Raw genomic sequence first — 57,671 nt, 5'->3', positions numbered from 1 at the left:
CATTGAATTAGCAATTTGTCCCCCTTTCGTTTATTTATTGCCAGTAAGTCTATTGCTCAGCTCTAGTAAAGTTGTCCTGGGAGGTCAGGATTGTCATAATTACAAGAGCGGAGCTCATACTGGCGATATCGCACCAGAAATGCTTGTTGATCTTGGTTGTACTTATGTAATCTTGGGTCACTCTGAACGACGAACTTATCACAGCGAGAATAACGCTGTTATACGTTCTAAAGCAAAGGCAGCCATACGTGCTGGACTTATTCCTATTATTTGCGTGGGCGAAACCGAAATCGAACGAAGTGCAGGAAAAGCATTAGAAGTAGTTGATAATCAAATCCGTGGCTCACTACCTGAACAAATAAACAGTAATGATGTGGTTATCGCTTACGAGCCAGTTTGGGCAATCGGTACAAATTGCATACCGAATATTGAATACATATCAACAATTCATTCCCACATTCGCAAAATCCTTAGTGATATATGCTGCGACGCAGTTAATATTCGATTACTTTATGGCGGTTCCGTAAAACCAGATAACGCTAAAAAATTAATGTCGGCGGTTAATATAAATGGCGCTTTAGTTGGTAGTGCTTCACTTCAAGCAGAGGATTTTCTTGCTATTGCTAAGGAAATGTCATAGAAAATAATTGTTCTTAATATCTGTTAAATTCCTTATAAATAAGAGAAAATAGAATTTAATTTTTTGCGATTACAAAACGAGCATTCTTTTTTATTTTTCCCATCAAAATTTATATATTATATATATAATATTACTAATACAAATTAAATTACTATAATCATATTATATGTAATTCATCTTATTTTTCTACAATAAATGGGATGTATGCATTATTAATAGAAAATATAATGATTATTAATTTTTATCTTGCTATTAGCGCAAGCAAATTTAGTAAATGAAGCTAATTTTTGAGCATAGCATACAAGTTATTAACTTGTATGCTATGCTCACTGATAAAAACACTAGCCTTAGCATTAAAATAATTGCTTAATGCTTGCTTGATTAGTCTATAACATTTCTAGCTAATTAATTAGCTTTATTACGATCGTTGCTACCTAATAACTTGAACATAAAACATCATAAAGCAATTCTCAATTATTAAGAAATATTCTTCTCTATAAAATCGCTTTAGTATTGCATCTGAGAATACATGACAAAAATTGCCTTGTGCAAAAGCTTTAAAAATAATTGAACCAATGAATAAATTAAGGATTATTTTTTTGAATTTATTGAGTCTTTCTTGCGAGCCAATTAAGCGACTTTTTCAAAAAAAAAAACTTTAACTTCTTGCTTTTTTATAAAAAAGTCTAGTTAAACAAGTAGAAAGTAAACAAAATCATCTTTAAAGTATTACTTTAGAGCGAAATGGACTACTTGATTCGCCTTAACCAATATCTTCTTAAGATATATAAAGTAGAATAATTAAATCAATTTAAAATAATATAAATATTATTTTTTAAATAAACTTTCTAATGTCTCTACTAACGCCAATAAAGTAAGGACAGTTAGTAACAAATAAATTAAAATCTATCAAATATTTGATTAAAACTAAAAACCTTTTGTAGCCAACTGCATTCACTTAGATAGTTATTTTCAACTTAATTAAGATTAACAGATGTTATGTTTGATTTTGCTTATAATGAATTGCTTTTCGAAAAAAATATCCTTACAGCAGGCTGTGATAAAAACTTTATTCGTTAAATACATGATAAAATCAATATAATCACTTTATTAATCGATAATGTTAAAGAATAAAAAAATCTAAATTACAATATCTTCTATTTAAGATATGATTTAATTTTATGCTTCGTATTTTATAATCTAAGCGTTTTTAGAGCAAAAATTAATTAATTTAAACCTTGGCCAAAAAGGAAATTAAATACTATTTTTTATTTAACATATCAATCCGATTGATAATAAATACAAAAGTATTTTCGAGCGTATTTCTAATCTAACATATTGTTTCTTTTTTCATTGTAAACATTGACTAATCTAGTACAAGTAAGCTTTAGATTAATCAAAATTTTTTTGATCATTATTTGGGTATCAATTGATTTACTAGTATGATCTGAAAATAGAATTAGTGCATTACTTTGCTTACTCTAAAACAATTTTTAGTTTCTTAAATAATTGATTTAACTTAGCTTAAAAGCATTTATTAGTAATCTATAATCATGATTAATTAATCTGCAGAATAGTTATTCTTATTTAACTAATAATTAGATACAAATCTTTTACATAGCCTGTACATTTTAATTGTTTACTTTTTAAAGGTGCTCAGCTTTAATGAGAATTTTTGTATAGATTGCTGCTTTTATTATTGAATAGGTCACAATTGACGCAAATTATAAATTTGCGGGAAAAATTTTTTTTTGTAAAATGATAGTTTTTATATGAAAATTTTACTATTTTCTTTGGCTTAGTTTAACTTATTTAATTAAAAAAGTTTATTCACATTAAATTTTTCCGAAGAATTTAAATGTATGTTTGATAAATAAATAATAAAATTGATAATAAATTAGGTCATTAAAACCGTTAGGATATTGCTTTAACGTATCAAAATATATAATTTTGTAACAAGTAGCGGAATAATCAATTAACCGTAATGTTATATTACAAGAAAAAATTTATATTGACCATCAATATAACAGCAATTTGCTAATGTTGTATAGCAATATTTAGTATTATTTAGTATTATTCAATATTATATTTGATATATACACGATACCCCTAGTCAGTTCGAGTAGATAAATTTTAGCTTAGCCCTATTTAGAATCAATTAATTTTCTTCTCTAAACCCATGAACTCAGCTATGCTGATAGCATATACAAACTAAAAAATTAAGTAATATACAGCAGTTATTTCTCAAAAATCAAGCTAAGCATATCACTCAGGCTAAGACACAGTAGCTTCTTAAAAATCATATCAATTGTCTTAGCTAGAAGGTGATTGTTTTAAAGACAAACTATATAAAACTAACAATATAATAAGTTAATTACCTTTTATTACAGAAAACCTTCTTTCAGATCGCCAAGTGCGATCTTTACTTAGCGTGAGAGCGATGTCAGCTATCCAAATACCTGGAGCTAAAGTGTTTGGTATTCTAAATCGGCCACTTGATACAAAGGGAATATTAATTATACGGTCTTCAGTACGTGTTACTGGTCGACCGATTCGAACGATACCATTAAGAATCTTAATGCCCTGTCCAGATTTATCGGAAAGAGCTAGAGTAAGTTGATTTTTTACCTGTTCAAAAGTTAAAATGTAACCTAAAGCCTGTTGCTCACGTGCATCAGCGATGCGAGTGTTAAATTGCTGGCTTGCCACATAAGAATTATCTACTATTAGACCAGGCCAAGTTCTATTAGCTAGGATAGCCAGTATCACATTAACCGTTATTATAAGTCCAAAGAAAAAAATTAAGATCATCAAGACACGCCGGTCAGTCATCTTTAAAACAATTCGTCCGCCTAGAAATGACTAGCAGTTTAGTATTTATTACTTGCTACAGTTATCTATAAGAAAAAGTAGCAGTATATTCAGCTGATTCAGAGCTAGTATTATCTTGTATTTGGAACCGAAATTTTCTCTCTACAACTTTATTCCTTTTAGGATTGGCAATTATAAATAGCCGCTGAGCTAGCAGGCTATCTGGCTTAACATTAAGCGATATTTTATGGAATCGGTCATTTTTTTTCTGTGGCATTATTATCTCCCCATCAATGAAATCATTAACGGTTAGGGTGAATGTTCTGTGTTTTGGAATCATATTCAGTATTTTTACAGTATAGCCATTACGAATGCTACCGTCTGATAGGCGTACAGATACGGGATTACGATCATGCAGGACGTTAATCTTCAAATGAGAGCGTGTGGTCAACATGATAAGCATGGTAAAGCCTATTAGCACCCATATAGCAAAGTATATAATCGTTCTTGGCTGCTGCAGGATTGTGCTTATAGTCGTATGCTTAAATTTAGGTTTTAAAATTTCTTTATGTTCATGAACTAATTCAGAATTAATGTTATCAAAGGCCAGCTTCATGTTTTGCTTATAGTTAGCTAGCGTAGAGTAGGAGATTAACCCTTTTGGCTTACCTAACTTTTCCATCACTTTATCACATGCGTCAATACACAGTGCGCAAGTAATACACTCGAGTTGTTGACCATCACGAATATCAATTCCCATAGGACAGACAGCAACGCAAGCGTTGCAATCGACGCAATCTCCACGAGAGACAGGGATATTGTCTGAGGCGCTAATAGGCTTATGGATCTTGGAGTGACGAGAGCGAGGTTCACCACGCCAGTTATTGTATGTTACTGTTAACGAATTTTCATCTAGCATAGCCGCTTGGATGCGTGGCCAAGGGCACATATAGGTACATACCTGTTCGCGCATTAAACCACCCAGCGAATATGTAGTGAAGGTGAGAACAGCTATAGTTCCATAGGCAACTATTGATGCGCTGCCATTTAACACTTTTAATAGCAGTGTTGGTGCATCAGCAAAATATAAAATCCAGGCCCCCCCGGTTGCTACTGCTATCAGCAGCCATACAATATGTTTGCTGATTTTTTTAACTATCTTTGTTGGGCTAATGGCTTCTTTATCCAGACGCATGCGTTTATTACGGTCTCCTTCTATAAAACGCTCAATTAAAAGAAACAAGTCAACCCAAACAGTTTGTGGGCAAGTATAACCGCACCATGCGCGGCCGATTGAAGATGTGACCATGAACAAACCAAGTGCCGCCATTATCAACAGACTAGCGATATAATAGAATTCTTGCGGCCAGATTTCGATCCAGAAAAAATAGAAACGGCGATGATACAAGTCGACAAGTACTGCCTGATTTGGAGAAAATTCTCCGCGATCCCAACGCAGCCAAGGGGTAACATAATAAATGCTAAGAGTGATTAGCATTACTATCCACTTAAATCGACGAAATATACCGTTTATACGTTTTGGATAAATTTTTTTACGTGAAACGTAAAGGGGCTGTTGCTTGTCGTAGCGGTTGACAGGCTCAGCATCAAATTGTTCGATATCTTTTATACCAATATTGTTCATCACATTCTTAGCTCATAAAGTATTAATATCGATTACTCGCCACCTCCTAGTCCATGTACGTATACGGCGAGTTCTTTCACTATAATATCACCAAGACGATTACCCCAAGCGGGCATTATACCATGTTGTGGGTTAATTATTTGGGATAAAATTGCTTTTTTACTTTTATCATATAGCCAAAGTTTATCTGCTAAATTTGGGGCTCCTACTTCATTGATTCCTTTGCCATCATCGCCATGACATGAAGAACAGTTTTCAGTGAAAACCATAGCTCCTAGAGCTATCACACTTTCTTCATGTTCTAAGCCAGATAGTGAACAAACATAGTTAGCCACCGCTATTATTTGCTCCTCTGACAAGATTTGGTCACGTCCAAAGGCAGGCATTTCAGAATATCTAGTATCTTCATCGGCTTCATAACGAATGCCGTGGCGGATTGTTGTCTCGATCTGGTTGATGGATCCACCCCATAGCCAATCATCGTCGTTTAAGTTGGGATAGCCAACTCCACCTTGTGCTCCAGAACCATGGCATTGTGAACAGTAAACTTTAAAATTCGAGGCACCGCCTGCTGCTGCGAAGCGAGCCAGCTTAGGATCAGACTGAATATCACTTACATCCATGGTCTTAATCAATTCTAACATTGTTGCGTGACTTGATTTCACTGCTGCCATCTCATTCTCTAGTTCTTTGCGACTGGAGTAATTAGAAAGGCCTTCAGTATTCCTTTCTATTAAGGGAATAGCAGGATAGTAAACAGCATAACAAATAGCAAATAGTATGGTAGTATAAAATACATAAAGCCACCAGCGAGGAAGGGGATTATTGAGTTCTTTAATTCCGTCCCACTCGTATCCAGTAGTTTCGACTTTGTTGACAACATGATCCTCTTTTTTGCTCATTATTTATTTGCTGTTAATTATGAATAAAAGCTTCATGTTAGTAGAGTAAAATTTACTAAGTCAAAATGAGTGAAAAATTCATAAGTATAAAAAATTAACTATATACAAAGTATATCATAACTTATAGCTCATTAAAGCTTAAGGTTTATTACATTAAGCTTATGAAAATTATTCTAAATTCATCTTTGCCCTAAATCTAAAGTTGAAAAATCTACTAAAGTCCCAAGCATCTGTAGATATGCAACTATGGCATCCATTTCTGTGAGTTGGGTTGGATTACCGTCAAAATCGCCAGTTTTAGCCTTAGGGTAACGCTTTAGCAGTCCTGTTGTATCAGCGCTTGGATCTGCTTGGGCTTTTATATCGGCAAATGCGTTCTCGATCATCTCCTGATTATACGGGACTCCAAGTAATTGATTAGTTTCCAAGTGGTTTATAATATCGCTTACATAGAGCTTGTTTTTTGCTAGAAATTTGTAAGATGGCATTATTGATTCCGGTACCAATGAACGCGGATCTGTCAGGTGCTGAACATGCCACTTGTTAGAATATCGCCCTCCGATACGAGCTAGGTCTGGACCGGTTCGCTTAGATCCCCATTGAAATGGATGATCGTACATACTTTCAGCTGCTAGAGAATAATGGCCATAACGCTCCACTTCATCACGAAACGGTCTGATCATTTGACTGTGACATACGTAGCAACCTTCACGCTGATAAATTGCACGACCTTTTAATTCTAATGGTGAGTATGGACGCATGCCTTCCACTCGTTCAATAGTATTTTGTAGATAAAATAGAGGAACAATTTCAACAATTCCGCCTATGCTGATCACTAAAAAAGAAAGGATGAGTAATAGCGTCGCATTAGTTTCAACACGATGATGCTTGTCTAGGATCGACATTAGCTTTCTCCTAAATTCAAGCAGGGCGCTCCAATACAGTGAGGCTTGCCTTCGCATTACTTTTACTAGCTAGTATAGTCATACCTATATTATAAGCCATGACTAAACCACCCAATAGGTATAGGATGCCGGCAATGGTGCGTGCTACGTAGAAAGGATGGATAGCATCAACAGTTTCAGCGAATGAGTAGACCAAAAAACCTTCAGGGTCGTATTCGCGCCACATGAGGCCTTGCATAATTCCGCTAACCCACATCACGCTAGCATAGATAGCTATTCCTAATGTAGCAAGCCAGAAGTGCCAGTTTACCATCTTTAACGAGTATAAATTATCGCTTCTAAATACTTTCGTAGTTAAAAAATAAACAGCTCCGAAAGAGATCATGCCTACCCAACCAAGTGCTCCGGAATGTACATGACCTATGGTCCACTCAGTATAGTGGCTTAGAGCATTGACACTTTTCACAGCTAACATAGGTCCTTCAAATGTTGACATTCCGTAAAATGCCAGTGCCGTTACCATCATGCGTATGATTGGGTCAGTGCGGATCTTATCCCATGCCCCGGACAGGGTCATTAGTCCGTTAATCATCCCACCCCACGATGGCATCCACAACATGATCGAGAATACCATGCCAAGAGTTTGTGCCCAATCAGGCAGAGCAGTATAGTGTAGATGGTGTGGACCTGCCCATATATATAAAAAGATCAGCGACCAAAAGTGCACAATGGAAAGTCTATAAGAATACACTGGCCGCATAGCCTGCTTAGGTATAAAATAGTACATCATGCCTAAAAAACCGGCAGTCAAGAAAAATCCAACCGCGTTATGCCCATACCACCATTGAATCATTGCATCTTGTACGCCAGAAAATAGTGAATAACTTTTTGAGCCAGTTAGTGATACAGGAATCGCTAAGGCATTTATCACGTGCAATACAGCGATTGTGAAAATGAACGCTAAGTAAAACCAGTTAGCTACATAGATATGCGGTTCTTTACGTTTAATGACTGTGCCGAGGAATACGACCAAATAAGCAAGCCAAACAACTGTAAGCCAAATATCGATGTACCATTCTGGCTCGGCATACTCCTTGGATGTACTATTGCCAAGTAGGTAGCCAGTTCCCGCTAGGACGATAAATAGTTGATATCCCCAAAAAACGAATAAGGCAAGATCACCGCCAAATAAGCGAACACGGCATGTGCGTTGCACTACATAAAAACTGGTACAAAGCAGTGCGCTACCACCGAAAGCAAAGATTACTATTGAGGTGTGTAAAGGACGGACACGTCCAAAATTAAACCATGGTGCAATATTAAAATCTGGCCAAGCAAGCTGAGAAGATGCGAAAACACCTACAGCAAATCCAAGGACACCCCAAAAGACAGTTGCAACTACACCACTGCGTATTGGACCGTCCATGTAACTATTTAGATTAATATTATCTTCGTCACGACCAATCAACCAAAATGCTATCGCAACCGCAAAAATTAAGAAAAGGTAAGAATGAAACTCATAAACCACATCTTTTGCGTTGGCTGCCATGAATAAGGCTAGAAAACCAGCGCAGGCTGCTATGGAAAGTTTAATTGCTTTATGCATGATTCTTAATTTCTTAACTTAATTTTCTTTTCAGTAAAAGGGAAAAGTAGTTTTCCCCAAAACTGTTATTTTTTAATTTGTTATTAAAGAATATAGTATTTAATGCACAATAATATTTTAAAAGCATGCTTTAGTTATTTTTGCTGTACTCTTGGCAAACATGAATTCAACAAAATTTTAATCAAAAAAATTGAAGAGCTGTGCATTGAGTAACACACACAGAAAAAAATTCCACACTTAACAAACTTTGTAAGTTTAAGTTATGAATTTAATTACAAGTATACCTTAAAATAAACAAGAATAATCTTGTAGAATTAGGATTTTTTAAAAAATTTATAAATAAAAAACTAAAAATCTATTCGCTTTTTGCTACGAGTTGGTAGAATTCGCGGCGACATTCATAATTGTCTTTAAAGCAACCCAGCATGCGCGTTGTGGTCATGCTTACTTCTGGCTTATGTAAGTCTCGAGTGCTCATACAGTAATGTTCAGATTCGATGATTACAGCGACCCCCTTAGGAGCTAGCACATTGTCAATCGCCTGAGCAATTTGAGCTGTTAATCTTTCTTGTATTTGCATACGCTTGGCATAAACATCTACTACTCGAGCTAATTTAGAAATGCCGACAACTCGCTCACTGGGAAAATATCCCAGATGAGCAATACCAATAATTGGTAACATATGATGTTCACAGAACGATTTAAAGCGAACATTACGCAGCAATACAATTTCGTCATATCCATCAACTTCCTGAAATGTATGAGATAAAATTTCGTCTGGATTGTAGAGATATCCAGAAAATAGTTCATTATAATAATTAACTACTCGTTTTGGAGTATCTTGGAGACCTTCGCGATCTGGATTTTCTCCAACAAATTCAATTAGTGTACGTACCGCACGCTCAGCCTGATCACGCGTAGGGCGGTTTTTGCTAGTCGTCACTACCATTGCTGTCTCATCATAACGATGAATTGTTCATACGCAAGCATACTGATAATCCTTTGCTTCACTGGAATTAGGGGTAGAATGTGTTTGCGATACGAAAAGGAGGATTGCGAAGATAGTTGCTAGCTGTTAAATACCCTCTTGCAATAAAAGAAAAAACAAATTTAACCGTACACTGCGAATATAGTTATATACAAAAATTTTTTGCTTAGTGGAAAATTATGCTTGATAAATCGTTAACTACTTTATCTCTAATGACTTTGTTTTATCACTGTAATTGAATTACACTCAAGCGATAATTACACAGCAAAATAATCGTACATTTCTGCATAAAACAATTTATCTGGCAATATTATTTTTAGCTGAAATTAAATTAATTATTAGGAGCACCAACAAAAAAAACTTAATAATTTTTATTGCTATAAAAAATTACAGATAAGAATATCTATATTGGATAGTCTTTTCATAATGTTTAGATAAAACATTGCTTAATCTAATATAATTTTGGTATAATCTGTAATTCGTTAATAGCAGTTTTATATTGTTTTTCATAATTAATTATTTATTGAATAAGACCAAGATAAAATTGGTTATATGAATGAATAAATTGATTAGTTGAGGTGGATTCGAATTGTCACTTTAACTTTTCGTCAGTAGTATTGTATAATAATTTTTAGTATTTTTAAAGTTTACTACGTTGCATTAAATCTTACTTAATATTTATTTTAGTAACAATTAATATTTATTAATATTTTAATGAAAACAGTAAATATTAGCTGAAATTTTCATTTCGCTAACAAGGCTTAATTGCAACTTGCCTATTAAAAAACTGACACAAAAAATATTTTGATTAATTTTGGCTTTTAGTAGCAAGTTAATTGTGCCAGTAATTATTCCTTAACTTTATTATTTTAAATAAAACTATTTACTACTAGTAAATCTATTTTGTATAAAAAATATATTGATCAAAATTACTACAAATACTTCTAGCGCAATTAAAACTTGTTTTCTAATACTAGCATACACTAGACTCTTCGAGAATTTAACTTATAGAAGAGTGAAATTATGGAATACTGTGATCTTATTGTGCGAGGCGGTGAAGTTTTCACTCCATCAGGACTAGAGCGGATAGATCTCTTAATAAATGACGGTAAAATTTCTGCGATTGGAAGCCTAGCAACAAACGAAGCCAATGAAGTAATCAATGCCTCGGGCTTAACTGTTATACCAGGCGTAATTGATACTCACGTTCATTTTCGTGAACCAGGTTTCCAACACAAAGAAAGTATTTACCACGGCTGTCGTGCAGCTGCTAAAGGTGGAGTCACCACAATTTTTGAAATGCCAAATACACTACCACCTACTGTATCTGAAATTGAGCTTAATTACAAACTTGCACGTTCACAAAAAGGTGCCTGGTGCGATTACGCTTATTTTATAGGTGCAACTCAAGAGAATATTCGCACGTTAAGAAATCTTGAACTGGCCAGCGGCTGTGCTGGTATTAAGATATTTATGGGTTCATCCACTGGCTGTCTCCTAATAAACGATGAAGAACTGCTAGCCAAAGTTCTAAACAACGGTAAACGAAGAGTCGCCATTCATGCAGAGGACGATTGCATACTCCGTGAAAGAAAGCAAATTGCTAAAATTTGTGGTCATCCACGCGCTCATCCAATTTGGCGATCATCAGATTCTGCATTGAAAGCCACCCAACGAATTATTCGGTTAAGTACTCAATCAAGGCGCTTGTTACACATGTTACACATCAGCTGTGCTGAAGAAATAGAATTTTTAGCTGAACACAAAGATATTACCACAATTGAAACCACCATCAATCACCTTAGCATGGTTGGTCCAGAATGTTACGAGCGGCTTGGTTCACTAGCTCAAATAAATCCTCCAGTACGCACGAAAAATCATCAACAAGCCCTTTGGTTGGGGATCGATAACTGCACTATAGATGTAATAGGATCCGATCACGCACCACATACCTTAGAGGAAAAACAGCTACCTTATCCATCTAGCCCTTCTGGTTTGCCTGGAGTACAAACAATGCTCCCATTGCTACTAGACCATATGAATGCTGGTCGTTTGACTTTAGCCAGATTAGTTGACTTAACCTCAACAGGACCAAATCGAATTTACGGCATTGTCGGTAAGGGGCGAATTGCCAAGGGCTGGGATGCTGACCTAACATTAGTTGACCTCAATGCCGAGCGTGAAATTACCAACAAATGGATTGAGAGTAAGTGTGGATGGACGCCTTTTGATGGCAAAACGGTAATTGGATGGCCAATATTTACCGTTTTGCGTGGAAATATTATTATGCGCGAAGATGAGCTTATAGGAAGCGCTCTCGGCAAACCAGTACGTTTCCAGTCAAGCTTAGAAAACTTCTAAGATATTTCTCAAAACTTTTTAACAGCAGGATGATGGTGTTGGCATCATAAAACACCTAAAATTTAATCCTGATACAATAAATACTGTAAAAAAAAGACATGCAATATTCGATATTTCTATTGTTTAAGCGTGTAAACAAATCCTAATGCTTTATCCAATCTACTAAATTGATGATTACTGTAAAATTAAGTAATCACTAGTATAGTAGTCTAAAAAGTAATTTTCCTTTTTCTTTTTAAGGCGCTTACACAATTTTACAAAATGGTAGAATAAGAGCATTTTGTTGCGTTTGATTATATAGAAAAACGTAAATTATAATAGAAGCCTCGTGCTCACTCTTCCAGCAAAACAGCAGCTACTTTTTTAGATCACTTGAATTATCTGTGATATAGTTATCCGGCAGCAAAATGCGTTCCGCAGCTCCTTCTAAATCATCAAATTGCCCTGATCTAAGAGCCCAAAGAAAAGCTAAGAGTCCAATCAAACCAAGAGCCAGGGCTGCAGGAATTAGTATCGATAATATTATCATGTACAAAAATTTTCGCAGCTTGGTTTAATCAGATAAAAATTACAGATTTTCTTCATAGCTATCGATAATACAACACTCAAAATGGTGCATAAAAATCATCTAACCAAGTTACCCGGTAAGGTGAGTATTTTTAGGAAAAAAATCAAGTGGAAAGTAATTTTTAGCTAGTAATCAACAAGCAAAATTAACTTACCTAATATATAGCATAATCACTATAAATCCTCATGTCATCCTTCTTTGTAGTTCACCCAAAGTACTAAATTTCTAGCGAGCAATATAATTTTCAGGAAATGTGGAGCATTTTTATGTTTCCATAAAACGGTAAAAATATTCTACTAATCCGACAAACAAGGACAGAGTTCGACACACTAAAATATTTTTTGACAAAAAGGTTTAGGAATTAAGCATTTTGCAACTTATTAATACAAAATTTGATCAAATCTTACAAAAAAAATTAATTCATCTTTAATTAAGAAAAAATATTTTAAGGCTATTACTTGATTAACCACTAGTGTAGATTTATGATAGCGATATAGGTTAATAGTTTTGTAAAAAAAATTTAAAATGTATCGTTAAACGAAAACATATATATTTTTTAGAATATCATATTCATTATTAATAAATAATTCTTAGTTAATTTAACAATTATTGAGTATCTCAACTACGAATGTTATTGTGCTTTTATTTTTTATAAAAAATGTTGCGTTTTATTAAAAATACTATGCATTAATTATACTTATTTTAAGCAATAAGGCTTTAATTAGTTTTAAATCAACTAAAATGTATAGTGTAATTATTTTTTATTTCATCAAATACATTAAATGTTTTTAAAGTGATGATTAAAATTTTGATATAACTAAAATGATTGTACAAAACAAATTGCTGATTAATTAAATTCATATCTGTTGATTTTGTCTAAAAATGGGTCATTATGCTAAAAAATGAGAAAATCATCTCCTTGCTATATCAGTAGATAACTACGCATCACATTCAAAATAAAAGTAGCTTTATTTTGGAAAAGCGGGTGTGGTGAAATTGGTAGACACGCTGGATTTAGGTTTCAGTGGCTCAAAGCCTTGGGGGTTCAAATCCCTCCACCCGCACCACATAACATTAAAGTAAAATATTTACTTGAGCATAGTGTCTACGCTATTTAACTTAATAACTTTTAATGTGTGCATATTTTCGAGCGGGATTCTAATTTATGCAAGTGACGGAAAGCCTTTGCGCTGAAATGATGCGCGAATTCACTATAGTTATTTCAGCCAAAGAATTAGAAGCTGAGCTAACTGACCAGTTAGCTAAACTCGCTCAGCAAGTAACTTTGCCAGGATTTCGTCCTGGCAAAGTTCCACATGTTCTGCTAAGACAGCGCTACGGTGAAGTGCTTCTTGACGATATAGTTAAGAATTCAGTTATCAAAAGCTCACAACGTACCATAGAGGAGCACAAACTTCGTCTCGCACATCAACCGAACATTGAGATTATCTCTTACGAAAAGAATAGTGACCTAAAATACAAGCTTTTAGTCGAGCTTATGCCTCAAATTAAAGATATTGATTTTTCTGAAATAGAGGTTGAGCGTTTGATAGCACTACCTAATGATGGCGAAATAAATGATACTATTAATCGAATGGCAGAAAGTCAAAGAGAGTCCGTACCAATAAAAAAATCACGACTTTCTAAGTTAGGTGATGTAATAGTCATAGATTTTGATGGTAAAATTAACGGCGAATCATTTGAAGGCTGTATAGGAAAGGATTATTATATTAAACTTGGCTCTAACAAATTTATCCCAGGCTTTGAAGAACAGTTAATGAATACGAGAGCTAACGAGAGTAATAAATTAATTACTGTTTGCCTTCCTCTAGACTACCCCGACTCCGCTCTGGCTGGTAAAGAAGCAAGATTCAATGTTACAATAAAGGAAATCCGCGAGCTAAAGCCAATTGAAATTAATAACTCCTTCGCTCAAATCTTTGGAATGGACTCACTGAATAGCTTAAAAAAAGCGATTGGCGAAAAAATAAAAAGCGAATGTCTAGTTGCTACGCGCAATCACCTAAAATTCCAGTTACTTGACGTTCTTTCTAAAGAAATCTCCTTTATAGCTCCATCGCAAATGGTGAAAAAAGAATACGATAAAATCGTTAGTCAGGCCTTTCAATATTCAAGCAAAAAAGATGGTTTTCTTGCGCTGCCCGAAGAGAAAAAAAACAAAAACCATAAATACGATCATAGTGCTATTAAGATAGTCAAAAATTATAGATTATCTGAGCAAGATGAAATTAATTATCAGAGCATTGCTGAACGCCGAGTGCGCCTTGGCTTGCTATTATCCGAGATTGGCCGTCAAAATAATATACAAGTGACTGATGAGGAAGTTTCGCGTTCGATCTCTGAACAAGCAAGCAGATTTCTGAGTCAGGATCATGTTATCTTTGACTCATATCGTAAAAACAAAGCTGTTATAGGTCAAGTTAGAGCATTGCTGTTAGAAGATAAAGTGATCGATTTTGTGATGAAGTCTGCTAAAGTTAAGGACAATAACGTAAGTGTGGATGAACTTTTTTGCGCTTTGGACGCTAACAAGCAGGGCTTAAAGCCGATGAGTAAACAAGAAGAAAGTCAAGAAAAATAATAGAGATCTTAGTCTTAACATAGATAGCAAGAAAAAACCTCAGCTATTTTAATGTTAAAAATGACCTTAATCTCTAAGTACGCAAGATTAGATTGGTTTAACAATGCTGCCGCTTAATTGCCCATCTAACTATTAGAGATACTGGTGCTGAAGCTTTCAATGGCCCATATTGTCCTTTGTATGATAGAGAAAATTTAGATTGAGTAATAATTGATAGCCGGAAAATAACGGTATTAACAGGAATTAAGGAAGAGGTGCAATGGCCGATCCGGCCGAATTTTACATGAACTACCTAGTGCCAATGGTGGTTGAAAGAACAAATCGTGGTGAGCGTGCTTACGACATATACTCTCGTTTACTCAAAGAACGAATTATTTTTGTTATGGGACCAGTGAATGATGCAGTTGCAAGCGTGGTATGTGCACAGCTGTTATTCTTGGAGGCTGAAAATCCGACTAAAGATATTTCTATGTATATTAATTCGCCTGGTGGAATAGTTACTTCTGGGCTAGCTATGTACGACACAATGGAATATATTCGCCCTGATGTGTCAACTGTTTGCATTGGTCAAGCTGCTTCAATGGGATCTTTGTTGTTAACCGCCGGAACAGCTGGAAAGCGTTATGCACTAAAAAATTCTAGAATAATGATTCATCAGCCATCTGGGGGATTTCAGGGTCAAGCTACTGATATTGAAATACATGCCCGTGAAATATTAGCAGTGCGCTCACGTCTTAATCAAATTTACGTGAAACATACTGGCCAGAAATTGCACAAAATCGAGGAAGCTATGGAGAGAGATAATTTTATGACACCAGAGATCGCAAAAAGTTTTGGCACAATTGACAAAGTAATCAACAAACGTACTGATCTTATAAAAGATGATATGGTCTAACAAAAGCGATGGCATTATTTATCATAATACATGAAAAGCTGAATTTGATTCCTCCTCTCTGAGGAGAGGAGGATATTGGCATAGATTATTTATGAATTAAATATATCGAAAACTAAAATTAGCCTAAGTCCACATTCATCACTTACCGTCAAAAAATGATGTTTGCACTGTAGTTATATACTACAAGTAAGAACATTACAATTGCGTTGAATTAGGTATATAGGGCTGTAAACCATGAACAAGCCTGCTAGCGGCAAAGACTCCAGCGAATCTAAGAGTACTTTGTACTGCTCATTCTGCGGAAAGAGTCAGCACGAGGTACGCAAACTAATCGCTGGACCGACTGTATTTATCTGCGACGAATGCGTCGATTTATGTACAGAAATTATTCGCCAGGAACATCAGACAACACTAATTAAGTCCCGTGATGGCGTTCCCACTCCTCAAGAGATTTGTCAAGTGCTTGATGATTATGTGATAAGTCAGTCTACAGCTAAACGCATACTTGCTGTAGCTGTGCATAATCATTATAAACGTCTTAAGCACAGCCAAAAAAACAACGACGTTGAGCTGGCAAAGTCAAATATTTTGCTAATTGGTCCAACAGGTTGCGGCAAGACTTTGCTTGCTCATACTTTAGCCAGAATCATTGATGTACCATTTACGATGTCAGATGCTACTACCTTAACCGAGGCCGGTTATGTAGGTGAAGATGTAGAAAATATAATACTTAAGCTGGTTCAGGCTGCTGATTATAACGTTGACAGAGCTCAGCGCGGTATTGTATATATCGATGAGGTAGATAAAATTAGTCGCAAATCGGATAATCCTTCAATAACCCGTGACGTATCGGGCGAAGGAGTTCAGCAAGCTCTGCTGAAAATTATGGAAGGTACTGTTGCTAGTGTGCCTCCCCAGGGGGGGCGCAAGCATCCTCAGCAAGAATTTTTGCAAGTAGATACAACTAACATTTTGTTTATTTGTGGTGGTGCTTTTGATGGAATAGAAAAGATTATTTCTAAGGATTCTTCGATTGGATTTGAAGCTGATATCCGACCAGCAGATAATCGTCGTACAAGCGAAATATTAAAAGATATCGAACCAGATGATTTGCTTAAATTTGGTTTAATACCTGAGTTTGTCGGCCGATTGCACGTCTTAGCAACACTTGAAGATCTGGATAAATCAGCATTAATCGAGATTCTTACTAAGCCAAAGAATGCCTTAATCAAGCAATATCAAAAGCTGTTTGAAATGGAAAACGTAAAGCTTGAGTTTCGCGATGATGCTATGTGTGCTATCGCACAGAAGGCTATCGAGCGAAAAACTGGTGCTCGTGGTCTGCGATCGATACTGGAAAGTATCTTGCTTGATCTAATGTATGATCTACCGAACGCAGAGGATGTTGAAGAAATTATCATAAATGCTGATGTGATTGCTGCAAATGGCAAGCCAATATTTGTTTATGGAGAACGTTCCGAAGAAGCAAACACTGGTGTGTAAATCAAAAGTCTTGATCCTTAGGGTGTCGCGCGCCACCTAATATGTTTCGTGCGCATTGTTCATGACCCTCGTGAAGCGCTACGATGTTGTACATCGCGAGGGGAACGCTTATTATCGAGGGCAATTAACGTGACCGCAGGAAACGAGGTCTACCCAGTCCTACCGCTCCGAGACATCGCAGTGTTTCCGCATATGATTGTACCGCTCTTTGTAGGGCGAGACAAGTCTGTGCGGGCCCTCGAAGACGTTATGAGTGATAATAAAAAGATTCTGCTCGTAACTCAACGTAATGCTGCCGACGACGATCCTGCACCAGATGATATATATCAAATTGGTACCATAGGTACTGTTTTGCAGCTTTTAAAACTCCCGGATGGAACAGTAAAGGTCTTAGTTGAGGGGGGGAGTAGAGCGAAAATTCACCGCTACACTTCCAATGTAGCTTTCTTTGAAGCTGAAGCAGAAGTTATAGAGGAAGATGAGGGAGATAAGCAAGAAGTTGAAGCCTTGTCTCGTGCAGTAATTAGTCAATTTGAGCAATACATAAAGCTCAATAAAAAAATTCCACCCGAAGTACTAATGTCTGTGAACCAAATAGAAAACCCTGCACGACTTGCGGATACGATTGCATCGCATCTTGCTTTAAAGATTTCTGACAAGCAAGAGCTTCTAGAAAGTGTTGGGGTAATGGATCGTTTAGAACGTGTTTACGGCTTTATGGAAGGTGAAATTAGCGTTCTCCAAGTGGAGAAGCGGATTCGCACTAGAGTGAAGCGGCAGATGGAAAAAACTCAGCGCGAATATTATCTTAATGAGCAAATAAAAGCTATTCAGAAAGAGCTAGGAGAAACTGATGAGGGGCGCGATGACCTGTCTGAGTTAGAAGAGAGAATCAACAAGACCAAATTCTCTAAAGAAGCCAAGGAAAAAGCTGTTCAGGAGTTCAAAAAACTCCGTAACATGAGTCAAATGTCCGCTGAAACGGCGGTGGTACGTAACTACCTTGATTGGCTAGTTAATGTTCCCTGGAAAAAACGTTCCAAGATAAAAAGCAATCTCTCTCATGCAGAAGTGGTACTTGATTCCGACCATTATGGTTTAGAAAAAATTAAGGAAAGAATACTAGAATACCTTGCAGTTCAAGCTAGAGTGGGGAAAATAAAAGGTCCTATAATGTGCTTAGTTGGTCCTCCAGGCGTTGGCAAAACTTCACTTGGTAAATCAATTGCTAAGGCAACTGGTCGCAATTTTGTTCGTATGTCTCTTGGCGGAGTGCGCGATGAGGCTGAAATACGAGGTCACCGACGAACTTATATAGGCGCTATGCCAGGTAAGATCGTTCAAGGTATGAAGAAGGCTAAAACTTCTAACCCGTTATTTCTACTTGACGAGATCGATAAGCTTGGTCAAGACTATCGAGGTGATCCATCTTCAGCCCTTCTAGAGGTACTTGATCCAGAACAAAATAATAGTTTCCAAGATCATTATCTCGAAGTAGATTATGATCTTTCAGAAGTGATGTTTATTACTACCGCAAATACTCTTCGAATGCAGCAGCCGTTGCTTGACCGCATGGAGATTATCAGGCTTTCTGGCTACACTGAGTATGATAAGGCGCAAATCGCGCGTCATCATCTAATCGATAAGCAAGTTGAAAATCATGGCTTAAGAAAAGATGAGTGGACAATCTCTGATGAAGCTCTGTACGACCTAATACGTTATTACACTCGCGAAGCTGGCGTGCGTAATTTGGAACGTGAGCTGGCCAATCTAGCTCGTAAAGCGGTTAAAGAAATTTTACAGAATGATAAGAAAGAGGTATCTGTTACCCTGGAAAATCTTGAAGATTTTGCAGGTGTACGTCGATATCGCTCCAGCGAGATAGAAGAGTCTGACATGATAGGTGTTACCACTGGTCTAGCCTGGACTGAAGTTGGTGGCGAACTTTTGTCGATTGAAGCTTTGACTTTGCCTGGTAAGGGTAAAGTAACTTCTACTGGTAAACTTGGTGATGTGATGAAAGAATCAGTTCAAGCAGCTGAGTCATTCGTAAAATCCCGATCGCTTACCTTTGGAATTCAACCTAGAGTTATTGAAGATTGCGATATACATGTTCACGTACCAGAAGGTGCGACTCCAAAAGACGGGCCGTCGGCAGGCGTGGCTATGGTTACTTCCATAGTGTCTGTTCTAACTGGTATTCCAGTACGTAGGGATTTAGCTATGACCGGAGAGATAACACTTCGAGGTAGAGTATTACCGATAGGTGGATTAAAAGAAAAGCTTCTCGCTGCTTTACGAGGTGGTCTAAAAACCATATTGATTCCTAAAGAAAATGACAAAGACATGGCGGAAATTCCAGATAATGTCAAGCAAGCTATGGATATTATTCAAGTTTCGACAGTTGACGAGGTAATTGAACAAGCCCTGACAACACAACCAGTGCCAATTAATACTACAAACATATCTTCAGACAATTCTAGTATAGAAAACTTATCAAAACCGATAACTTTTGAATGCGTAAAAAATATAGTGACGCACTGAAGCTAGGAGTGCTATATTTAACAGGATTTATTTTAATACATATCTGTCATACATGTAACTTAGTTGGACTATAAGGTAATGATACTTACCTAGCAAATCTTTGTTATTGTAACAAACTTTGACTGCAAAAGAAAAGTATAAACCATTAATGCTTAAAATATTTACAATAAGTCTATATCTTTAAAAAGATTTTGTTACTCGTTTAATCTGGATAATGTAGCTAGAATTTACCATCCAATGGAGTTAAAAATTTTGAGTATCTCACTACTAGATTTCTTAATACGAGTAATTAGTAACTGAAGATGCAATTAGTTTTTAAGGTAGATTTTTAAAAATCTGTTAAACTTTGCTTTTAATCTAGATTGTTTTAGTTTATTAGTTGAGAGTTTAAAAATGATTTTTCAGGGCGGTTAGCTCAGACGGAAGAGCAAGCGGTTTACATCCGCTAGGTCGGCGGTTCAAACCCGTCACCGCCCACCACTTTTTAGTCAAACTGTTTCATTGAAAATTGTTGGTTGTACGCGTGTTTTTTAATGCAGTGATATTATCTGCGATGAAATGTTGTGCCGCAATGCTATAAGAAAAAAAATAATTGGCGTTTATTTAGTAAATATCCAAAGAGCAGACTATGAAATCTTATTAATAATTGCCATTAATAAGCAATGAGTTAGTACATATTTACTGCAAATCGTTATTACGATATAGATGCTGGCGCAAATTTGATTATGTTAGTGAGCAGCTGTGTTTTTTTGAATAACACTATGCTGGCATTTAATATTTTAAGTTGAAATGCTAGTTTTTAGTTTATTCGATAACTAAATCGTCTCCTAACTATCTGTATCAAAGATGAGCTCATCTAATAGCTGTAATTATTTTGGTATGCTGCGCAAATTGACAGCAATCTTAGCTAAAACTATTATCGATTTGTTTTTTACTTAATGATTTTATCAGAATTCTAAATGAACTAAATGTTTACTGATGAGGAGGTTTTGCGGAATGTTTTTTATATTGGACAATTTAGAGAATAACTTTCTTGTTAGGATAATCCAAAGCAGAATTAATTAGATAAAAATATTATTGTAAAACTTATATAGTAATGTATGCATTAATTGTTATTCTGATTTTAAAGGAATTGTGTAACTGGTGTATTATAATTAGATAAATGTCTTTTTTAGGATTGTTTAATGATTATCTTGGATACGCATAGAAATGCGTATTAATGAACAACAAACAGATATTAATCATTTGCATATTCTAATTACTATAGCAATAACTTTATTAGCAGTTATAATACTGAGACAGGAGCAGTCATATGACTGCTCCTGTCTCAGTAGGCCACACTAAAGAGTTTTTTTTCTTGCCCGTGAATACTAATACAGAGTATTATGTCTATGGTTAAATTATGTGGTTGAGATTTTGTCAAATTAGCTTTGCTATATGCATTTTATATCTAAATGCATATTTTTAGTATAACTATAGTAGTTAAATAATTTTTAGACCATAGCTCTTTACTGTTGCCTGAGTAACGTTCTTTTAATAAAATGTCAGCACAATGGATTGAGTGTTGGTTATAACGCAATTACTAAACTTTAAGTATTGAATTACTTTTAAAGTGTCTTAAAAGGGGGTGTAGCTCAGTTGGTCAGAGCGCTGGCCTGTCACGCCAGAGGCCGCGGGTTCAAGTCCCGTCACTCCCGCCATATAATAGCTTTTTGTAGCGGTGGTGGACAAATTAAATCTTTGTAAATATTTTTACATCATTGATTAAGAAAATCTCATATATTTAGTAAATATATGCGGCAGATAGGCGCAAAGGATAATAAGGCAAATTGCTCTATTATTTATTATATCGCGTAGCAAATACAGAATAAAATATTACAACAAATTAGTGCCATCTACTCGTAATGTAAGATTGGACTTTCTATGAAATCCACTTTGACTGAATACCTTCCTATACTAATGCTAATCATGTTATCTATAGTATTATCGATTGTACTGCTCATATTGTCTCTTGTTATTGGTGTTCGACGTCCTGATTCAGAAAAACTTTCTGCCTATGAGTGTGGCTTTGAAGCTTTTGATGATTCTAGGCAGCAATTTGACGTACGTTTTTATTTGGTCGCTATTTTGTTTGTTATTTTCGATCTTGAAGTAGCCTTTTTATTCCCTTGGGCAATTTCGCTTTCAAACATTGGTTCATTTGGGTTTTGGTCGATGATGGTTTTTCTTGCTATTCTGACAGTAGGATTCATCTACGAATGGAAGAAAGGAGCTTTAGAATGGGAGTAATGCCATCCAGCGATTTAATTCCAACTGATAATAATCAGGATCTTGTCCTGTCCAGCGTTGGTGAACAAATACAACACAAGGGATTTTTTGTTACCCAGCTTGACAAGCTTTTTAATTGGGCACGTACTGGTTCACTTTGGCCGATGACTTTTGGTCTGGCGTGCTGTGCAGTTGAAATGATGCACACAGCGGCAAGCCGATATGATTTAGATCGCTTCGGTATCATTTTTCGTCCTTCGCCACGCCAGTCTGATGTTATGATTGTCGCTGGTACGTTAACTAATAAAATGGCGCCAGCATTGCGCAAAGTTTACGACCAAATGGCTGAACCGCGATGGGTAATATCCATGGGTTCTTGCGCTAATGGTGGTGGATATTACCATTATTCCTATTCAGTTGTGCGAGGATGCGATAGAATCTTGCCGGTAGACATTTATGTGCCAGGCTGTCCACCAACAGCCGAAGCCTTGTTGTATGGCATTATGCAACTTCAACGAAAAATCCGCCGCACTACAACAATTGCTCGTTAAATTGTAGAAATTTTAAATTAGTTTAGTAAACTTTTGCCGCTTAGTGTCTAAGGATGATAACAAGCAAAAAAACAGAGACGCAAAAAAAGCTTAAGAAATTAGCCAACTACATCAAAATGCAAGTTGGTAGTATTTTGAGTGAGATCGCTATTAACAAAGAAGAACTTTTACTGCGTTGCTCATTAAGCAATCTTATCAAAGTATTAATTTTTTTACGTGACGATACTCAATGTCATTTTAAAGCTCTGATAGATATCTGTGGAGTAGATTATCCGGAACGTAGAAATAGGTTTGACATAGTATATAACTTGCTTTCTACTAGCTATAACACACGTATCCGACTAAAGACGTCAACTGACGATAATACTTCGGTTCCCTCGGCTACTAGCGTTTTTCGCTCCGCTAATTGGTGGGAGCGTGAAGTATGGGATATGTATGGTATTTTTTTTTCTGATCATCCTGACTTACGCCGAATATTAACCGATTATGGATTTGATGGTCATCCGATGCGTAAGGATTTTCCGCTAACTGGACATGTTGAGGTTCGTTATGATGATGAGCAAAAACGTGTCGTATATGAACCGGTTTCATTAGTACAAGAGTTTCGCAATTTTGACTTTTTAAGTCCTTGGGAGGGAGCGCGTCCGCTGTTGTCTGATCTCAAGAATAAAAAAGTTGAAAAATGATTTGGTGAATAATGGCAGAGTTGCAAATTAAACCAATCACAATAAATTTTGGACCACAGCATCCTGCAGCTCATGGGGTTTTGAGGTTAGTGCTTGAAATGAAGGGCGAAGTAGTTGAGCGTGCAGATCCTCATATTGGCCTGCTACATCGTGGAACTGAGAAATTGATAGAGCACAAAACATATTTGCAGGCATTGCCGTATTTTGACCGACTTGACTACGTTGCACCGATGAATCAGGAACATGCCTACGCGCTTGCGGTGGAAAAACTGCTTGAACTTGAAGTGCCAAAGCGAGCACAATACATCCGGGTGCTATACGCAGAAATTGGTCGTCTGTTGAACCACTTACTAAACATAACAACCTTTGCTCTTGATGTTGGCGCTATGACGCCGATGCTGTGGGGATTTGAAGAGCGGGAAAAGCTTATGGAATTTTATGAACGTGCCTCAGGAGCACGTTTGCACGCGGCCTTTTTTCGTCCAGGTGGAGTGCATCAAGACCTTCCAACAAGCTTGCTTGAGGACATACAATCTTGGGCTGACAACTTCCCGAAATTCATTAATGATCTGGAAAACCTTCTAACAAACAACCGGATATTTAAACAGCGCACTGTCGATATCGGCGTAGTAACCTATGAGCAAGCTTTAGATCTGAGTTTCTCAGGTCCTGTGCTGCGTGGAACCGGAGCAGCCTGGGATTTACGTACGGCGCAGCCTTACGATTCGTATGAAGATTTTGATTTTGATATACCTATTGGCAAAACAGGTGACTGCTATGCTCGCTACTTGGTGCGCATCGAGGAAATGCGTCAATCACTAAAGATCATTCATCAAGTAATCGCTAAGATGCCAGATGGTCCAGTCAAAGCACTGGATCACAAAGTCACTCCCCCAAAACGGAATGAGATGAAATCTTCTATGGAAGCCCTTATCCATCACTTTAAACTATATACTGAAGGCTATAGAGTACCAGCAGGCGAAACATATACTGCTGTCGAAGCTCCTAAGGGAGAATTTGGCGTTTTTCTAATATCTGACGGAACTAACAAGCCATATCGTTGCAAAATACGAGCACCAGGATTTGCCTTTTTAGCAGCATTAGATTTTTTGGGAAGAGGGCATATGCTAGCGGATACGGTTGCAATCATTGGCTCGCTAGATATTGTATTTGGAGAAATTGATCGATGACCATTAAGGAGATAGCTGATGATAATCTCCAACCGAAAAGCTTCGAGTGGACAGATGAAAGTCAATTAATGATTGATAATACATTAAAGCAGTATCCAGTTGGACGTCAAGCCAGCGCTGTAATCCCATTATTGAATATTGCTCAACGTCAGAATTCTAATTGGTTGCCAATAAAAGCGATAGAATTGATTGCAGATACTCTTGATATGCCAAGGATTCGCGTTTTAGAAGTTGCGACATTTTATACAATGTTTAACCTTATTCCAGTAGGTAAGTGGTTTTTACAACCATGTACCACTACACCATGTTGGTTGAGAGGCTCTCACGAAGTAATGTCATGTATTAAAGACAAGCTCGGCCTATTCGAAGATTACGCTACTACGTCAGACGGTCAGTTTACTTTACTGGAAGTTGAATGTTTGGGTGTTTGTGCTAATGCGCCTGTATTGCAAATAAACGATAATGTCTACGAAGACCTTAATTATGATCTAACAGCAAAACTCATTCAGAACTTAAAGAACGGGGAAAGGCCTAAATATGGTTCAATGTCAAATCGCCAGGGATCAATGCCAAAGGACGGCCCGACATCGTTGATTTCGTTGAAAAAAAGCGATGGAGTACCAGCTTGGTGGGCAAAAAAAAAACCAGCGGCTAAGGGGTAAAAGTTGCTAAGATGCTGAAAGACAAAGATCGAATTTTTACTAATCTTTATGGTTGGTTTAGATCGGATATTGTGGGTGCGCGAGAACGCGGCGACTGGTCTAATACGACAGAAATATTAAAGATGTCCCAGGAGAAGATAATCGATGTGGTTAAATCTTCCGGCTTACGTGGGCGCGGAGGTGGAGGATTTTTAACTGGTTTAAAGTGGTCCTTTATGCCAAAGGAAGTAAAAGAAAGGCCGCATTACTTAGTAGTTAACGCCGATGAGTCAGAACCAGGTACCTGTAAAGACCGTGAGATTGTGCGTCACGATCCTCATAAGTTAATTGAAGGATGCCTCATCGGAGGATTTGCTATTCGTGCCTCAACAGCATTTATTTACCTTCGCGGCGAGTTTTACAATGAGGCATTAATTCTACAAAAAGCTATCGACGAAGCATACGATGCTGGTTTAATCGGTAAGAATGCTTGCGGTTCAGGCTACGACTTCAACGTTATTCTACACCGAGGTGCTGGTGCTTATATATGTGGAGAAGAAACCGCTCTGCTAGAATCACTGGAAGGAAAAAAAGGACAACCGCGTCTAAAACCACCTTTTCCCGCGAGTATTGGCCTGTACGGCTGTCCCACCACAGTTAACAACGTAGAGTCAATTGCAGTAATTCCCACTATTCTGCGACGAGGAGCAGGATGGTTTGCTAGCATTGGTAGGCCAAAGAATTATGGTCCAAAGATTTTTTCTATATCTGGGCATGTGAACAATCCATGCAATGTAGAAGAGGAGCTCGGCGTTCCTCTCAAGGAATTGATTAATAAGCATGCAGGTGGCGTAATTGGCGGATGGGATAACTTGCTTGCAGTGATTCCTGGTGGTTCCTCAGTACCGTTATTACCAAAATCAACTTGTGACGAGATTCTTATGGACTTTGATTCATTACGTGAGGTGCACTCTGCCCTTGGCACTGCAGCAGTAATTGTCATGAACAAGCAAACTGACGTAATAAAAGCGATTGCTCGATTAAGTGCTTTTTACAAACACGAAAGTTGTGGTCAATGCACTCCATGTCGCGAAGGTACCGCGTGGATGTCTCGTGTCATGCAAAGAATGGTGCGTGGTGATGCTGATATCGAGGAAATTGACATCCTGGAAGACGTAACCCGCCAAGTAGAAGGTCATACAATTTGCGCATTGGGTGACGCAGCTGCATGGCCAATTCAAGGAATGATCCGAAATTTTCGTCCTGAAATGGAACGTCGAATAATAGCTTACAAAGCTAATCAACAAGTAAAAAGCATTACTTAAACTACTAAAGCAGATTATGCTATTTTATTAAGAAAGATGGCTGATGCCAAGACTGATGATTGATGGAATTGAAACTGTTGTCCCACAAGGAGCAACAGTTTTGCAGGCCTGTGAATCTGTTGGGTCCGAAGTGCCTCACTTTTGCTTTCACAGCCGATTATCGATTGCTGGTAATTGCCGCATGTGCTTAGTAGAGTTGGAGAATGGATCAAAACCAATTGTAGCTTGCGCCTTTCCGGCTGAGGAGGGAATGGTAATCCAAACCAAATCAGATTTGGCTCTTAAAGCGCAGAAAAGTACTATGGAGTTTTTGTTAATTAACCATCCACTGGACTGCCCAATATGTGATCAAGGCGGTGAGTGTGACCTACAGGACCAGGCGATGGGCTATGGATTTCATTCCTCGCGATACCGGGATAATAAACGGGCAGTAACTAATAAGTACATGGGTCCTCTAATAAAAACAATTATGACTAGGTGCATCCACTGCACGAGGTGTGTGCGTTTCTCAACCGAGATCGCTGGCGTAAAAGAAATGGGTATGTTAAACCGTGGAGAAGGTGCAGAAATCACTACATATTTAGAGGAGGCATTAAACAGCGAGCTTTCAGCAAATGTCATTGATCTTTGCCCTGTTGGCGCTCTTACATCTAAGCCATACGCATTCGTTGCTCGCCCATGGGAACTAAAGAAGATCAATAGTATCGACGTAATGGATGCAGTAGGTTCTAGCATACGTATCGATACTCGTGGATCTGATGTGTTAAGAATACTTCCTCGTTTACATGAGGATGTAAACGAGGATTGGATCTCAGATAAAACAAGATACGCTTGTGACGGATTAAAACAACAACGCCTAGATCGACCTTATGTTCGGAAAAATGGCAAGTTAGAATCTACAAGCTGGTCAGAAGCTCTTACTACCGCTGCTTTAGCCATAAAAAATCTACAAGGTAGACAAATGGCAGCAATTGTAGGAGATTTAGTTGACGCAGAGTCCATGTATACCCTGAAGCGATTAATGAACAATCTAGAATGCCCAAATATTGACTGCCGACAAGATGGAGCAAAAGTTGGTGGCAATATGCGAGCTGCCTACTTGTTTAACACTACTATAGCTGGAATTGAATATGCCGATGCTATCCTTATGGTTGGAACTAATCCACGTTGGGAATCTGCATTAATTAATGCACGTATTCGTAAGCGCTGGATGGCTGGACCAATTGATATTGCTTTGATAGGCAAGAAGGTTAATTTGAATTATGACTACGATCATATTGGTGTAGGGCCGAAGACCTTAGTTGAAATTATGAATGGATCTCATAGCTTCGCAAACATTCTAAACAATGCTAAAAGACCGATGATTATTGTAGGTATGGGTGCGCTTGCGCGTAGCGACGGTTCAGCTATTCTTGATACTGCTCTCAAGATAGCAAGCAATACTGGTATGCTCAATAGTGGGCATATAGATAACAAAAAAAATAGTATTCCTATAAAAATCTGGAACGGATTTAATGTTCTACATACCGCTGCTTCTCGTGTAGCTGGTCTGGATATGGGTTTTTTACCACATAATGACGGACGTGACGTAGCTGGCATAATCGAAGGAGTAAAATCAGGTACTGTGAAACTAGTTTATCTGTTGGGAGCTGATGAGGTAGATAGTGATTTTGGAGATGCTTTTGTAATTTATCAAGGACATCATGGCGACAGAGGTGCTCATATAGCCGATGTCATCTTCCCAGGTGCAGCGTATACGGAGAAGGATGGCATTTATGTAAATACTGAAGGAAGAATTCAAATGGGTATAGCAGCTGTCTTTCCACCTGGGCAAGCACGCGATGATTGGAAAATTTTGCGTGCTCTATCTGAGAGAGTTGGTGAAACTATTCCATTTTCCACACTTGAGTGCGTGCGTTCTGCGCTATGTGCTGAATATCCAACTTTCTCTACGATTGATGCTATTCAGCCAGCTAAATGGGGCGAAATGTTTGGAACGAGTCATGTAATTACTGATATACCGTTTACTTATCCAATCAACAATTTTTACATGACTGATGTGATTAGCCGAGCTTCTAGGACTATGTCTGAGTGCACAGAAGCCTTTGTATTGCAGAGGCATAATAGTACTTGTCTTTCGAAAGAAAGACAAATTGATAAGTCGGTTGTAGGATAAAGCCTAGGCTAGCTATGGAATTTATCGACGCATATGTGATTCCAGGAGCCATCTTATTTGCTCAAATGTTATCTATTTTGCTTCCGCTATTGATCGCTATAGCATACCTTACTTTTTTTGAACGCAAAGTAATCGGAGCTATACAGTTACGAAAAGGCCCAAGTTTAGTTGGTCCATTTGGCCTGTTTCAGCCGTTTGCTGATGTGCTCAAGCTGATGTCAAAGGAAACTATCATTCCTAGTGGTGCAAATAAGATAATATTTATTTTAGCACCAATTATAACTTTTATACTTAGTTTAGTATCTTGGGCAGTGATCCCTTTTGATGAAGGAATAGTACTAGCTAATATTAATGTCGGTGTGCTTTATTTATTAGCCATTAGCTCACTCAATGTTTATGGAGTGATTATATCTGGATGGGCCTCAAATTCAAAATATGCATTCCTCGGAGCTTTACGCTCTACTGCTCAAATGATCTCCTATGAGATTTCGATCGGTTTAGTTATTATTAGTGTACTACTCTGTGTTGGATCGATGAATTTAACCGAGATAGTTGAAGCACAGAAAACTGTGTGGTTTATAATTCCAATGTTGCCGATGTTCTTAATATTTTTTATCTCTGCACTTGCTGAAACGAATCGTGCACCTTTTGATTTACCGGAAGGTGAGTCAGAATTAGTTGCAGGTTATTTCGTCGAATATTCATCAATAGGCTTTGCTTTTTTCTTTATCGGTGAATACGCTAATATGATACTGATGAGTGCTATGACCTCTATATTATTTCTTGGAGGTTGGTTACCGCCACTTAATATATTCCCATTTAAATGGATCCCAAATCTACTGTGGTTTGTTATAAAAGTCTCTCTAGTGCTTTTTGTATTTTTATGGGTCCGAGCTACATTTCCACGCTATCGCTACGATCAGCTCATGCGTTTAGGATGGAAAGTTTTTCTGCCTTTATCGATGCTGTGGGTAGTAATCACTGCAAGTATAAAAATAATGTTTTTCGACTAAGTTAGGTAAAATAAAGCAATTAGGATGATTCATGGCTTACATTAAATATCATATTAAAAATATGCTGTTAATCGAGTTAATAAAAGGTATGACATTAACATTAAAGTATCTATTTCGTCCCAAAGTAACTATCAATTATCCTCATGAAAAAGGACCAATCAGTCCAAGATTCCGAGGTGAGCATGCGTTACGTCGGTATCCAAACGGTGAAGAGAGATGTATTGCTTGTAAGCTGTGTGAAGCTATATGTCCCGCTCAAGCTATTACCATTGAAGCTGAACCACGTATTGATGGTTCTCGCCGCACCACACGCTATGACATTGATATGACTAAATGTATCTATTGTGGCTTCTGCCAAGAAGCTTGTCCGGTTGACGCTATCGTTGAGGGGCCAAATTTTGAATTTGCGGCTGAGAGTCGAGAAGAGCTCTTTTATAATAAAGAGAAGTTACTCGCAAATGGTGACCGATGGGAAGTAGAAATTAATAAAAACTTAGTTTCTGACGCGTCCTATCGCTAAAAAGAAACATTTAACGATTAATAAAAACCTAACAATCTTACATGCATTTTAAGTGAAAAATTTTGCTTATTAAAATACCCAGGAAATAAATCGGCGTGGCTATACTACCCCTAGTGTTCTATATATTAGCTATCGTAACAATAACATCAGCTGTTATGGTTGTTACATCCCGCAATCCGGTATATGCTGTGCTTTTTCTAATCTTAACTTTTTTTAATGCGGCTGGATTATTTCTGCTGATGAACGCTGAATTTTTAGCAATGATTCTGCTTATCATTTATATTGGCGCTGTTGCTGTTTTGTTCTTGTTCGTAGTTATGATGCTTAACATTAATTTAGTTGTTCTACGCCAAGGCTTTACAAGCTACTTACCGATTGGTGGAATGATCGTTCTCGCTCTATTGGCTGAAATAATCATGGTCATAGGACTAGGAGGTACTGAATTAAAGGTTACTGCGGCTGCTACTTCGCCAATTTCATACCAAATTACTAATGCAGAAGCGATTGGACGTGTAATTTACACGGACTATGTACTAGCTTTTCATACTGCTGGCATTGTGCTGCTTGTCTCTATGATTGGTGCTATCGTATTAGCATTACGGCAACGCACAGATGTCAAACGTCAGTCGATAAACAAACAAAATATTCGTCTTCCGGAAGAAGTAGTTGAACTAGTTAAAGTGACTCGCGGTAGAGGAGTCTAGGATGGCAATTACTATTAATCACTACCTAATAGTTGCAGCAATTTTATTTACTTTAGGCATTTTTGGCATCTTTCTAAATCGGAAAAACGTTATTATTATTCTAATGTCGATCGAGCTTATGTTACTCGCTGTCAATATTAATTTTATAGCTTTTTCAACGCAGTTCGGTGACCTTGTAGGTCAAGTCTTTGCACTATTAGTGTTAACAGTTGCAGCAGCAGAAGCAGCTGTGGGACTTGCAATACTTGTAGTATTTTTCCGCAATCGCGGCTCAATATCAGTTGATGACATTAACCTGATGAAAGGCTAAGGCTTTTTATGTACATTGCCATTGTCTTTCTTCCATTAATCAGCGCTTTGATTAGTGCTTTTGGGAAAAATAAACTGGGGGATAAAGGAGCGCAAATCGTTACCTGCACTAGCATCCTTATAGTGGCTATATTAAGTACGGTTGCCTTCTGGGAAGTTGCTTTGAATGGCCAATACCAAACTATCAAGCTATTGACTTGGATAAAGATTGGTAGTTTAGAGGTTAATTGGGCATTACGCTGGGATAGTTTAACTGCTGTAATGGTAATTGTAATTAGTGTCATTTCGTTTTGCGTGCACTTGTATTCCATAGAATACATGAGCGACGACCCATCAATTGCACGATTTATGTCATATTTATCGTTGTTTACCTTTGCTATGCTTATGCTGGTAACTTCTGATAATTTGATACAATTGTTTTTTGGTTGGGAAAGCGTAGGAGTTATGTCCTATTTATTGATTGGCTTTTGGTACGATCGTTCTTCCGCAAACGCTGCTGCTATAAAAGCATTTTTGATGAACCGTATTGGTGATTTTGGATTTTTGCTAGGCATTTTCTCCTGCTTCGTAATCTTTGATTCGCTAGATTTCAATACGATATTCATGGTAGCCCCTAAGATGGCCAACAGTACATTCAATTTTCTATTCTGGAAGAATATAAACGCCGTTACGGTAATTTCCATCATGCTTTTCTTGGGAGCCATGGGCAAATCAGCGCAACTTGGGCTTCATACTTGGTTACCTGATGCTATGGAAGGTCCGACACCAGTGTCCGCACTAATCCATGCTGCTACTATGGTAACCGCAGGTGTATTCTTAGTAGCACGTATGTCACCATTGTTTGAGTTTGCGCCAGAAGCCTTGGTTGTCGTCACTTATATTGGTGCCGCTACTGCTTTTTTTGCAGCTACTATTGCCTTAATTCAAAATGATATAAAACGTGTTATCGCTTATTCAACCTGTTCTCAACTGGGCTATATGTTCTTCGCGCTTGGCGTGTCTGCATATCCAGCGGCAATTTTTCACCTAGTAACTCACGCCTTTTTTAAGGCATTGCTATTCCTTTCAGCTGGATCAGTTATCCATGCAATCAACAATGAACAAAATATGAAAAAAATGGGTGGAATGTGGCGCAAAACCCCATGGACATATGTCATGTTTTGGATTGGTACCCTAGCGCTAATTGGCATCCCATTCTTTGCTGGTTACTACTCGAAGGATACAATACTAGAATCAGCTTTTGCTTCTCATACAGGAGGTGGAAAATTTGCATTCTGGATGGGAATAGTGACAGCTTTGCTCACCGCTTTTTACTCATGCAGGTTGCTGTTTATGACATTCCATGGTAAGTCAAGAATAAATCATTATACTTTTAAAAATATCCATGATCCATCACCTATAATGCTTATACCGCTTTTAGTATTGGCCGTCGGTGCACTATTAAGTGGCATTATCGGATATAAATATTTCGTTGGTACTCAAATGCATGTTTTTTGGGGATCAACTATCAAGATTCTAGAAGAACATAACACAATAAAAGCCGCCCACCACTATACCCCCAATTGGGTTAAACTACTACCTATTCTAGTTGCATTCATTGGTATAAGTTTAGCTTATATAATGTATATATTGCAGCCTAGCATACCTAATAAAATCAAAAATGTTATTCGTCCATTGCAAATATTCTTGTTAAATAAATGGTTTTTTGACGAATTATATAACTACTTGTTCGTACGTAACTCATTTAGAGTTGGTTGGTTATTTTGGAAAACTGGTGATAATACGATTATCAATGGTTTTGGCCCAGATGGCATCAGTATGGTAACTAAATGGTGTGCCAAAAAAGTATCAATATGGCAAACCGGTTATCTTTATCACTACGCATTTGCTATATTGATAGGTCTCGTAGCGCTAATTTCTTGGCAATTAGCATTCGGGAGTTGAGGTGATGATTAAGCAATGGTTGCTGACAATTGTAATTTTTGGCCCCATGCTAGGTGCAGCGTTTATTATGACATTACGAGGTAGGACAGATCAGATAGCATACTCTTCGCGCTGCTTAGCACTGATTACATCAAGTATAATTTTTCTAATTTCCCTACTAATATTGGCCTTTTTTGAACAAGATTCTGCCAAGTTTCAACTTGTCCAAAAAATCAATTGGATACCAAGTTTATCAAGCTCCTATCACATTGGAGTGGATGGCATATCCATATGGTTTGTTATGATGTCTACGCTACTAACGCCAATTTGCATCTTGGCAAGTTGGGAAGCAATTCAAAAAAGAGTACGAGAATACATGATCGCTTTTCTCGTACTAGAATCTATGATGATTGGAATGTTTTGCGCTTTAGATATTTTATTATTTTACATTTTTTTTGAAGCATTATTAATCCCGATATTCTTAATAATTGGTGTATGGGGCGGAGTTCATCGATTTTACGCTGCCTTTAAATTTTTTTTATATACTTTAGTTGGTTCGGTATTAATGTTACTAGCAATCATATCGATGTATTGCTACACGGGCACTACAAATTTACTTACTCTCATGCAAACAAGATTTTTACCAGAAATGCAAACTTGGTTGTGGCTAGCTTTTTTCTTTTCCTTTGCGGTAAAAGTACCGATGTGGCCATTACACACTTGGCTGCCGGATGCACATGTCGAAGCACCGACAGCTGGCTCAGTTATGTTAGCAGGAATTTTACTAAAGATTGGCGGTTATGGCTTTCTTCGATTTTCCATACCAATTTTTCCAGAGGCATCAGCTGATTTTACACCAATGGTCTATGCTCTGAGTGTTATGTCAGTAATTTACACATCTTTGGTGGCATTGGTCCAGCAGGATATGAAAAAGATGATCGCTTACTCTTCGGTTGCTCATATGGGATTTGTAACGGTCGGCATATTCACCATGAATATAATGGGGGTAGATGGGTCGATATTTTATATGTTATCGCATGGTATAGTATCAAGTGCTCTATTCCTTTGCGTTGGAGTTATATACGATCGCATGCGTATCCGTGAAATAAAATTCTATGGTGGAATTGCAAAAAATATGCCGCGATATGCAATGATTTTTATGATATTTATGCTAGCATCCGTTGGTTTGCCTGGAACATCAGGTTTCATTGGTGAATTGTTAATTCTAACCGGCGCTTTCCAGGTAAATACTTGGATTGCAGCTTTCACAGCAAGCGGCCTTATACTAGGTGCCGCATATATGCTTTACCTTTATCGCCGCGTCCTCTTCGGTAAATTAGAGAATGAACAACTTAATATACTTCTAGACCTTAGTCCAAGAGAGATAGCTATGTTCACTCCATTAATCATTCTAATCCTATCTATGGGTATTTATCCTTCGATCTTCACCGATATGATGTCTGCTTCGGTAGAGAGCTTAATAACAAATTACAAAGCAGCTCTCAACGAAAATGCTATGAGCAATTTAACTGCTGGCTAAAATTATTGGAAGCACAGAATATGAACTTAACTACCACTCTTCCCATAATTGCTCCTGCTTCAGCAGAAATTTTTTTAGCTATTTCCGGCTTAATATTGCTCATGGCAGGCTTATTCATAAATAAAAATACCTTAAAAATAATTTCCTATTCTACAATAGCTATTTTACTAGTAACTGCTACACTAGTGCTAATTCAATCTGAGAATGCTCTTGCTTTTCAAGCATTATTTATCAGCGATAGTTTTGCTCGTTTTATCAAGGTATTAATTATTATTGGGGTTATATTTTCCATAATAATGTCTTTCGATTATTTAAAGCGTAGTGAAAATAATTTATTCGAATATCCCATACTGATTTTGTTCGCTACACTAGGTATGATGCTAATGGTGTCAAGCAATAATCTTATCTTGTTATACATGAGTATGGAACTCCAGAGCATTGCTCTTTACGTTCTCGCAACTATTCAGCGCAATACTTTGAAGTCAACTGAAGCTGGTTTGAAATATTTTGTTCTTGGTGCTTTTAGCTCAGGTATATTGCTTTACGGTTGTTCCATAATTTATGGATTTACTGGTACTACCAGCTTTAATGGTATAGCTACAGTTGTAAGCACTAGCCGTTCCACATCTGTTGGTTTAATAATTGGTTTGATATTCTTATTTTCTGGCCTAGCGTTCAAGGTTTCCATTGTGCCTTTTCACATGTGGGCACCGGATGTATATGAAGGCGCTCCGACTCCTGTAACTGCTTTATTCACTCTTGCCCCGAAAATAGCTGCCTTAGCTCTTTTTTTGCGAGTAATGCTTGATCCTTTTAGAGATTTATTAATCTCCTGGCAACCACTAATAGTATTTCTTTCGATCGCATCTGTTTTGGTTGGCGGATTAGCTGCAATTATGCAAACCAATATCAAGCGTCTTATAGCATATAGCTCCATCGCTCATATGGGCTATTCCCTCATTGGCCTTGCTTCTGGCAATGAAACAGGTGTAACAGGCATTTTAATGTATCTAACGACATATACATTTACGAGTATCGGTATCTTTTCTTTCATACTTTGCATGCGACGCAACGATAGTCCTGTAGAGAATATATCAGATCTTACAGGCTTATCGGATACCCATCCGATGATGGCATTAGCTTTGATGATTTTTATGTTATCTATGTCTGGTATCCCACCACTTGCCGGTTTTTTTGGTAAATGGTTTGTTTTTATCTCAGCGATCGATGCTGGCTTATATGTCTTAGCTACAATTGGTATACTATCAAGTGTAATCAGCGCGTTTTACTACCTGCGTATCATAAAAATAATGTATTTTGAAAAAGCAGCGCAGCCACTTGATGCAATTCGTGACAAGAAACTACAACTAACTTTATGTGGATCTGCAATGATAATAGTATTCTTTTTCTTTGCCATTACCCCGGTATACAATACCGCAATTTCATCTAGCATATTGGGATTTAATCTATCTTAATATTTCGTAAAATGCTGATAATTACCAACTATGGAAACAAAAAATGCTGCTAGTAATCGATTGCGGTAACACAAATACTGTATTTGCCGTTTATGAAGATGGAATTGAAAAACCAATGAGTCATTGGCGAATATCGACAAACGCTGAGCGAACGGCAGACGAATATGCTATTTGTTTAACTCAACTTATGACACTCAACAAAATAAATATTTACGATATCAAAAATGTGATAATCGCTACTGTGGTACCTGCGACGAGCTTTAATTTAAAAAAGTTATGTCACAAGCATTTTGATATTAGTCCAATGTTCATTGGTGAATCTAGCACTAAGCTTAATCTTGAGGTAAGGATAAATCAACCTGCAGAGGTTGGCGCTGATCGCTTGGTGAATGCGATTTCAGCTCATAAGCTTTATGTAGGTCCGTTAATAATCGTAGATTTTGGCACAGCTACTACTTTCGACGTAATAGATGCAGATGGTGGGTATGCAGGAGGTATAATCTGTCCTGGTATCAATCTTAGCTTGGAGGCGCTTTACATGGCAGCTGCACAACTTCCTCGAGTAACTATTAGTCCTCCAGAAGGTAATTCCAAAGATAATAACTCGATTAGAGTAATAGGTAATAGTACAACCACTGCCATGCAATCCGGAATTTTTTGGGGATATTTAGCTATGATTGAGGGACTAGTGTCTCGCATTCGCGCTGAATACAAACATCCTATGAAAGTCATAGGGACAGGAGGACTAGCTGAGTTGTTTGCTGGTTGGAGTTCAGCAATTGAAATAGTAAACAGCGAATTAACACTAGATGGGTTACGCATGATATATAACTATAATAGGGCTATAATGGAGCCAGAATGAATTTAACAATAGATGAAAGCTATGAAAATTTATATTTTTTACCTCTTGGCGGTTCTGATGAAATCGGAATGAACGTTAACCTTTATGGCTATTCTGGAAAATGGCTAATTATCGATCTCGGAATAACCTTTGGTGACGATACAACTCCGGGAGTCAATATCATTTTACCAGATATTTCATTCATTGAACCGCATCGCAATGATATATGCGGCTTGCTGCTCACGCATGGACACGAAGATCATATAGGCGCCGTACCATATTTGTGGGAGAGATTAGGATGCCCCATTTATTGCACGCCTTTTACTGCCTCACTGGTACGTCGTAAGTTGCTTGATGCTGGAATACTGAATGAAGTTAGGCTTATTCAGATTGACATAAACGGCATAACAATCATAGGACCATTTGAAATCGAAATAATTCGTATAACACATTCTATTCCTGAATCCAACATGGTCATCTTGCACTGTAGAGCCGGCACGATTGTGCACAGCGGCGATTGGAAATTTGATCCCAATCCCTGTGTTGGTCAACCAACTAATTTTAATGCTATTAGCAATTTAGGCAAGAAAGGCGTGTTAGCCCTAATCGGTGATAGCACTAACGCATTCATACCTGGCAACACTGGATCCGAAATGGATGTTCGAAAGAAGATGAAAAAACTATTTGCTCAATATGACGGAAAAGGACGGATCGCAATTACTTGTTTTGCATCTAATATAGCTAGACTAGAAAGCATTGCTTTTGCTGCTGCTAATAATAATCGACAATGTGCTATGGTAGGTCGCTCGTTGTGGCAAATGCATGATAGCGCTAAAGATAACGGCTATCTTCAAGACGCTCCGACTTTCATAAAAGAGGAGGAGGCCGGATATTTTCCAGAGGATAAGATTGTGCTTATTTGCACAGGCAGCTTGGGAGAGTCTAAAGCTGCATTAACACGAATATCCAATGGATCTCACCCTCATGTATCACTTAATGCAGGTGATGTCTGTATTTTTTCTTCAAGTCAAATTCCCGGTAACGAGCGAGCAATTGCTAGGTTACAAAATCGATTATCGAGCAAAGGGGTGGAAGTAATCAATAGCGATAATCTGCCAGGAATACATGTTTCTGGTCATCCAGCAAGAGAAGAGCTTATTAAGATGTACCAGCTACTACGACCAAAGATTGCTATTCCGGTTCATGGAGATGCTCGTCATTTGCGTGAACATGCTAGGCTGGCAGAAAAATGCAATGTCCCCGAGAGCTTGGTGCCCTCCAATGGCAGTTTGGTACGTTTATCTAGTAAAGGACATGCTGAAATTATTGAATGGATAAAAGGAAATGGAGTACAAGTAGTTGATGGTAGTCAAATAATTAATCTACAGTCGGAAATCCTAAACGATCGTCGAAGAATGCTCCATAATGGAACAGTTAACGTTTTTCTAGTACTTGACGTTAAGGGTAATTTAAAAACAGCACCTGTTGTATCGCTAATCGGTGTTGCTGATCGTGCTAATGCTCAAATCTTAGCAATAAATGCAGCTGATGCCGTTGATGGAGCATTGCGTAAATTATCTAATACCGATAGGCGTAAGAACCAAAAAGTTCGCGAAGCTGCACGTCAAATAGTTCGAAGAATTGTGCGTAATAAACTTAACAAACGTCCACTAACTAACGTTAACGTTGTTAGAATATAACCAATTACCAAGCAAACGTTGCTTCATAAAACAACCTTAACTACAAAACTTACTCCAAGTGTAAACAAAATTACAATACCTTGCTGTAATATTTTTTTTAATCATTAAAGACAATCTTGCTGTTGTTAATTTAACTATAATAATCTTGAATTAAGTTTTTTTTTGATGCAATCAATTTGAAAATTGATCATGCTTTTTGCTAGTATCGGTTTATTATTTTAATTAACAATCTTTTTCTTAGTCTGTACTGAAACGTAACTTTAAAACATATAATTGTATCTTTGGGTATAAAGATGATAATTTTATTACGTTAACCTTTCTATGAGAGGTAATAATTTAGTCATCATAATAAAGGAACTCTTTATAACTATAACTTCAACTGCAATACTTTTTGCATTGTAGAAATTGTGTGTTATCTATAAGATAGATCGCCATTGCTCTTTAATTATAGGACTTACTTATTAAAAGAATAGGCATTTGTATAATCTGACGAATTAAAATAGCTTAACTACATAACCAATGTTATACTCTATGAGTATTGATTGTTATCATTATTTCTGTTTTTTTGTAAAAAAAAAAGACATTGCTAATACATTAAAACATAATAATCTAAAATTATTGCTATTTTTAAATGTTTCTGGATTTAAATATAGCTTAATTATATAATAAAATTAGAAACATACCTAGTGTATTAAACTTGCTTTTAGCAAGTAATTAAAAAATTAATTATGTTTTGTACGTATAATAAAAAAATAATGTTAATTATTGCTGGTTTTCGATAAAAATGTTTGCATAATTGATCTTTACTAAATTTAATAATGTATTATGTATAAGTCCACATAAAAATAGAAATTTTATTCTTATAGCTTGATCAAAATAATTTAACAGCAGTATATTCACCTTTTGATAATTTTAAATTAATAAAATTAAATAAATTATTCACCAATTTGATCAAATAATTGTGCATTTTACTGGAGAAACAAAAACTAAGTACTTTATTATTTACAATAACATAGAAAGATAGATTTCCATCTTTTGCCTTGCTTTGTACAATTTAATTTTAGCTTATTCAATTATAATTCGACTAATGGTTAGTTAATGCTTGCGTAATCAAATATAATGGTTTGATAATCTGATACTTAGATAAAATGACAGTAAAGCTTATGTACATCGCTCAAGCAAAAACTGTTTTAATATAAAAAACAGTCAATGATGAAAAGTATAACTTAAATCCATAGCTCAAAAATGCTTTATTTAATGACCAAGTTGAACCATCCGTAAGTATTATTAACAAAACCATGTAGTGCGCATTAAACTGACAAATTACATACTAAAATTAAATATACTCCTTCCATTAATCTATTACATCCCAATAAATTCAATGTTAAGGCAGCGAATCATTCGATAAGCCTGAGATTATATCAGTGTTCTTAATAATCTGCTAATATTACTACTAGCAATCGAATAGTTCTATGAGCATAATCAAACATAATGAGCATAAATGCTTGAGCCAAAGTAACAAAAAATGGCCAACTACTATACGCCATCCAACATCTGCAACCCTTGCGAAGTATACTGATAAGTATTTCACTCTAACCAAAGAGTGTGTTGCTGCTTTTGGTGACAAAAAAGTAACGTACGCTGTATTTATGCGTCGTCCTGTTACCTGTGCAGCTAAAATATCGGTTGAATGGTTAAAATGGGTAATGGGTGAGCGTGGCGCAAGAGTTGATATCCAGATCCTGCACAGAGAGGGCTGCTGGGTAGGAGCAGGTGAGCCAATGCTCTACATTACTGGATCACTTTTTCACTTGGTAGATTTAGAAACTCAGTATTTGCAAAAGCTGGGAGCTGCTTGCGTCGCAGCCTACAATGCTTATACTATGTGCGTTGAACTACCAAAGACAGCTTTTCTTGCTGTCGATGCAAGACATTGCGCTGGCACGGAAATGGCTGAAATAATGGCCTATGGTGCTAGTGTTGGATCTACCAAGGCAAAAAAGAAATTTGGTGCCATAGGTTTTATCGGAAACGCTACTGATGCTACAGCTCATTACTTTGATCAAGACAGTGGATTCGGCACCATGCCTCATGCACTAATCGGTTATGCCGGTTCTACTTTACGCGCTACTGAAATTTTTCACGAAACTCACCCAACTAAAAATATAACGGTATTAGTAGATTATTTTGGCAAAGAAATTACTGACGCGCTTGCTGTAACGAATCGTTTTCCAGAATTAGCAAAAAAAGGTAAACTTGCTGTACGACTAGACACACATGGAGGCAGATATATTGAAGGATTAGATACCGCAAAGTCTTACGCTGTGTTAGACCGTAACGCACCAGAAGCAATTCGCGGTTATAGAACAGAGGATGAGTTGCGTGCTCTAATCGGTACTGGCGTATCAGCAGCAGCGATTTGGTCAATGCGCGAATGCCTAAATGCTGCCGGCTTTCCCAACGTTCCTATTGTTGCTTCCTCGGGATTTGGCCCAGAAAAGTGTAGAATTATGGCACTTGCCAAGGCTCCAGTTGACGTAATTGGAACAGGATCTTTTTTACCTGATAAATGGAGTGAAACCTATGCAACTGCAGACATAGTTGATTATAACGGCGAGTCACGGGTAAAAGTTGGTCGTGAATTTTTGCTACGCAAATAACAAGGATAATCTTTTACATTATTTTCTTTTGATATTATTTTCCAACAGTTCACATAATATTTTTTAGATAACTTAACTGCCTGGTACAAAAAAAATAACTAATTGTTTACAGAACGTTCTTTAATGATAAAATGTTAACTAAATTAGAGAGCTAGATAAGATATCAATATTTAAGCGATTAATTGTCGCTTAGTAGCAAGATTAAACAGTACAAAGTAGCTTTTTCAAAATAGTTTAACAAATATACAAGTGATATAGTTAGTCATTTTCTCTTTAGCTTTAAGGTTAAGATCAAGTCCATAGTTATTTTCCTATAGATTTAAATCTGAAAATTACAACAATTTGTTTGCTACTAAAATATTTTACTAATGTACAGTCTATACTGTTATTTGAAAGACTAAAAACTACCACGTAAAAATAATTAACTTTTTGTTGTAGTCAGTATAATTTTTTTGAATAGTAGGGGGCTTACTTTAAAAGCTCAACTTTTGCTAAAACGAGATGACAATTAATCATTCAGAACATATAATTAAAACTTATCTTGGCTCGTTGAGCTGAGCATCATCTATCAATGATAGAAAAATTTTTTTGCAAATTCAATGCTTTTACCATGATATACAGCAAAAATATCATCAATAACTGATCGTTACAATTAAAAGAATTATGTAGAAAGTTTAACTTACTGATACCAGCAAAACCGGAATACCAACGTTTATCATCCAACAAACCTCCCAAGCTTGACAAAAGTAATATTGCTTCACCAAAACTACCACACTTAAAATTTAAGTGTGGTAGTTAATATTAATGAAAAGACATTGAATATCAAAAATATAAGACACAATAGGTTAAACCATTAATAGCAGTATTATACTAACAAGCTCAATATCCAACGTATTATTATATAACTCTAGATTACTACATTAATGCCAAGAAAAATCTATGGAATTCATACTTTTTTGAAAAAACTTTAAAATTAACTCAAAAATTGTTTGAAAGCTTATTAGTCATAACTTTCCTGCAAGTGGTTTGATAAATTTTAAAAAAATAATTTAAACTTTATCCTGAATAATTTGCTGATATTAAAAAAGATAAAATTTCTTTTTTAATATCAGCAAATTAGTAAATAAGATTTCATTATAGAATTTAGCTAGGCAGAGTACTGCATGTTTAATTTTAATCATAGCTGCTGCATTGGAGAAAAATATGTATTCTAGAGTAGAACAACCCTTATTTAAGGGATCACTTGTTGCTTTGATAACGCCTTTTAAAAACGATAAGGTGGATGAACAATCATTTCGAAAATTAATAGATTGGCAAATAGAACAAGGTACCCAAGGCTTAGTACCAGCAGGCACTACTGGTGAATGCCCCACTCTTAGCCATAAAGAGCATAAACGAATTGTAGAAATTTGCATAGAACAAACTGCAGGTCGAATACCGATTATCGCTGGAGCTGGATCAAATTCAACGAATGAAGCAATCGAATTCACTTTACATGCTGCAAAAGCAGGTGCTGATGCAGTTTTACATGTTTTACCATATTACAACAAACCAACCCAGGAAGGTATGTTTAGGCATTTCGAAGCAATTAATAACGCTATAGATATTCCGATAATTATATACAATATACCAAACCGTTCAGCCATAGATATGTCGCTTGTAACAATGAAACGCTGCTATGAACAACTTAAAAATATCGTTGGAGTCAAAGATGCTACCGCTGACCTTGTTCGCCCTATAAAATATCGTATGGCAATGGGAAGAAATTTTTGCCAACTCAGTGGAGAAGACGCCTCTGTGCTACCTTACTTATCTCATAGAGGTCATGGATGTATCTCGGTTACTGCTAATATCGCTCCTAGGCAGCTTTTTGATTTGCATATCGCCTGGCAAAATCGTGATTTGGATACCGCATTCACTATTAATGAACAACTGCAGCCGCTACATGAAGCATTATTTTGTGAAAGTAGCCCAGGTCCGGTTAAATACGCAGCAAGTTTGTTAGGAATCTGCGAATCAACATCTCGCTTGCCAATTAGTGAAATAGCGGATGAAAGCAAGGCAATGATTAAAAATGCGATGTGCCAAGCCGGGTTAATCAGTTGATGCATTTTATAAAAATGCAAAGTTCAATACAAAAGTAAAGCTTATTAGTATTTGCTTAACGAAATAGACAAGCTATAAAACCATTGCTCAACTTATGCATCTCAAAAATAAGGGAGGTTTTGCCATGGATGAGAGGCATGGTGCCCGCAAAAAGATTGTTAACAATCGACAAGCAAGGTATAAATATATAATTGAAGATACTATTGAAGCTGGTATTATACTGACTGGCTCAGAGGTAAAATCTCTATGTGAGGGTTGTTCATCAATTAACGAGTCATATGCCGGCAATGACAATGGTGAATTAGCTCTTATTAACTCACATATTCCCCAATATAGATCCGGAGGAGTATTTAATCACGATCCACGGCGAGTGCGTCGATTACTTGTTCATCGTAAAGAGCGTGACCGTATGTTTGGAATGATTCGGCAACAAGGTTATACTTTGGTGCCAATATCGATATATTTTAACGATCGTGGCATTGCTAAGTTACAAATTGGTGTTGCTCGTGGCAAAAAAATACTCGACAAGCGTCAAGAAATTAAAAAAAGAGACTGGGAACGCAGAAAGGCTCGGCTTTTAAGAAAAAACAAATGAAGCTATGCGCAATATTATGTACTCAGCAATTCTTAAAGAAACATTATGAAAATTATCACTTGATAAGTATTTTAGGCCTGCCTTTGTAGAGGCAGAAAAATAATTAATTTTGAATTATTGATCTATTCTTATAGATAAACGTCTATACTTATACAATCTGTATTTATCTACTCTATATTAGTAATATAGTATAGATAATCATAATGATTATCTATACTAGTGAAATAAATGATTAGGTATAGTACTTGCTCTTTGTCTCTTTAATAAGTAAAGATTATTTTGATTAGCCACATATGCTTCTTATTTTGAGAAATTAATTTATATATAGTCTTTATGCATTTGATATCCGCTTGTTTTTTTTAGGTAAAACATTCCAAATAAACAAAAGTAAACTCAAATAAATATTTTATGCTAAACTAAGCAAATTACGCACTTGTGAAAATACCTGATGAAACATGGCTGTGGTTAGCAACCCTGTTTGCGTATTATAACGTGAGCAATGATAAGAATCGATTAATATAAGGCCATTGTTTAGCCCATGTGGCATATTATGACAAAATTTAGCTGATGACTTTCTATAACCAAGTGCAGATAATGTTGCACTGTGTGCGGTAGAGCCGAGCGCCATAATCACCTTAAGAGATCGCATCTCTTTAATTGTTAGTTCAAGAAATGAGCGGCAATTGTTAATCTCTAGGCTTGTTAACTTGTTTTTTGGAGGCACACAACGAACTGCATTGGTTATTCGACAGTCAATTAGAAAAAGATTGTCATCCAACCTTTTATCATAATTACCTCTTGCAAAGCCAAATTTTAGCATAGTACTATAAAGTAAATCACCAGCGTAATCTCCAGTAAATGGTCGTCCTGTACGGTTTGCCCCCCTTAGCCCAGGGGCCATTCCAACTACAAGAAGTTTTGCATTGATATCACCAAAACTAGGCACAGGTGCGTTATAGTAATGAGGGTATAGTATTCTGTTTTCATCTCTAAGCTCTACCAGTCGCGGACAGAGTAAACAATCCATTGGCGGATCGCTCAGTGCCTTTTTATTCATTGACTAAAAACCACACAATAACAAGTATTATCAATCATTTTGACTAGGCAATATTTGACTAACTATCTCAGATTGATTACTGTTACCAGAATCATTATCTTTGATATAATCATCGGCAAGATTATTATAAGGTTCTATGTAGGCATCAAGAGATGGGCTAGATTGATCTTGTTGTTCATCTCCTCTATCAGGCTGGTGAATACGTTCAATATCTGAAGCAATTTGATCTAGTTCAATAAACTGATCTGCTTGACGGCGCAATTCATCGGCAATCATTGGAGGTTGAGTGCGAATTGAGGAAACGATTGACGCCCTTACCCCTTTGTTCTGTACTGCGGAAATCAACGAGCGGAAATCACCATCGCCAGAAAAAAGAACTACATGATCGATTAAATCGACCATTGTCATCATGTCCACAGCAAGTTCTATATCCATATTTCCTTTTACTTTACGACGTCCGGCCCCATCAGTAAATTCTTTGGCTGGTTTAGTTACTAGGGTATAACCATTGTAGTCGAGCCAGTCAACGAGGGGGCGAATTGGTGAATACTCCTGCTCTTCGAGCACTGCTGTATAATAAAATGCGCGAATTAATCTCCCCTTACTTACAAACAGATCGAGAAGACGTTTGTAATCGATATCAAATCCCAGCGATCGCGCAGCAGAATAGAGGTTGGCTCCATCTATAAAGAGAGCAATCCGATCATCTGGATAAAATAGCATATGTAATCCTTTCAATTGGTTTACTTTTGTATCAAGCAGAATTATGAAAATCCGCCATTCGACTAGAAAGTAAAATAGCTGCAATATAATTGCACTCAGTCTAGGTTAGATCATAACCTAATGTAAATATTAGATGTTTAGTATTGGTATATGATAATGTACTCTGATTCAGCATAAATAATAATGTCTTATTGGATTAAAGTAAGTTGTAACAAAGCTTGATTACTCATTGTAGTTGAATTGATTATAGTATGATTCAAATAAATTCTATCTAAAAATTCAAAGCATATGCTGCGCTATTTAATTTAATATTTGTTAAAAAAAACGAAAAGGTTGTGATTAGTCAAGAATCCTAAGATTAATTATTAAAGACTATACCTAATGATTAGTTTAGTCAGTTAAAAAGCTAAATTTATTATTAATGCTTACACGCATTTTATTATATTTTTATAAAAATTTTTGTATTCTTTATAAGCTAAGATTTTGCGTTACTTATCGAAGTAATATTTAAACAAACTGCAGTTTAGGCTAACGATTTTATTTGAGGTACACATACAATATTATCAAATATTGAAAATAACTTATTATTAACTATGATGTTAATCGTGCAATTGAAACAATGATTTGTAATCAACATTCACCCATTATGGATGTTTACTTTGTAAAAAGACTTGCCTAGATTAGCAAACAGCAAGTTTAGTTGCATAACTTTTGTATTTTCCCATATTATTAATTTCAACTGCTACTAACAGAGAAAAATTTATTCGCTTTTACTTGAAGTTAATTATATATTGACAATGATTGCCCTATAGTTTGCTATGCTTAATCAGATCCATACTGAAAATTTATTAAACAAAAACTTATAATTTTAAATGATTTTACAACAGCCTAATAGAGCAATAGCAAAATTGTTGCTAGTTACGCTTGAGGAAAAATACTAGTATTGCTACAATAACCTTTAGCGTTAGGGAGTATATTTGTTATATGCGTCATTTCCTTGATTTTGAAAAACCAATCGCCGACTTAGAAAGTAAGATCGAAGAACTTCGCCACCTATCAAGTGATGGTGAACTAAAAATCGCCGAAGAGGTATCGAAATTAGAAGCAAAAATTAAACGACAACTTAATATTATATATCAAAAATTGTCGCCATGGCAAAAAGTGCAGATTGCGCGTCATCCTCAACGTCCCCACGCTCAGACTGTTATTAATCATCTAATTAAAGAATACGTTCCATTAGCTGGTGATCGATTATTTTCCGAAGATCCGGCGATCGTGGGTGGTGTAGGACGTTTTAAGGGACGTTCAGTTATAGTTATCGGCACCGAAAAAGGAGCTACTACACAAGAACGTGTGCATCATAATTTTGGTATGGCTCGGCCTGAAGGTTATCGTAAGGCTAGAAGGCTTATGAAATTCGCTGATCGTTTTAGGATGCCAATTTTAACTTTTATTGATACTGCTGGTGCTTATCCCGGCATTGATGCAGAAGCGCGTGGTCAAGCAGAAGCTATTGCTCGAGCAATTGAGACATGCCTTAACGTACGAGTGCCTTTAGTCGCTACAATCTTAGGCGAAGGTGGTTCTGGTGGAGCAGTAGCTCTAGCTGCAGCTAATAAAGTATTAATGCTAGAACACGCAATTTATTCAGTGATATCACCAGAGGGTTGTGCATCAATTCTATGGCGCTCAGTTGAACACGCCAGAGAAGCAGCTGATGCACTAAAAATAACCGCACAAAATCTTAAAAAGCTAGGTGTAATTGATTTCATAGTCAAAGAACCACTTGGTGGAGCACACCGTGACTATAATCAAGCACTGCTAGCGCTAGAAGAAGCCATCGATCAGCATTTAAAGGATTTAATAGGTCGTGACGGTCATATTTTACGCGAAGAACGCCGTAATAAGTACATGGCAATTGGCGCAGCAGAGGATACAAAAAATAAATACTTAGCTGATACTTAATATTGTTTGAATTTTGTCGCTTGTAATGATAGCTTTAATAATTATCAACAAGCTAACTAGTTTAATAGATTTACCCGCTAATGTCATCTTATACTAAACTCAGACCTTGTAGTGTAATCTTTTCTAAGATCCATATTAAATAATTTATTTTATTATGTTGTATTATTTGCTTTATTATGCGAAGCTATTTTATCTCTTTAAGATTTCGCAAATAAACTGTCTAAAACATAGTAAAATCTATGCTAATCTATTTTTGACCAAGGGAACTTCTTTTAATATTTGAATTATCTGTATAATTCACCGTTAATAATTGCATTTATGATTATAAATTTATCATTTGCTAAATGCCATTTACGTTGGCTAAGTAAATGCCTATTTTAAACATTACTCTGAGATGGATATATTAAACCTGAGTATTTCTAAATTTATATCTCAGTGGTATTTTATCTCTAATAATTTAAATCTTATTTGTAAGGAGCTTATTAAGGCTTAATATTTATAGCAATGATAATTAAGAAAATATTTTCCTTACTGAGAGAATAAAGTTATAAAAAAAGAAATATTTTCTTCGATATTGCTGAATAGGATCTTCTTAATGTAAAATTAACCGATTGTATTAATTTAAAATTTGACAAAATAACAGTGCATTTGTTTGCTAATTAGTGAGATCAGATCTAATAGATTATAGAATAACATAAAAATTTGCAATTAAATTGAGCTACTGTAATGGGTTACAAGCTTGTATAGGTGTTTTTTGAAAAAAAATAATACGTGTGCTTTGGCAATTTAATTTAAAAACTATCTTTAAGTTTTAATTTTGTAACTAACATGACTATACTCTTGATTAAGAAGGCGTATTTCAGTATAATGAATATAGTTTCCGTATGATTGAAAATTTTTAGAGCATAGCAATTTACATTCTTTTGTAAGAATTTTACCGATAAAATATCATACTAAAGTATTTTGAATATATTAAGTTAATTGCCGTCTCTTTACATACTAATAAACAATAAAGCTATATTGTCTATGTTATTTATATCAAAACTTTTTTTGAAATGGTTCGAGATTGGCATAATTACTATTATTTGTAATTCGATTTAGCATAAACAATTGTTTCGATTTTAATTATGCTTAAAAAAATAGAGATTAACGCAGCAATATCTATTGCTTTCTTACGCTAAAAAAATTTTTAGTCATAAATAACTATCCTATATAAAAATTATTTTATTATTTGTTAGATCTTAACTTAAATTCACTGAGCAAGCTAATAGATTAATCATTTGCTTTAATGTCAAAAAAAATAATATATTAATAGAAAAATATAACTGCCGTGATATTTATTATTTTCAATCACTTCAGGTTCTGAGGCTACGACAATTAACTGCTAAAGTTAATTAAATTAAGAATTTCTGTAAAGCTTAGTGGAGTGATTCAATCGAGGTAATCTCCCCTCGAATAATTAATAAAACCGCGATAAAATTAGTATCTTTATAATATTCTTTATAATCCCTGAAAATGGCACAAAGTCTTACTGAAGAATGAATAAGTAGATAATATGGAGTTAATCCTAGAATAAATAAGGAGATAGGTAGAAATGAACTGGCTTACTAGCTCGGTCCTGCCAAAGATTAAAGCCTGGGTTAGTACTCGTGAAGTGCCCGATAAACTATGGTCTAAGTGCCCGTCTTGCGGACAAATATTATTTCATCGTGATCTGGAGGAAAACCTTCAAGTATGTACTTCATGCGACCATCATTTAAGGATCAGTGCCGACGATCGGCTTGCTATGCTATTTGACCAAGGAAACTATAAGATAATAGATTTGCCAAAGACCAAAAGAGATCCGCTAAAATTTCGTGATCGCAAAAAGTACAATGAACGCTTACGAGAAGCACAAGCAAAAACTGGACGTAATGATGCAATTATTGTTGCTTATGGCACAATAGAAAATTCGCGGGCTGTTTGCGCCGTATTCGATTTTTCCTTCATGGGCGGTTCTATGAACACAAGTGTAGGCGATGCTTTAGTTAGAGCTGCCAAACTAGCTGAAATAGAAGATGCTAGTCTTATAGTCTTCCCAGCTTCTGGAGGAGCACGTATGCAAGAGGGCATCTTGTCACTTATGCAAATGCCACGTACTGTAGCAGCTATCGATAATCTAAAAGAGCACAATTTGCCATTTATCGTAGTGCTAACAGACCCTACTACTGGTGGAGTAACAGCTTCCTTTGCTATGCTTGGAGATTTGCATATTGCAGAACCAGGATCGATCATCGGCTTTGCGGGCCAACGAGTAATTCAAGAAACCATCCATGAGAAACTTCCTAAAGGTTTCCAGAAAGCAGAATACTTACAAGAGCACGGCATGATTGATCTGGTTGTTCATCGCCGTGAGCTAAAGACTATTCTGGGGCAAATTCTTAGATTAATAATGTTTAGTGAATCAGAAGACAAATTAATGGCTCTGCCACATCTACAAGTAAAAGTTTTAGATCAAGATAATGATGCAGGAGTAAATGATGGATAATATTATCAATAATGACAATTTCTAATTGAGATTTTCTTAGGAGGATACTTCAATAAACGCTAATACACAAGTCTCTATTGAAAATACTCAAACTTGGAATGTAATACTTGCGCGTCTTAAGGCTTTGCATCCTAGCACCATTGACTTATCGCTCTGTCGTATAAAACGCTTGCTGGAAAATATTGGCAACCCACACCGCACTCTTCCACCAGTAATTCATGTGGCAGGTACAAATGGAAAAGGCTCAGTAATAGCTTATTTGCGGGCAATTATGGAGGCAGCTGGGCATCGTGTGCATGTTTATACATCACCACATTTGGTACGTTTTAATGAACGAATTCGCCTAGCTGGTAAAATTATTGATGATGCGTTACTTTTCTCCGCGCTTGAGGAATGCGAAAGAAAGAACTCCGGCAACCATATTACCTTATTTGAAATCACAACCGCAGCAGCTTTCCTAGTATTTTCACGGGTACCGGCAGATGTGTTATTGTTAGAAGTTGGTCTTGGTGGTAGATTAGATGCTACTAATGTTATAGAGCAAGCGCTAGCTAGCGCAATTACTACTGTATCAATTGATCATGTAGGTTTTCTAGGTAATACGATAGAAAAAATTGCTTTCGAAAAAGCTGGTATTATAAAACCTAAAGTACCAGTAATTGTCGGACCTCAAAACTCACGTGCGTTAGATATAATAACCAAACGAGCAGCTAAGCTTGAAGCGCCGATTAATGTTTTTGGTCATCATTACACTGTCAATTGCAACGCTGATAGCATGGTGATAGAAATAAACGGTGATTCGGAGAAATTACCTTTGCCAGCCTTAGTAGGTGAGCATCAAATTGACAATGCTACTGTGGCAGTAGCGATTGCAAGAATAGTATCAGATAAAATCATCAATGTCACTAAAGACCGAGCACGTGGTTTGCTTGAAGTAAATTGGCCAGCGCGATTGCAAATCCTAAAACGCGGCCCTTTAGTAGACATGCTACCAAACGGCTGGGGTCTCTGGTTAGATTGTGGACATAATATTGATGCTGGCCGTGCAATTTCCAAGCAAGTAGCATCTTGGTGTGCAAAAAACCCTAAAGAACCTGTACACCTTATCATTGGCATGCTCAAGACCAAATCAGTAGAAGACTATCTTAGTTCATTCGCTACGCTATTAAAAAGCATTTCAGCTGTAACCATTCCAGATGAAGAATTAAGCTTATCGGCTGATGAAATCGCAGCAATAGCGCAAAAATCTGGCATGATAGTTACAGCGTGTAAAAATCTAAACGAAGCTCTAGAGTTAATTATATCATCACAAAAAGGGCAAAGAAGTCGCGTGCTCATTGCTGGCTCACTATATCTTGCAGGCCATGTTCTAGCAAAAAATAGTTAAAAAGGCAATTGCTATATGATTTTCTCTAATGGTATAATCACAGCCTATGATCTAACAAGATGCCTAGATCGATCCTGCATTTGCATTGAAGTTAAAAAATAATTATCTAGAAGTAAATTTCTACACAGAAAAAGAAAAAATTTCTGTAAAGCTTATTACTTATTATATCAAATCTTTAATCCAATTTTTGAGCTGAGATTCAGATAAAGCACCAACTTTTTTGGCATGAATATGTCCATCCTTAAAAACTATTAATGTAGGAATACCCCGCACACCGTAAGTAACGGACGTTTTTTGATTATCATCAATATTTAACTTAACAATTTTTACCTGCCCTTTAAGCTCATCAGAAATTTTTTCTAATAATGGAGCGATCGCCTTGCAAGGAGCGCACCACTCAGCCCAAAAGTCAACTATCACAGGAATATCAGATTTTAAAACTTCTTCGTCAAACGAAGAGTCAGAAACTATCTTTGTAGTCACCTAAGCACCCTTTACTTAATTATTGATCGAAATTGACTCGAATAGATAGTAACAATAACACTTATCACTGTCAAGTTTATCAATTAATTACACTTTACACTAAAGGCTAAGTAATTAGTTGTTCTAAGATAACAACTAATCTTAGGAAGCATTGCTTAATAGAAGTTACACTTAGAGATAAGATAATCTCTTATAGAGAAAATTGCTACAGAGCTCAATATTAACTAGCTAAATAATAGAGCTTTCGGGATTATAATAAATAAACTTTTGACGTTACAGAGATGTAATTTAAATTAGAATATTCGACAGAGCAATTATATAAAAACCTTACTCAAGAGTAAGTTAACATCTAATAATTGAGATTTTATCAGTAATCAATCTGAGTGATCAAGGTATGTTTAAAAATAACTTATTGATTATGCGCTAATAGTATAAATAATACACTATAATTAGTGGCCCAAATATACATTTATCTAAAAAAATTTGCAAATAAAAGCATCAAATTGTCCTAACAAATATTAATTTGATCACACAAAACCAATAAAGATCAACTAAAATAATTTACTACCATCTAATTAACTCTTTTCTAAAAAGTTTTACTCATGTAAAATATGCCTTAGATAATCCTAAATATTTTAACGTAAATAAAGGCATTACATCTCTTAAATATAATACAAAGCAATATAGCAAAAAATTTTTTTGGACTGCATGCATCACGTTAGCAAATTAACCCATTACCTATTAATGGACAATATTTTTAAACTAAATTAAAAGATATCTTAAATTCTTTCTAGTATTATTCCCTGGATCAATTATCTATATTGTATACTATTAAAAAAGCTACTATTAAGTATATGCAAGCAGACTTAAATCAGTTAGATTTATCAAATGTTGTAATAATGTCCTATTTTTGACAATAGAGAATAAACATAGTAAATAACAAACGATTTATTAGCTAGAACACTAGAAGTTAGTATCTCAAGCTTAGCACAATTTACTATCTGCTAAGATAAGTTAAATAGATTTAATAGTAAAATTGCCAACAATATGGTACGCTAATTATTATAGTTTATAAATAAATTTACTTAAGCTTAGTCGATAAAATTATCAACTAATTACAATATATTAGCATTTATTATTATATTAAAATATAATCTAATCAAAAATGGCTAAAAAGAGATTAGCGTACATGTATGATAATCGTTAATTAAAATGCATACGATTGTTAATATCAGCAAATGTTTTATTATAGATCATAACTATGTAGCAAGATAAACTAAACCATTAAATAGGTCTATGTTTCATTAGATAATTTGCAATTATCTTTTTACGTAATTCAACTGTTAGCTATAAATCTCCTAACCTAAAATTTTAGGTAAGGGATAAAGCAATCGAATAAATCTTTAATAAAAGAACTTATTTGATAAAATTTCTAGTCAACACTATCCCTAGCTAATAGGTAATTAAAGCAGATTACAAAAAAAAAACAACATTTACTTTCTTGTACACTATACATAACAATATTATAATTATGCTCTTATGTCTATTCCTGCAAATTATTGTAAGTAAAAATTTATTATAATATACGATCAGGAGAGAGTTAATGATACTTAAATCTTAATAGGTAGATATAATCCCTGATTTATTAACTTTATTATTATACATAGAAAATAATCATACAAAATTAAATAGCATTTGATTTTCGGTATCATAATTTCATCGAATCAACATATAGTATACAGAATATTAATTTTTTGTAAAATTTTCAATAATCATGTATCTATTAACTATAAATCTATTAGTACTTAATTGCATACAATCAATCGCATTATTAGCGTAATATTGTTTCCAAAAATGCACTAATTATAACCTTATCTAGCAAATACATTTGTTCTTGGGTGTAATATGATAGCCTTTAAACCTCGTTAAGTTTATAATTTGTTACTCATCAAATTTAAAAAAAATAATATTAATTATTATCAGTTCTTTTGTTTTGTAAATTGTTTTAAATAGAAATTTTTGCTTAAAAAAATAAAGTGTATAACGAGTTTTTATTTGCTATTAGCTGTGTAAATAATTGATTTACTATCACTTACTATACACTACTAAATGATTTAAAATACAACAAATATTATGTTTTAATAATAATTCTCTGTTGGAATTTTTATTAAAAAAAATCTTAGTAAATTATCCGGTAAAACTATTATAAAGACTGTCTAATAAGCAGCTATACGATTATTTTTCCGGATTAATTTCTTTATCTATTTTTAATTTTTGTTGTCACCTATGGTTGTAAAAATTTAATTTTATTTAAAAATATACTTTTGATATAAAACAAAGTATTAATTTGAGTTGATTTAGCAAATAATATTATATATTAAATGTATTAATTAAATGAAGAGCGGTAGATCAAGATCTAATAATTTTACTCTATAAATTTATTATGTTTATACTCTAAGTAAATCATCGATTACCACTGTCAGTTTAAATACTTCATCACCCATTAACTTTTCTAAGGTTTAATTTATAACATCAATATAAAAACAATCAATGTATTATTAGGTATCGTTTTTGATAAAAAGAATATAATTCGATATTGATTATTGTCTAATATCAAGTTTGATTTTATCCTTAATTTAAGTATAATCCACTATCATTTATAGGGTTTTACTAGATTAATTTAAATATTTGAAATTACTTATATTAATCCATCTGAATATGAATATATGCGATCTTGCTACTCCAATTCTCAATTATCTCGAACCAGAAATCGCTCATCGTATTACCCTAGGTGCGCTTTCCGCTGGAATAGCTCCAGTGGAGCGCTCTAAAGCTTCGCCAAACCTTTCGCAAAACCTGATGGGTCTTAATTTTCCACACCCTGTATGCTTAGCAGCAGGCTTTGATAAAAATGCTCAATGCTGGCATTCACTACTAAAGTTAGGGGTGGCAGCTGTTGAGGTTGGTACTATTACACCAAGACCTCAGGCAGGCAATCCACGACCAAGGTTTTTTCGCCTGCATGAAGATACAGGAATAATTAATCGGATCGGTTTTAACAATGAAGGTATTGATGTTGCTTTCCGACGCTTATGCCCTAAACCACAGCGCTCAGGAATTATAGGCATTAATATTGGTGCTAACAAAAATACTCTAAATTTGATTGATGATTATGACTTTTGTGTGAGAAAGTTTGCACAATTAGCTGATTATATTACGATTAATGTATCTTCACCAAACACTCCTGGGCTACGCGACCTACAGGAAAAGAAATCACTTAGTAAACTATTAGATACAGTAATTAAGGCCAGGGACATTGCCGGATATGAAAATACTCCGCCTATACTTCTGAAGATTTCACCTGATTTAAGAGAAGGACAGCTTGAAGCAATCGTTGATACGGCAGTGCGTTCTGGTATAACAGGACTGATCATCTCTAATACTACTGTTACTCGTCCTGCATTTTTGCGTTCAAAATTAAGCAAAGAAACTGGTGGCCTATCTGGCAGACCTCTATTCGAACTATCTACCAGAATACTAGCTCAAGCTAAACTAATGGCCGGAAATAGTCTAGTGTTGATCGGTGCTGGTGGAGTGGAAAGTACAGAAACAGCCTATACTAAAATTCGTGCCGGGGCATCTCTCGTGCAGCTTTATTCAGCTCTGGTGTATAATGGCTTAAGCTTATTTATGAGAATCAGAAATGAACTTTCTGCACGAATAACAGCATCTGGTTACCCCACAATTAGATCAGTAGTTGGAATCGATGCAAAAACGCTAGCTCTAAAATAGGTAAGCTATATTGTTTATATGTCTATTATAGTTGCGTAACTAGTAGTTCCTTAATCTATATATTTTCTATAAGTAACATCTCAATTATTTTCCTTTTCGTGAATGTTACAACAATAATTAGCAATTAATTAGTTGTTATAAATACCAAGACGGTAATTTCTAGCCTACAAGCTGTATTAACAAATATAAATGCTTTACATTAATTTATTCCAGCTTATGATAGATAAATTTTTGCATAAAAGACAAAATAAACAACAATACCACATCGATATAGTAAAAGAAGATAACAACCTTTTGTTATCTTTAATATAAAACATTAACAAAGTAATTAAACCAAGAAATTAATTTAAGGATATGATATTGCCTATGTTATATATAGGATTTATTCTCAACCAAAGTTAAAAACTTTAAACATCCAGCTATATACGCTTAATAAATAATGATAAAATAATCAAACCATAAAATGCCAATATTTCGTTTTTTGTTCAACAATAGATTATCTTAAAATTGCATAAATCATAACATAATGTTCAACTACTTTACACACTCAACTGACTATGTGTGAGGTATTATCTGCTGCTTTGCTAAAATAATTATAATTATGAATGATCTATTACAAAAAAAACAATTTAACAATAACAAAAATCAATTGTTGTTTAACCATTTCATCTTGTTGTTTAGATAACAACAAAAATTATTGTCATTTAGAAAACAACAAGTTAATACTTCAAGTTTTGATTAGTACAGTTTAACTTATCTGAAAAAACAAATAATTACACGCCTAATATAGTATTCGACAACGCTAAAACGTAGCGTCGCTTAATTCTGAAAAACTTATGATAACAATTATTACAAAATAACATGATTAGTTAATTTAATATTTTATTTTATATTAGTTTAAGCTATAATGCTAAAGCTTTTGCAATTGTTTTTATTCAAGCCGCTTATTCAGTATGAATCGTAAATTCACATCAGACTAACCAAAAGCATTAAGAATAATTCTAGCAGCAATTTTATAGATCAAAATTAAATAAATTGATTGTTTTATAGAAATTTATTGATTGCTTCCGACTTTAATTGGATAATCAACTTTATTAGATTAATGCAGCATAAAAATATAAAACTATCTTTAGCTATAATTATATTCTGAATGGATCAATAATTGTATGTCTCATTGTAATTATTGAAACCAATAAATTAATTTTTCCATTGAAATTATTAACTTTAACTAAGTTTGTTTGACTTATTTTTAATCAACTATAGTAATTATTATTTTAATTGCCCAATAGAAACTGATTTTGTCTGTGGTCAATCTCTTAACAGTTTTTCTTCTCTTTGGTATATATAATTATTGAATACAAGTTAAATTTTCCTAAAAGTTAGTTAGCAAAACAATAAAGCGAAAAAAAATTCATAAGGAAGATAAAATAAACATAAAATTTCACATCTAGAATATTTGTTAAAATATTACAAATATAGCGAAAGCTAGTAAATACTAATTGACTTATTCTTAAAATAATACTTAATGCTAAGTAAATATTATT

At 35.6% G+C, this 57,671-nt stretch carries 39 protein-coding genes and 3 tRNA genes (1 of these 42 only partly in view); 32 read left to right on the top strand and 10 right to left on the bottom strand.

What is annotated here, in order from left to right; all coding sequences use genetic code 11:
- A protein-coding gene (gene tpiA / locus A1OE_RS01785) for a triose-phosphate isomerase (protein ID WP_015088313.1) crosses the window boundary here: on the top strand, positions 1-640 show its 3' portion. Its footprint begins 104 nt before the window's first position; only the last 640 of its 744 coding nucleotides appear in the window; its start codon lies beyond the left edge, outside the window; the stop codon is at positions 638-640.
- Positions 641-3,010: 2,370 nt separating this feature from the next.
- Here tpiA and A1OE_RS04145 read toward each other — a convergent pair.
- From A1OE_RS04145 to folE, 6 genes are all read right to left on the bottom strand, one after another.
- The gene (locus A1OE_RS04145) at positions 3,011-3,472 is read right to left on the bottom strand and encodes a FixH family protein (protein ID WP_015088310.1); all 462 of its coding nucleotides are present in this window, start codon (positions 3,470-3,472) and stop codon (positions 3,011-3,013) included.
- A 61-nt stretch (positions 3,473-3,533) separates the two neighbouring features.
- Positions 3,534-5,096, bottom strand: a complete 1,563-nt coding sequence (gene ccoG, locus A1OE_RS01775; protein WP_015088309.1) for a cytochrome c oxidase accessory protein CcoG — start codon at positions 5,094-5,096, stop codon at positions 3,534-3,536.
- 32 nt (positions 5,097-5,128) lie between these two features.
- Positions 5,129-5,998, bottom strand: coding sequence for a cytochrome-c oxidase, cbb3-type subunit III (gene ccoP / locus A1OE_RS01770; protein ID WP_015088308.1), 870 nt, complete (start codon positions 5,996-5,998; stop codon positions 5,129-5,131).
- Between the two features lie 179 nt (positions 5,999-6,177).
- Complete coding sequence (gene ccoO, locus A1OE_RS01765; RefSeq protein WP_015088307.1) at positions 6,178-6,903, bottom strand: cytochrome-c oxidase, cbb3-type subunit II; 726 nt, start codon at positions 6,901-6,903, stop codon at positions 6,178-6,180.
- A gap of 16 nt (positions 6,904-6,919) precedes the next feature.
- Entirely contained in the window at positions 6,920-8,329 is a 1,410-nt protein-coding gene (gene ccoN / locus A1OE_RS01760) for a cytochrome-c oxidase, cbb3-type subunit I (RefSeq protein WP_202802558.1), read from the bottom strand.
- A gap of 535 nt (positions 8,330-8,864) precedes the next feature.
- Positions 8,865-9,458, bottom strand: a complete 594-nt coding sequence (gene folE, locus A1OE_RS01755; protein WP_015088304.1) for a GTP cyclohydrolase I FolE — start codon at positions 9,456-9,458, stop codon at positions 8,865-8,867.
- Positions 9,459-10,520: 1,062 nt separating this feature from the next.
- Here folE and A1OE_RS01750 point away from each other — a divergent pair.
- Positions 10,521-11,858, top strand: coding sequence for a dihydroorotase (locus tag A1OE_RS01750; RefSeq protein WP_015088300.1), 1,338 nt, complete (start codon positions 10,521-10,523; stop codon positions 11,856-11,858).
- 355 nt (positions 11,859-12,213) lie between these two features.
- Here A1OE_RS01750 and ccoS read toward each other — a convergent pair whose 3' ends face one another.
- Complete coding sequence (gene ccoS / locus A1OE_RS01745) at positions 12,214-12,387, bottom strand: cbb3-type cytochrome oxidase assembly protein CcoS (RefSeq protein WP_044283226.1); 174 nt, start codon at positions 12,385-12,387, stop codon at positions 12,214-12,216.
- Between the two features lie 1,020 nt (positions 12,388-13,407).
- Here ccoS and A1OE_RS01740 point away from each other — a divergent pair.
- The 26 genes from A1OE_RS01740 (at position 13,408) to smpB (ending at position 44,193) form a co-directional block, all read left to right on the top strand.
- Positions 13,408-13,493, top strand: a tRNA-Leu gene (locus A1OE_RS01740).
- 98 nt (positions 13,494-13,591) lie between these two features.
- On the top strand, positions 13,592-15,028 hold the full coding sequence (gene tig, locus A1OE_RS01735) for a trigger factor (RefSeq protein WP_015088298.1): 1,437 nt from the start codon (positions 13,592-13,594) through the stop codon (positions 15,026-15,028).
- Between the two features lie 259 nt (positions 15,029-15,287).
- The gene (gene clpP, locus A1OE_RS01730) at positions 15,288-15,923 is read left to right on the top strand and encodes an ATP-dependent Clp endopeptidase proteolytic subunit ClpP (RefSeq protein WP_015088297.1); all 636 of its coding nucleotides are present in this window, start codon (positions 15,288-15,290) and stop codon (positions 15,921-15,923) included.
- Positions 15,924-16,157: 234 nt separating this feature from the next.
- Entirely contained in the window at positions 16,158-17,426 is a 1,269-nt protein-coding gene (gene clpX / locus A1OE_RS01725) for an ATP-dependent Clp protease ATP-binding subunit ClpX (protein ID WP_015088296.1), read from the top strand.
- A 129-nt stretch (positions 17,427-17,555) separates the two neighbouring features.
- Positions 17,556-19,970 carry an endopeptidase La gene (gene lon / locus A1OE_RS01720; RefSeq protein ID WP_015088295.1) on the top strand — a complete coding sequence of 805 codons (2,415 nt, stop codon included), beginning with the start codon at positions 17,556-17,558 and terminating at the stop codon, positions 19,968-19,970.
- Between the two features lie 404 nt (positions 19,971-20,374).
- Positions 20,375-20,450 (top strand) — tRNA-Val (locus A1OE_RS01715).
- Positions 20,451-21,593: 1,143 nt separating this feature from the next.
- A tRNA-Asp gene (locus tag A1OE_RS01710) sits at positions 21,594-21,670 on the top strand.
- A 223-nt stretch (positions 21,671-21,893) separates the two neighbouring features.
- Positions 21,894-22,259 (top strand): NADH-quinone oxidoreductase subunit A, encoded by a 366-nt coding sequence (locus tag A1OE_RS01705; RefSeq protein WP_015088292.1) that lies wholly within the window; start codon positions 21,894-21,896, stop codon positions 22,257-22,259.
- Complete coding sequence (locus tag A1OE_RS01700) at positions 22,250-22,789, top strand: NuoB/complex I 20 kDa subunit family protein (RefSeq protein ID WP_015088291.1); 540 nt, start codon at positions 22,250-22,252, stop codon at positions 22,787-22,789. The genes A1OE_RS01705 and A1OE_RS01700 overlap by 10 nt, the downstream gene beginning before the upstream one ends.
- Before the next feature lie 56 nt (positions 22,790-22,845).
- Positions 22,846-23,475 carry an NADH-quinone oxidoreductase subunit C gene (locus A1OE_RS01695; protein ID WP_420885807.1) on the top strand — a complete coding sequence of 210 codons (630 nt, stop codon included), beginning with the start codon at positions 22,846-22,848 and terminating at the stop codon, positions 23,473-23,475.
- Positions 23,476-23,486: 11 nt separating this feature from the next.
- Positions 23,487-24,665: an NADH-quinone oxidoreductase subunit D gene (locus A1OE_RS01690; protein WP_015088289.1), complete on the top strand. Its 1,179-nt coding sequence runs from the start codon at positions 23,487-23,489 to the stop codon at positions 24,663-24,665.
- A complete protein-coding gene (locus tag A1OE_RS01685; protein WP_015088288.1) occupies positions 24,662-25,327 on the top strand; it encodes a complex I 24 kDa subunit family protein in 666 nt (221 codons plus the stop codon). The genes A1OE_RS01690 and A1OE_RS01685 overlap by 4 nt, the downstream gene beginning before the upstream one ends.
- Positions 25,328-25,338: 11 nt before the next feature.
- Positions 25,339-26,631 carry an NADH-quinone oxidoreductase subunit NuoF gene (nuoF, locus tag A1OE_RS01680; protein WP_015088287.1) on the top strand — a complete coding sequence of 431 codons (1,293 nt, stop codon included), beginning with the start codon at positions 25,339-25,341 and terminating at the stop codon, positions 26,629-26,631.
- Between the two features lie 43 nt (positions 26,632-26,674).
- Positions 26,675-28,807, top strand: a complete 2,133-nt coding sequence (gene nuoG, locus A1OE_RS01675) for an NADH-quinone oxidoreductase subunit NuoG (protein ID WP_015088286.1) — start codon at positions 26,675-26,677, stop codon at positions 28,805-28,807.
- A 14-nt stretch (positions 28,808-28,821) separates the two neighbouring features.
- On the top strand, positions 28,822-29,820 hold the full coding sequence (gene nuoH / locus A1OE_RS01670) for an NADH-quinone oxidoreductase subunit NuoH (RefSeq protein WP_015088285.1): 999 nt from the start codon (positions 28,822-28,824) through the stop codon (positions 29,818-29,820).
- A 31-nt stretch (positions 29,821-29,851) separates the two neighbouring features.
- Entirely contained in the window at positions 29,852-30,340 is a 489-nt protein-coding gene (nuoI, locus tag A1OE_RS01665; protein ID WP_015088284.1) for an NADH-quinone oxidoreductase subunit NuoI, read from the top strand.
- A 95-nt stretch (positions 30,341-30,435) separates the two neighbouring features.
- Entirely contained in the window at positions 30,436-31,044 is a 609-nt protein-coding gene (locus A1OE_RS01660) for an NADH-quinone oxidoreductase subunit J (RefSeq protein ID WP_015088283.1), read from the top strand.
- A gap of 1 nt (position 31,045) precedes the next feature.
- Positions 31,046-31,354, top strand: a complete 309-nt coding sequence (gene nuoK, locus A1OE_RS01655) for an NADH-quinone oxidoreductase subunit NuoK (RefSeq protein ID WP_015088282.1) — start codon at positions 31,046-31,048, stop codon at positions 31,352-31,354.
- A gap of 8 nt (positions 31,355-31,362) precedes the next feature.
- Positions 31,363-33,297: an NADH-quinone oxidoreductase subunit L gene (gene nuoL / locus A1OE_RS01650; protein WP_015088281.1), complete on the top strand. Its 1,935-nt coding sequence runs from the start codon at positions 31,363-31,365 to the stop codon at positions 33,295-33,297.
- 4 nt (positions 33,298-33,301) lie between these two features.
- Positions 33,302-34,816 (top strand): NADH-quinone oxidoreductase subunit M, encoded by a 1,515-nt coding sequence (locus tag A1OE_RS01645; RefSeq protein WP_044283358.1) that lies wholly within the window; start codon positions 33,302-33,304, stop codon positions 34,814-34,816.
- Between the two features lie 20 nt (positions 34,817-34,836).
- Complete coding sequence (nuoN, locus tag A1OE_RS01640) at positions 34,837-36,291, top strand: NADH-quinone oxidoreductase subunit NuoN (protein ID WP_015088279.1); 1,455 nt, start codon at positions 34,837-34,839, stop codon at positions 36,289-36,291.
- Between the two features lie 43 nt (positions 36,292-36,334).
- Positions 36,335-37,153: a type III pantothenate kinase gene (locus A1OE_RS01635; RefSeq protein ID WP_015088278.1), complete on the top strand. Its 819-nt coding sequence runs from the start codon at positions 36,335-36,337 to the stop codon at positions 37,151-37,153.
- On the top strand, positions 37,150-38,832 hold the full coding sequence (locus A1OE_RS01630; protein WP_015088277.1) for a ribonuclease J: 1,683 nt from the start codon (positions 37,150-37,152) through the stop codon (positions 38,830-38,832). The genes A1OE_RS01635 and A1OE_RS01630 overlap by 4 nt, the downstream gene beginning before the upstream one ends.
- 1,505 nt (positions 38,833-40,337) lie before the next feature.
- A complete protein-coding gene (locus A1OE_RS01625) occupies positions 40,338-41,492 on the top strand; it encodes a hypothetical protein (protein ID WP_015088272.1) in 1,155 nt (384 codons plus the stop codon).
- A 1,203-nt stretch (positions 41,493-42,695) separates the two neighbouring features.
- Positions 42,696-43,598 (top strand): 4-hydroxy-tetrahydrodipicolinate synthase, encoded by a 903-nt coding sequence (dapA, locus tag A1OE_RS01620; protein ID WP_015088270.1) that lies wholly within the window; start codon positions 42,696-42,698, stop codon positions 43,596-43,598.
- A gap of 124 nt (positions 43,599-43,722) precedes the next feature.
- Entirely contained in the window at positions 43,723-44,193 is a 471-nt protein-coding gene (smpB, locus tag A1OE_RS01615; protein WP_044283224.1) for an SsrA-binding protein SmpB, read from the top strand.
- 406 nt (positions 44,194-44,599) lie between these two features.
- Here the strand turns inward: smpB and A1OE_RS01610 are convergent, their stop codons facing one another.
- The gene (locus A1OE_RS01610; protein WP_015088268.1) at positions 44,600-45,250 is read right to left on the bottom strand and encodes a uracil-DNA glycosylase; all 651 of its coding nucleotides are present in this window, start codon (positions 45,248-45,250) and stop codon (positions 44,600-44,602) included.
- A gap of 30 nt (positions 45,251-45,280) precedes the next feature.
- A complete protein-coding gene (locus tag A1OE_RS01605; protein WP_015088267.1) occupies positions 45,281-45,973 on the bottom strand; it encodes a LabA-like NYN domain-containing protein in 693 nt (230 codons plus the stop codon).
- Between the two features lie 984 nt (positions 45,974-46,957).
- On the opposite strand from A1OE_RS01605, the gene A1OE_RS01600 reads away from it, so the two are divergent.
- The 3 genes from A1OE_RS01600 (at position 46,958) to A1OE_RS01590 (ending at position 51,852) form a co-directional block, all read left to right on the top strand.
- Positions 46,958-47,938 carry an acetyl-CoA carboxylase carboxyltransferase subunit alpha gene (locus tag A1OE_RS01600; RefSeq protein ID WP_015088265.1) on the top strand — a complete coding sequence of 327 codons (981 nt, stop codon included), beginning with the start codon at positions 46,958-46,960 and terminating at the stop codon, positions 47,936-47,938.
- 1,594 nt (positions 47,939-49,532) lie between these two features.
- Positions 49,533-50,465, top strand: a complete 933-nt coding sequence (gene accD, locus A1OE_RS01595) for an acetyl-CoA carboxylase, carboxyltransferase subunit beta (protein ID WP_015088262.1) — start codon at positions 49,533-49,535, stop codon at positions 50,463-50,465.
- Positions 50,466-50,589: 124 nt separating this feature from the next.
- Positions 50,590-51,852 carry a bifunctional folylpolyglutamate synthase/dihydrofolate synthase gene (locus tag A1OE_RS01590; protein WP_015088261.1) on the top strand — a complete coding sequence of 421 codons (1,263 nt, stop codon included), beginning with the start codon at positions 50,590-50,592 and terminating at the stop codon, positions 51,850-51,852.
- 162 nt (positions 51,853-52,014) lie between these two features.
- On the opposite strand, the gene trxA is transcribed toward A1OE_RS01590, so the two are convergent.
- Positions 52,015-52,335: a thioredoxin gene (gene trxA, locus A1OE_RS01585; RefSeq protein ID WP_015088260.1), complete on the bottom strand. Its 321-nt coding sequence runs from the start codon at positions 52,333-52,335 to the stop codon at positions 52,015-52,017.
- A 2,718-nt stretch (positions 52,336-55,053) separates the two neighbouring features.
- Between trxA and A1OE_RS01580 the strand changes: the two genes are divergently transcribed.
- Positions 55,054-56,127: a quinone-dependent dihydroorotate dehydrogenase gene (locus A1OE_RS01580; RefSeq protein ID WP_015088257.1), complete on the top strand. Its 1,074-nt coding sequence runs from the start codon at positions 55,054-55,056 to the stop codon at positions 56,125-56,127.
- Positions 56,128-57,671 lie beyond the last annotated feature (1,544 nt).

The organism is Candidatus Endolissoclinum faulkneri L2, assembly GCF_000319385.1.
Lineage (GTDB): Bacteria > Pseudomonadota > Alphaproteobacteria > Thalassobaculales > Thalassobaculaceae > Thalassobaculum > Thalassobaculum faulkneri.
The sequence above is the reverse complement of the archived record's forward strand: the minus strand, read 5'-3'. Positions and strand labels throughout refer to the sequence as shown.

Coding starts and splice junctions, on each gene's coding strand:
- A1OE_RS04145 (WP_015088310.1), bottom strand. CDS start 3,472: ATGACTGACCGGCGTGTCTTGATGATCTTAATTTTTTTCTTTGGACTT.
- ccoG (WP_015088309.1), bottom strand. CDS start 5,096: ATGAACAATATTGGTATAAAAGATATCGAACAATTTGATGCTGAGCCT.
- ccoP (WP_015088308.1), bottom strand. CDS start 5,998: ATGAGCAAAAAAGAGGATCATGTTGTCAACAAAGTCGAAACTACTGGA.
- ccoO (WP_015088307.1), bottom strand. CDS start 6,903: ATGTCGATCCTAGACAAGCATCATCGTGTTGAAACTAATGCGACGCTA.
- ccoN (WP_202802558.1), bottom strand. CDS start 8,329: ATGGACGGTCCAATACGCAGTGGTGTAGTTGCAACTGTCTTTTGGGGT.
- folE (WP_015088304.1), bottom strand. CDS start 9,458: ATGGTAGTGACGACTAGCAAAAACCGCCCTACGCGTGATCAGGCTGAG.
- A1OE_RS01750 (WP_015088300.1), top strand. CDS start 10,521: ATGGAATACTGTGATCTTATTGTGCGAGGCGGTGAAGTTTTCACTCCA.
- ccoS (WP_044283226.1), bottom strand. CDS start 12,387: ATGATAATATTATCGATACTAATTCCTGCAGCCCTGGCTCTTGGTTTG.
- tig (WP_015088298.1), top strand. CDS start 13,592: ATGCAAGTGACGGAAAGCCTTTGCGCTGAAATGATGCGCGAATTCACT.
- clpP (WP_015088297.1), top strand. CDS start 15,288: ATGGCCGATCCGGCCGAATTTTACATGAACTACCTAGTGCCAATGGTG.
- clpX (WP_015088296.1), top strand. CDS start 16,158: ATGAACAAGCCTGCTAGCGGCAAAGACTCCAGCGAATCTAAGAGTACT.
- A1OE_RS01705 (WP_015088292.1), top strand. CDS start 21,894: ATGAAATCCACTTTGACTGAATACCTTCCTATACTAATGCTAATCATG.
- A1OE_RS01700 (WP_015088291.1), top strand. CDS start 22,250: ATGGGAGTAATGCCATCCAGCGATTTAATTCCAACTGATAATAATCAG.
- A1OE_RS01690 (WP_015088289.1), top strand. CDS start 23,487: ATGGCAGAGTTGCAAATTAAACCAATCACAATAAATTTTGGACCACAG.
- A1OE_RS01685 (WP_015088288.1), top strand. CDS start 24,662: ATGACCATTAAGGAGATAGCTGATGATAATCTCCAACCGAAAAGCTTC.
- nuoF (WP_015088287.1), top strand. CDS start 25,339: ATGCTGAAAGACAAAGATCGAATTTTTACTAATCTTTATGGTTGGTTT.
- nuoG (WP_015088286.1), top strand. CDS start 26,675: ATGCCAAGACTGATGATTGATGGAATTGAAACTGTTGTCCCACAAGGA.
- nuoH (WP_015088285.1), top strand. CDS start 28,822: ATGGAATTTATCGACGCATATGTGATTCCAGGAGCCATCTTATTTGCT.
- nuoI (WP_015088284.1), top strand. CDS start 29,852: ATGGCTTACATTAAATATCATATTAAAAATATGCTGTTAATCGAGTTA.
- nuoK (WP_015088282.1), top strand. CDS start 31,046: ATGGCAATTACTATTAATCACTACCTAATAGTTGCAGCAATTTTATTT.
- nuoL (WP_015088281.1), top strand. CDS start 31,363: ATGTACATTGCCATTGTCTTTCTTCCATTAATCAGCGCTTTGATTAGT.
- A1OE_RS01645 (WP_044283358.1), top strand. CDS start 33,302: ATGATTAAGCAATGGTTGCTGACAATTGTAATTTTTGGCCCCATGCTA.
- nuoN (WP_015088279.1), top strand. CDS start 34,837: ATGAACTTAACTACCACTCTTCCCATAATTGCTCCTGCTTCAGCAGAA.
- A1OE_RS01635 (WP_015088278.1), top strand. CDS start 36,335: ATGCTGCTAGTAATCGATTGCGGTAACACAAATACTGTATTTGCCGTT.
- A1OE_RS01630 (WP_015088277.1), top strand. CDS start 37,150: ATGAATTTAACAATAGATGAAAGCTATGAAAATTTATATTTTTTACCT.
- dapA (WP_015088270.1), top strand. CDS start 42,696: ATGTATTCTAGAGTAGAACAACCCTTATTTAAGGGATCACTTGTTGCT.
- smpB (WP_044283224.1), top strand. CDS start 43,723: ATGGATGAGAGGCATGGTGCCCGCAAAAAGATTGTTAACAATCGACAA.
- A1OE_RS01610 (WP_015088268.1), bottom strand. CDS start 45,250: ATGAATAAAAAGGCACTGAGCGATCCGCCAATGGATTGTTTACTCTGT.
- A1OE_RS01605 (WP_015088267.1), bottom strand. CDS start 45,973: ATGCTATTTTATCCAGATGATCGGATTGCTCTCTTTATAGATGGAGCC.
- A1OE_RS01600 (WP_015088265.1), top strand. CDS start 46,958: ATGCGTCATTTCCTTGATTTTGAAAAACCAATCGCCGACTTAGAAAGT.
- accD (WP_015088262.1), top strand. CDS start 49,533: ATGAACTGGCTTACTAGCTCGGTCCTGCCAAAGATTAAAGCCTGGGTT.
- A1OE_RS01580 (WP_015088257.1), top strand. CDS start 55,054: ATGAATATATGCGATCTTGCTACTCCAATTCTCAATTATCTCGAACCA.